Origin of the sequence: Shewanella sp. NKUCC06_TVS, assembly GCF_019345515.1 — a bacterium.
In the GTDB taxonomy this organism is placed as follows: domain Bacteria; phylum Pseudomonadota; class Gammaproteobacteria; order Enterobacterales; family Shewanellaceae; genus Shewanella; species Shewanella oncorhynchi.
The window spans coordinates 115343-169216 of the sequence record NZ_JAHKQX010000013.1 but is presented as its reverse complement, the minus strand read 5'-3'; the positions used below and the strand labels follow the sequence as shown (position 1 = coordinate 169216).

Annotated in this window: 44 protein-coding genes (1 of these 44 running past the window's edge); 28 read left to right on the top strand and 16 right to left on the bottom strand. The window is 45.6% G+C overall.

Features of this window, described 5'->3' with window-relative positions; all coding sequences use genetic code 11:
• Positions 1-148: 148 nt before the first annotated feature.
• From KO531_RS15385 to rluE, 6 genes are all read right to left on the bottom strand, one after another.
• Positions 149-1288: a cupin domain-containing protein gene (locus tag KO531_RS15385; RefSeq protein ID WP_219251604.1), complete on the bottom strand. Its 1140-nt coding sequence runs from the start codon at positions 1286-1288 to the stop codon at positions 149-151.
• A 152-nt stretch (positions 1289-1440) separates the two neighbouring features.
• The gene (gene purB / locus KO531_RS15380; protein ID WP_113940534.1) at positions 1441-2811 is read right to left on the bottom strand and encodes an adenylosuccinate lyase; all 1371 of its coding nucleotides are present in this window, start codon (positions 2809-2811) and stop codon (positions 1441-1443) included.
• A gap of 29 nt (positions 2812-2840) precedes the next feature.
• On the bottom strand, positions 2841-3458 hold the full coding sequence (hflD, locus tag KO531_RS15375; RefSeq protein ID WP_131523325.1) for a high frequency lysogenization protein HflD: 618 nt from the start codon (positions 3456-3458) through the stop codon (positions 2841-2843).
• Positions 3459-3461: 3 nt separating this feature from the next.
• The gene (gene mnmA, locus KO531_RS15370) at positions 3462-4580 is read right to left on the bottom strand and encodes a tRNA 2-thiouridine(34) synthase MnmA (RefSeq protein ID WP_173244504.1); all 1119 of its coding nucleotides are present in this window, start codon (positions 4578-4580) and stop codon (positions 3462-3464) included.
• 324 nt (positions 4581-4904) lie between these two features.
• On the bottom strand, positions 4905-5399 hold the full coding sequence (locus KO531_RS15365) for an NUDIX hydrolase (RefSeq protein ID WP_198572319.1): 495 nt from the start codon (positions 5397-5399) through the stop codon (positions 4905-4907).
• A gap of 45 nt (positions 5400-5444) precedes the next feature.
• A complete protein-coding gene (gene rluE / locus KO531_RS15360) occupies positions 5445-6230 on the bottom strand; it encodes a 23S rRNA pseudouridine(2457) synthase RluE (protein ID WP_251068973.1) in 786 nt (261 codons plus the stop codon).
• Between the two features lie 343 nt (positions 6231-6573).
• Here rluE and KO531_RS15355 point away from each other — a divergent pair, with 343 nt between their 5' ends.
• A complete protein-coding gene (locus KO531_RS15355) occupies positions 6574-8799 on the top strand; it encodes an NADP-dependent isocitrate dehydrogenase (RefSeq protein ID WP_212600199.1) in 2226 nt (741 codons plus the stop codon).
• A 321-nt stretch (positions 8800-9120) separates the two neighbouring features.
• Here KO531_RS15355 and cspD read toward each other — a convergent pair whose 3' ends face one another.
• On the bottom strand, positions 9121-9327 hold the full coding sequence (gene cspD / locus KO531_RS15350; RefSeq protein WP_006081937.1) for a cold shock domain-containing protein CspD: 207 nt from the start codon (positions 9325-9327) through the stop codon (positions 9121-9123).
• 194 nt (positions 9328-9521) lie between these two features.
• On the opposite strand from cspD, the gene clpS reads away from it, so the two are divergent.
• Complete coding sequence (gene clpS, locus KO531_RS15345) at positions 9522-9830, top strand: ATP-dependent Clp protease adapter ClpS (protein WP_219251603.1); 309 nt, start codon at positions 9522-9524, stop codon at positions 9828-9830.
• 43 nt (positions 9831-9873) lie between these two features.
• Complete coding sequence (gene clpA / locus KO531_RS15340; protein WP_105252671.1) at positions 9874-12141, top strand: ATP-dependent Clp protease ATP-binding subunit ClpA; 2268 nt, start codon at positions 9874-9876, stop codon at positions 12139-12141.
• Between the two features lie 116 nt (positions 12142-12257).
• Here clpA and infA read toward each other — a convergent pair whose 3' ends face one another.
• From infA to aat, 3 genes are all read right to left on the bottom strand, one after another.
• Positions 12258-12476 (bottom strand): translation initiation factor IF-1, encoded by a 219-nt coding sequence (gene infA / locus KO531_RS15335; protein ID WP_006081934.1) that lies wholly within the window; start codon positions 12474-12476, stop codon positions 12258-12260.
• A gap of 82 nt (positions 12477-12558) precedes the next feature.
• Positions 12559-13269, bottom strand: a complete 711-nt coding sequence (locus tag KO531_RS15330) for an arginyltransferase (RefSeq protein ID WP_028759740.1) — start codon at positions 13267-13269, stop codon at positions 12559-12561.
• Positions 13256-13969 (bottom strand): leucyl/phenylalanyl-tRNA--protein transferase, encoded by a 714-nt coding sequence (gene aat / locus KO531_RS15325; protein ID WP_131523329.1) that lies wholly within the window; start codon positions 13967-13969, stop codon positions 13256-13258. Before aat ends, KO531_RS15330 begins: the two co-directional genes overlap by 14 nt.
• Positions 13970-14023: 54 nt before the next feature.
• On the opposite strand from aat, the gene KO531_RS15320 reads away from it, so the two are divergent.
• Positions 14024-14494, top strand: coding sequence for a glycine zipper 2TM domain-containing protein (locus KO531_RS15320; RefSeq protein ID WP_028759742.1), 471 nt, complete (start codon positions 14024-14026; stop codon positions 14492-14494).
• Between the two features lie 70 nt (positions 14495-14564).
• The gene (locus KO531_RS15315) at positions 14565-15317 is read left to right on the top strand and encodes a Nif3-like dinuclear metal center hexameric protein (protein ID WP_219251602.1); all 753 of its coding nucleotides are present in this window, start codon (positions 14565-14567) and stop codon (positions 15315-15317) included.
• Positions 15318-15469: 152 nt separating this feature from the next.
• On the opposite strand, the gene KO531_RS15310 is transcribed toward KO531_RS15315, so the two are convergent.
• Together KO531_RS15310 and metG are read right to left on the bottom strand one after the other, a co-directional pair.
• Positions 15470-16426, bottom strand: a complete 957-nt coding sequence (locus tag KO531_RS15310; protein WP_219251601.1) for an AEC family transporter — start codon at positions 16424-16426, stop codon at positions 15470-15472.
• Positions 16427-16697: 271 nt separating this feature from the next.
• A complete protein-coding gene (gene metG, locus KO531_RS15305) occupies positions 16698-18767 on the bottom strand; it encodes a methionine--tRNA ligase (protein ID WP_219251600.1) in 2070 nt (689 codons plus the stop codon).
• Positions 18768-18927: 160 nt separating this feature from the next.
• Here metG and apbC point away from each other — a divergent pair, with 160 nt between their 5' ends.
• The 9 genes from apbC to KO531_RS15260 all read left to right on the top strand — a co-directional run bounded on the left by apbC (position 18928) and on the right by KO531_RS15260 (position 26008).
• On the top strand, positions 18928-20043 hold the full coding sequence (gene apbC / locus KO531_RS15300) for an iron-sulfur cluster carrier protein ApbC (protein WP_219251599.1): 1116 nt from the start codon (positions 18928-18930) through the stop codon (positions 20041-20043).
• Positions 20044-20054: 11 nt separating this feature from the next.
• Positions 20055-20693 carry a uridine kinase gene (gene udk / locus KO531_RS15295; protein WP_028759746.1) on the top strand — a complete coding sequence of 213 codons (639 nt, stop codon included), beginning with the start codon at positions 20055-20057 and terminating at the stop codon, positions 20691-20693.
• Positions 20694-20723: 30 nt separating this feature from the next.
• Positions 20724-21305: a dCTP deaminase gene (dcd, locus tag KO531_RS15290; protein ID WP_028759747.1), complete on the top strand. Its 582-nt coding sequence runs from the start codon at positions 20724-20726 to the stop codon at positions 21303-21305.
• Positions 21306-21310: 5 nt separating this feature from the next.
• Positions 21311-22120, top strand: coding sequence for an aminodeoxychorismate lyase (gene pabC / locus KO531_RS15285; RefSeq protein ID WP_219251598.1), 810 nt, complete (start codon positions 21311-21313; stop codon positions 22118-22120).
• Positions 22117-23154, top strand: a complete 1038-nt coding sequence (gene mltG, locus KO531_RS15280; RefSeq protein WP_173244534.1) for an endolytic transglycosylase MltG — start codon at positions 22117-22119, stop codon at positions 23152-23154. The genes pabC and mltG overlap by 4 nt, the downstream gene beginning before the upstream one ends.
• Positions 23155-23176: 22 nt before the next feature.
• Complete coding sequence (gene tmk / locus KO531_RS15275; RefSeq protein WP_028759750.1) at positions 23177-23803, top strand: dTMP kinase; 627 nt, start codon at positions 23177-23179, stop codon at positions 23801-23803.
• Positions 23797-24753 (top strand): DNA polymerase III subunit delta', encoded by a 957-nt coding sequence (holB, locus tag KO531_RS15270; RefSeq protein ID WP_219251597.1) that lies wholly within the window; start codon positions 23797-23799, stop codon positions 24751-24753. Before tmk ends, holB begins: the two co-directional genes overlap by 7 nt.
• A 6-nt stretch (positions 24754-24759) precedes the next feature.
• Positions 24760-25086 carry a PilZ domain-containing protein gene (locus KO531_RS15265; RefSeq protein WP_028759752.1) on the top strand — a complete coding sequence of 109 codons (327 nt, stop codon included), beginning with the start codon at positions 24760-24762 and terminating at the stop codon, positions 25084-25086.
• Positions 25087-25219: 133 nt separating this feature from the next.
• Positions 25220-26008, top strand: coding sequence for a YchF/TatD family DNA exonuclease (locus tag KO531_RS15260; RefSeq protein WP_131523337.1), 789 nt, complete (start codon positions 25220-25222; stop codon positions 26006-26008).
• Positions 26009-26249: 241 nt separating this feature from the next.
• Here KO531_RS15260 and rsmF read toward each other — a convergent pair whose 3' ends face one another.
• On the bottom strand, positions 26250-27695 hold the full coding sequence (gene rsmF, locus KO531_RS15255; RefSeq protein ID WP_219251596.1) for a 16S rRNA (cytosine(1407)-C(5))-methyltransferase RsmF: 1446 nt from the start codon (positions 27693-27695) through the stop codon (positions 26250-26252).
• 224 nt (positions 27696-27919) lie between these two features.
• Between rsmF and KO531_RS15250 the strand changes: the two genes are divergently transcribed.
• The gene (locus tag KO531_RS15250; RefSeq protein WP_219251595.1) at positions 27920-29146 is read left to right on the top strand and encodes a spore maturation protein; all 1227 of its coding nucleotides are present in this window, start codon (positions 27920-27922) and stop codon (positions 29144-29146) included.
• 131 nt (positions 29147-29277) lie between these two features.
• Here the strand turns inward: KO531_RS15250 and KO531_RS15245 are convergent, their stop codons facing one another.
• Genes KO531_RS15245 through KO531_RS15235 form a run of 3 tightly spaced genes read right to left on the bottom strand, consistent with a single transcriptional unit; the run spans position 29278 to position 33155 of the window.
• Positions 29278-31917: an MlaD family protein gene (locus KO531_RS15245; protein ID WP_219251594.1), complete on the bottom strand. Its 2640-nt coding sequence runs from the start codon at positions 31915-31917 to the stop codon at positions 29278-29280.
• Entirely contained in the window at positions 31904-32521 is a 618-nt protein-coding gene (locus KO531_RS15240) for a paraquat-inducible protein A (RefSeq protein WP_105252657.1), read from the bottom strand. The genes KO531_RS15245 and KO531_RS15240 overlap by 14 nt, the downstream gene beginning before the upstream one ends.
• A gap of 1 nt (position 32522) precedes the next feature.
• Positions 32523-33155: a paraquat-inducible protein A gene (locus tag KO531_RS15235; protein ID WP_173244555.1), complete on the bottom strand. Its 633-nt coding sequence runs from the start codon at positions 33153-33155 to the stop codon at positions 32523-32525.
• A 207-nt stretch (positions 33156-33362) separates the two neighbouring features.
• On the opposite strand from KO531_RS15235, the gene KO531_RS15230 reads away from it, so the two are divergent.
• The 13 genes from KO531_RS15230 to KO531_RS15170 form a co-directional block, all read left to right on the top strand.
• On the top strand, positions 33363-33662 hold the full coding sequence (locus KO531_RS15230) for a YebG family protein (RefSeq protein ID WP_028759759.1): 300 nt from the start codon (positions 33363-33365) through the stop codon (positions 33660-33662).
• A 17-nt stretch (positions 33663-33679) separates the two neighbouring features.
• Positions 33680-34138 carry a GAF domain-containing protein gene (locus KO531_RS15225; protein ID WP_028759760.1) on the top strand — a complete coding sequence of 153 codons (459 nt, stop codon included), beginning with the start codon at positions 33680-33682 and terminating at the stop codon, positions 34136-34138.
• A gap of 280 nt (positions 34139-34418) precedes the next feature.
• Entirely contained in the window at positions 34419-35048 is a 630-nt protein-coding gene (proQ, locus tag KO531_RS15220; RefSeq protein WP_028759761.1) for an RNA chaperone ProQ, read from the top strand.
• Between the two features lie 28 nt (positions 35049-35076).
• Positions 35077-37122, top strand: coding sequence for a carboxy terminal-processing peptidase (gene prc / locus KO531_RS15215; RefSeq protein WP_219251593.1), 2046 nt, complete (start codon positions 35077-35079; stop codon positions 37120-37122).
• An 84-nt stretch (positions 37123-37206) separates the two neighbouring features.
• Complete coding sequence (gene pepN, locus KO531_RS15210) at positions 37207-39756, top strand: aminopeptidase N (RefSeq protein WP_219251592.1); 2550 nt, start codon at positions 37207-37209, stop codon at positions 39754-39756.
• A 43-nt stretch (positions 39757-39799) separates the two neighbouring features.
• Positions 39800-40015, top strand: coding sequence for a DUF2835 domain-containing protein (locus KO531_RS15205; protein WP_028759764.1), 216 nt, complete (start codon positions 39800-39802; stop codon positions 40013-40015).
• 338 nt (positions 40016-40353) lie between these two features.
• Positions 40354-42396, top strand: coding sequence for a DUF1302 domain-containing protein (locus tag KO531_RS15200; RefSeq protein WP_105252651.1), 2043 nt, complete (start codon positions 40354-40356; stop codon positions 42394-42396).
• 13 nt (positions 42397-42409) lie between these two features.
• Positions 42410-43774 (top strand): DUF1329 domain-containing protein, encoded by a 1365-nt coding sequence (locus KO531_RS15195; RefSeq protein ID WP_219251591.1) that lies wholly within the window; start codon positions 42410-42412, stop codon positions 43772-43774.
• A gap of 54 nt (positions 43775-43828) precedes the next feature.
• Positions 43829-44845, top strand: a complete 1017-nt coding sequence (locus KO531_RS15190; protein WP_219251590.1) for a YCF48-related protein — start codon at positions 43829-43831, stop codon at positions 44843-44845.
• 36 nt (positions 44846-44881) lie between these two features.
• Positions 44882-47197: an MMPL family transporter gene (locus KO531_RS15185; protein ID WP_113940560.1), complete on the top strand. Its 2316-nt coding sequence runs from the start codon at positions 44882-44884 to the stop codon at positions 47195-47197.
• A 264-nt stretch (positions 47198-47461) separates the two neighbouring features.
• Positions 47462-52306, top strand: coding sequence for an NAD-glutamate dehydrogenase (locus KO531_RS15180; RefSeq protein WP_028759769.1), 4845 nt, complete (start codon positions 47462-47464; stop codon positions 52304-52306).
• Positions 52307-52369: 63 nt separating this feature from the next.
• Entirely contained in the window at positions 52370-53389 is a 1020-nt protein-coding gene (gene pyrD, locus KO531_RS15175) for a quinone-dependent dihydroorotate dehydrogenase (RefSeq protein ID WP_219251589.1), read from the top strand.
• Between the two features lie 200 nt (positions 53390-53589).
• Positions 53590-53874 carry the 5' portion of a cell division protein ZapC gene (locus tag KO531_RS15170; protein ID WP_006081901.1) on the top strand. The gene runs 249 nt beyond the window's last position, so the window shows 285 of its 534 coding nt (coding positions 1-285); the start codon lies at positions 53590-53592; its stop codon lies beyond the right edge, outside the window.

Below are 53874 nucleotides of genomic sequence, written 5' to 3'. Positions count from 1 at the left end.
TTCCACTAATTTATGCATAGGCCCTCCGGTGTGATGGGGTTTCTCTTGGTCGAAAGATCCGATCACTTGGAGGGCTATTAGTTCAACATTTCTTATCCCGAGTTCAGGTTATGTTAAGAACAAGGTCATCGAACAAAGTCGATAGGGCTTATTCTTCGCTGTCGCTCAAGTAGTAGAAACCCTGATTGATGAGTGTCAACAGTAGGGCTTGGACTTCTTCATGCTGACATATTTCAGTCGCTTCATCGGCGCTTAAGCTGACCTTATCGCTCAACTGTGCGATCACGTCTGCCGGTGTATTGGGCAGTTCATGCACGTCACCATTGATGAATAATCGCGGTGTGGCGTCATTTTCGAGGCGCAATACTTTCAAACCACCGATACGGCTGACGCCAGCACCTTGGGCGAAGGCATCTTGCAAATCTTCAATGCTGTAAGCTTCTTCGCCTTCACACAAATCAAGCTCGAAACGGTTTTGACTGAGCAACTTACCTAACACGATTTGGTAGCTATTGGGATCTTGGCTCAGCTGGCTCAAGAGTGACATGATGCCCACTTGATGATCTTGGCTGACGATACCGGCTGAACTCGGTTCAGTTTGCGAGGTGAAACGCTGCTGACCTAAGTTATTGTCGAGCAAATAATCGGCGACTTCACTGACTAATTCTTGCTGGCTAGGAGCGCGGAAACCAATCGAGTAACTCATTGCCACAGTTAGGGTTTCGCCGCAGTGTGGGAAACCAGGTGGAATATAAAGCATGTCGCCTTTTTCTAACACTACATCGATAATGGGTGTAAAGTCTTCAACCAGCGGCGAGTTTGGATTGCCGCCACGGCGTTGTTGTGGGGTATTGTCACCCACAGTCCAGCGACGTTCACCTTCGCCTTGAATGATAAACACATCGTAGTTATCGACGTGCGGGCCGACACCACCACTTGGGGTTGCAAATGATGCCATCAAGTCATCGAAGCGCCAGTCAGGTAAAAAGCGTAGAGCTTCAACTAATGGCTGCGAATCTGGATACCAATGGTTGACGGCTTGCACTAATAACTGCCAATGGGTTTCGCCATAGCTGTCGTAATCTTCAAACGGACCTTGCACCACTTCCCAATCATTGTCTTTGGTGACAACGATACGTGAAGAGATTTCTTCTTCACAGGCAAGGCCAGCTAATTCATCGGCGCTGATAGGATCTTCAAATTGCGGAAATGCTTTTTTGATCAACAGGGGTTTCTTTTGCCAGTATTCACTAAGAAACTGGGCGATATCGAGATTGAGTGTATACATAGTGTTAAAAAAGGCGACCACATCGCGGTGATGTGGGTCGCCTTAATCCTTATTTCTGTTTAAGAAAGAGTATTGTCCGTCGCCAATTTCAGTTAATAACTAATTTCAGTCAATAGCTTAATATTAGTTAATCGCCAATTTTAATTAATAACTTACTTCAGTTCGTCGACAAACGTTTCGGCACGACCAATGTAATTGGCTGGCGTCATTTTCTTCAGTTCAGCCTTCACTGAGTCTGGTAATTCAAGTCCGTCAATAAACACTGACAGTTGCTGCGCGTCGATACGTTTACCGCGCGTCAGTTCTTTTAATTTTTCGTATGGCTTTTCAATACCATAACGACGCATTACCGTTTGTACGGGTTCTGCTAACACTTCCCAGTTGTGATCTAACTCATCACGCAGATGCGCTTCGTTAACTTCTAACTTGCTGATACCTTTTAAGGTCGCTTGATACGCGATCAACGCATGGGCAATACCCACACCTAAGTTACGCAGTACTGTCGAGTCAGTTAAGTCACGTTGCCATCTTGATAACGGTAGTTTAGACGCTAAATGTTGCATCAGGGCGTTAGCGATACCTAAGTTACCTTCAGAGTTTTCAAAATCGATTGGGTTAACTTTGTGCGGCATAGTCGATGAACCGATTTCACCGGCGATAGTGCGTTGTTTGAAGTGACCTAGGGCGATGTAACCCCAAATATCACGGTCAAAGTCAATCAGCACAGTGTTGAAACGGGCAACCGCATCAAACAATTCGGCAATGTAATCGTGTGGCTCGATTTGCGTCGTGTAGGCATTCCAGTGCAAGCCAAGGCTAGTCACAAAACGCTCAGACAGCTCATGCCAATTAACTTCAGGATAGGCTGACAGGTGAGCATTGTAGTTACCTACGGCACCATTCAGTTTACCCATGATTTCAACATTGGCGATTTGTTTGATTTGACGTTCAAGGCGCACTGCGACGTTCGCCATTTCTTTACCGAGCGTCGAAGGTGACGCGGGTTGGCCATGGGTACGTGACATTAATGGCACAGAGCGATATTCAATCGCCAGCTTTTTAATTGCCGTCAGTAACTCATTGCAGTAGGGCAGTAAAACATGCTCACGAGCTTCAGTCAGCATTAAACCGTGGCTTAAGTTGTTGATATCTTCAGAAGTACAAGCAAAGTGAACAAACTCACCCACAGCGGCTAATTCGCTATTGCCTGCGATTTTTTCTTTAATGAAGTATTCAACCGCTTTTACATCGTGGTTAGTGGTGCTTTCGATAGCCTTAACACGCAGCGCATCTTGTTCGTTGAAATTGTCTTTAATGCCATCGAGTACGGCGATAGCTGACGCGCTCAATGTTGGCACTTCGCTAATGTCTGGACAGTCGGCTAACAGTTTTAGCCAATTGATTTCAACCTGAACACGGTACTTGGTAAGACCGAACTCGCTGAAAATCCCTCTCAATGACGCGGTTTTACTACCATAACGACCGTCTACCGGAGAGATAGCAGTTAGTGCGGAAAGATCCATGTGTAGCTCCTTGATGAACGCTAATTTTATTATAGGGTAAGACTTTTCTTGGCTGTATCGACTATGGCTTTGCGGGCGAAGACTAAGTGTCGACGTTTACCGCCCAACTGACGCCACAGTACTGCGCTGCGTATAGCGGCAAGCAGCAGAGCACGAATTTTATGTTGTACAATAGGGCGCTGCAAACACACAGGATTACCCGATATTTGGATTTTTGGCCCTAAATTACTGATGATGTCACTGTAAATGCTGGCAAGATTGGCAACAACTTGCTCATCTGTGATGGCAAAATGATGTAGCTGGCGATTCACTTGATTAATACGTTCAGCCAACATGCCTAAGCCACTGTTAGAGCGCACGAGTTTACGCTCAAGGGCAAGCACGCCCACTAAATAGCGGGTGATTTCAACATCTTTTTGGCTGCTGTCACCGAGCTGATTCAGGATCAGTTTATAGCCTTTTTGCAATACGATTTTATCTTGGTAGACATCGGCCGTATTGTCAGGATTGGTGACGAGAATGGTGTTTAAGCTCGCTGCGAGCTCGGCATTATCCAATTCGCCATGGCGCGCTAAATGTTGAACTTGGGCAATGGCTTGCAGTATGCCTGCAAACGCCATAGTCCGATTAATGAGTTGCTCGTTCACGCGTTACCCTCGGATTAATTGATCTATGATGCCGCCACCTAGGCAGACCTCACCATCATAAAATACCGCAGACTGTCCAGGCGTCACCGCCGCAACAGGTTCATCGAAGACCACGCGCAAGGTGTGTTCATCTGTGTAGGTTAATGTACAAGGCACATCTTGTTGGCGATAACGGGTTTTCACTGCGATATGACAACCATCGACAGGCCCAGTTCTATCTACCCAATGCAGTTGGTTAACTGTCATGCCGGTCGACATCAAACGGGGATGATGTCCGCCTTGACCCACGATCAATACGTTACGCTCAAGATCTTTATCGACCACATACCAAGGATCGTCATTGCTGTTTTTCATGCCGCCAATGCCTAAGCCTTTACGTTGGCCTAAGGTGTGGTACATGAGTCCTTGGTGCGTGCCTATGACTTCACCTTCTGGGGTTTCAATATTGCCAGGCTGCGCCGGTAAATAAGTCCCTAGAAATTCAGTGAACTTGCGCTCACCGATAAAGCAGATGCCAGTACTGTCTTTTTTGTCATGGGTGATTAAGCCCATTTCTTTCGCAATTTCACGAACTTGATGTTTTTCGAGCTCACCGACAGGGAACAGGCTTCGGGCTACTTGTTCATGGCTAAGGGTGTAGAGGAAATAACTTTGATCTTTATTGCCATCAACGCCACGGAGCATTTGCGTACTGCCGTCGCTGTTATCGCGACGGCGAACATAGTGGCCCATTGCGATGTAATCGGCGTCGAGGATTTCGTCGGCAAATTCTAAAAATGCCTTAAATTTGATTTCTTTGTTGCACATGATATCGGGATTTGGCGTGCGGCCGGCTTTGTATTCGGCGAGGAAATACTCAAATACATTGTCCCAATATTCGGCAGCAAAGTTGACTGTATGTAGCTTGATCCCAAGCTTGTCGCACACGGCTTGGGCGTCTTTTAAATCTTCTGCGGCCGCGCAGTACTCGTTATTGTCATCTTCTTCCCAGTTCTTCATGAAAAGGCCTTCAACCTGATAGCCTTGCTGCATAAGCAAATAGGCTGAAACAGATGAATCTACACCGCCGGACATGCCGACAATGACTTTTTTTCCTGTATGAGTGGGTTCGATTGATGTCATAAATCCTAAAAACCATTGAGTATGTGTGTTGGCTAGGTGGATGAATTTAAGCCGCGACATTGAGCGCGTAACAAAAATACCTAACCTAACTAAAAATATGGGCTAACTAAAAATCCAAGCTCACTTTAAATCCAAGCTAACTTTACATCTAGGTGCTGTGCTGCTGATTGCTAAATCAAACTTTTCCAGCGCTATCAAATAAAATGAGTCCGCAAACTGTCAGTAAACCTCGCATTTACGGCCAACTATTTATTTGCTGTACAAGGCCTCTGCAGTAGCACACGCATTAAGCTTAACCAGCCGTTTATGCGGGGCGGTATTCTATCACGCCTTGCTCGCTTGGGCTATCGTGAGGCGGTCACTATTGAGTAAGCTAAGGGGATAAGTTTGGCCATTTTGTGCCTGATTGAGATAGTCTTTTAAGCAATCGAGTACTAAGGGGCTGCGCAGTAAAGATGGCATGGCTTCTATCTGCGCAAGACTTAACCAATGCGCACTATGGATCGCTTTATCCTGCGGCGCAGGTGAGGGCATATCATCTAACTGCACGAAAAAAGTAAAGCGCACAAAGGCTAAGTCTTCACTGGCGCTGAGTTGATAAATGCCGACGAGTCCTTGGGCTTTGAGTGATAACCCTGTTTCTTCAAACACTTCGCGCTCACAGGCTTGGATCAAGCTTTCATTCGCTTCTAAGTGACCCGCGGGTTGATTAAAGCGTTGCTCGCCTTCAATCCACTCTTCTACCATCAGATATTTGTCCTGTGAAGTTGCATGAACAATACAAGCGACGGTCACATGGGGTTTATATCTTTGACTCATGGAGCCTCCTTTGAGTGGATTGGAACGCAAAAATTAGGCTGAAATTTAGACTTCATCACCGAGACGGATGCATTTGTGCTCACCCGATGGCAAATTATCTAGACTCCATTGGCCTATTTTATAACGGATTAATCTTAAGGTCGGAAAACCGATATGCGCTGTCATGCGTCTGACTTGGCGGTTGCGGCCTTCATGAATTTGGATTTCTAGCCAAGTTGTTGGGATATTTTTGCGCTCTCTCACCGGTGGATTACGTGGCCAAACGTCGGGTGAATCCATAATTTTGACTTTAGCTGGCAGCGTTATACCATCATTTAATTCAACACCTTGGCGCAGTTTAGTGAGTGCATCTTCCGTCGGAACGCCTTCTACTTGCACCCAATAGGTTTTAAAGGTTTTCTTTTTCGGCTCTGTCAGTCTTGCCTGTAATTGACCGTCATTGGTCAGCAACAATAAGCCTTCACTGTCTCTGTCTAAGCGGCCTGCGGCATACACGTCAGCAATCGGGATATAGTCTTTTAGGGTCTTACGACCTTGTTCATCGGTAAACTGGCAAAGTACATCAAAAGGCTTATTAAACAGCACGATAATTGGTGCGAGCGTTTGACTCTGCACCGGTTTTGCCGCCGCAATTGCGCGTCGATTAGGATTTTTAAAGGGTTCTTTCTTTAAACTGCCATTGGCATTTCGTGCTGGCGCCACTTTGCTATCTACGGCGGTAGCGCGGTTGGCAGGGCCTCTGCTGGCGGGCTTAGCGGGTTTAATCGGGCTCTTGGCTGGGGAACTTGCGCTGGCATTGGCACCTTTAGGTTGAAACTTGTTTTTGTTCATACTTTTGCTAACAGGAGGTTGAGACACGCTTACCTGACTTGATTGAGTCGTTAATGTGGTCATAGTGTACTTGGCATTCGCCGTTAGTGGAATTTGAATATTATTGCGAATGCTCTATGATGTCGGCCAGAAAATGTGATCTGTGCCTAAATGTTTATTAGGTTTTAATGAGTCGTTGTAACAAATTTTAGCTTGCGCGCAAAGACAGAAGGGCATTGAGAATTTGAAAGATGAGGGCGTGGTCGATTGCCTTGATTGATATTTTCCCTGTGCTCAGATTTGTTCGCCATGCTATAAAATTATTATAAAAAATATTAAATTTTACAATAATGTAGGATGTAACATGAAAGATAACTCATCAACAATTATTTACACTGAAACAGACGAAGCGCCAGCACTGGCCACCCTCTCACTCTTACCTATTATTAGAACGTTTACCGACGCCGCGGGCGTTGCGGTTGAAACCCGTGATATCTCGTTATCGGGCCGTATTATTGCCAGTTTCCCTGAGCAACTGACCGAAGCACAAAAGATTGGCGACCATCTGACTGAGCTTGGCGAGTTAGCGAATCAGCCAGAAGCGAACATCATCAAGTTACCAAATATCAGTGCTTCGATCCCACAATTAAAAGCCTGTATCCTTGAACTGCAGCAAAAAGGTTACGACATCCCTAATTATCCGGATGAGCCAAAAACTGACGCTGAAAAGTCAATTAAAACCCGTTACGACAAGATCAAAGGCAGTGCGGTAAACCCAGTACTGCGTGAAGGTAACTCAGATCGCCGTGCCCCATTATCGGTGAAAAACTTCGCCAAGAAAAACCCTCATTCCATGGGGAAATGGGCCAAAGATTCCAAGTCACACGTTGCCCACATGACTGACGGTGATTTCTACGGCAGCGAACAGTCTGTCACTTTATCTGATGCGGGCAGCGTGAATATCTTGCTGACCCAAAAAGATGGTCAAGAAGTGGTGCTCAAATCCGGTCTTAAGCTGCTGGCTGGCGAAATTATCGATGCTGCGGTATTGAGTAAAAAAGCCTTAGTGAGCTTCTATGAGCGTGAAATCGAAAACGCCAAAGCTGAAGATGTGCTGTTATCGCTGCATTTGAAAGCCACTATGATGAAAGTGTCTGATCCTATTATGTTTGGTCACGCTGTGAAGGTATTCTTCAAGCCAGTATTTGACAAACATGCGGCGCTTTTCGCTGAATTAGGTGTAGATGTTAACAACGGCTTTGGTGATGTTTATGCCAAGATCGCGACATTACCTGCTGATAGCCGCGCCGAAGTCGAAGCCGATATCGCCGCCGTTTACGCTGCGCGTCCCGCATTGGCTATGGTTGATTCTGACAAAGGTATCACCAACTTACACGTGCCAAGCGACATCATTATCGATGCGTCTATGCCTGCTGCGATTCGTTCATCTGGCCAAATGTGGGGACCAGACGGTCAACTGCATGATACTAAAGCCATGATCCCCGATCGTTGCTATGCCGGTATCTACCAAGAAACGATTGCTTTCTGTAAAGAGCACGGCGCTTTTGATCCTAAAACCATGGGCAGCGTGCCAAACGTGGGCTTGATGGCGCAAAAAGCCGAAGAGTATGGCAGCCACGATAAGACCTTTGAAATTCCTGCTGACGGTGTGGTCAACGTTGTTGATGCCAGCGGTAAGGTATTGATGAGCCATAACGTCGAAGCGGGCGATATCTGGAGAATGTGTCAAGTTAAAGACGCACCAATCCGTGATTGGGTTAAACTGGCCGTGCGCCGTGCCCGTTTAAGCAATACTCCAGCGGTATTCTGGTTAGATAGCAAACGTGCCCACGATGCGCAAATCATTGCAAAAGTGCAGCAGTATCTGCCAGAGCATGATACTGATGGCTTAGACATCAGCATCATGTCTCCAGAAGATGCGACGCGTTTGTCTTTGGCTCGCATCAAAGAAGGCAAAGATACCATTTCAGTTACGGGTAACGTTCTACGTGACTACCTGACTGACTTGTTCCCAATCCTTGAGCTAGGCACCAGTGCCAAAATGCTGTCAATCGTTCCGCTAATGAACGGCGGCGGTCTATTTGAAACAGGTGCGGGCGGTAGTGCGCCTAAGCACGTGCAACAGCTTGAGAAAGAAGGTCACTTACGTTGGGATTCGCTCGGTGAATTCTTGGCTCTGGCGGCGTCTTTAGAGCATTTAAGCCAAACCGTGGGCAATCCAAAAGCCCAAGTGTTAGCCGATACTTTAGATCAAGCCATTGGCCAATTCTTAGATGGCAACAAATCGCCATCAAGAAGAGTCGGTGAGCTGGATAACCGTGGCAGCCATTTCTACTTAGCCATGTACTGGGCTCAAGCTTTAGCTGCGCAAACGGGCGATGAGCAGTTACAAGCTCACTTCATTCCGTTAGCGCATGCGCTCGCGGCGAATGAGCAAGTGATTGTGGCTGAATTAGCGACGGCACAAGGTGCACCAGTCGATTTAGGCGGTTACTACCGTTTAGATGCGGCTAAGGCTGAAAAAGCCATGCGCCCAAGCGAAACGTTGAACAAGCTGTTGATTGCTTAATCCCGCTCGTTATCACTTTTAGATGGCGTGTGCGTCAGTGTGGGCCATCTAAGGTGATGTAAAGTTGTAAGTCATTAGACTGATTTTAAAAAAGGATCTGCATTGCAGATCCTTTTTTATACCCTAAATTTGCTGTCGAGACCGATGATAAAATCTTTTTGCTGGGATGCAATGGGTGATGTGCAGCAATTGAACTTGAATTAAATTCATGCGAAATGATGATGAGCGATGCAACATTAAGTGGTGAGAATTGATGAAACACGCAGCAATAAAAAGGCAGGGACAAGTCCCTGCCTTTTAGATCATTGGCCTCACCAAACGTTATTTTGTTGGTGAAATGGCTGAAGCGTGCATCCCTTTTGGACCGGCTTCTACTTCAAATTGAACGGGTTGGCCTGCTTTTAGAGTTCGATAGCCTTCCATTTCAATGGTAGAATAGTGTGCAAAAACGTCCTCACCACCTTGATCAGGGCAAATAAACCCGAATCCTTTGGCGTTGTTGAACCATTTAACAGTTCCGCTTGCCATACTTCCACTTCCTTCTGTTGTCTACTTACCAGTAAGATAGTAAAACCTGTATAGACGGGTATTCGTTCACCGTCTGCACAACAGAATGTAAGGAGTAAATGCGGAAGTCAAGCTAAAATTAACAAAGGGGTAACAACTGATTAATTTGAACGGATCAATTGGAAGAGGCCAACACGAGAGGCTAGTATTAAAAAATGGCAAAGATAGGAAATATTGAACACGTTGAAGAACGTGTCGAATTAGAGTTAATGCCGCCTTCGATGTATAAGGTGGTACTCAATAATGATGATTACACCCCAATGGATTTTGTGATTGAAGTTTTGCAGGTTTTCTTTCGCAAGAACGAGCAGGAAGCGACCGATATCATGTTGACGATCCATCACCAAGGAAAAGGGATTTGCGGTATTTTCCCGTTTGGGATTGCAGAAACTAAGGTGATACAAGTAAATCAATTTGCAAGACAAAACCAACATCCGTTACTGTGTTCGTTAGAGAAAGCATAAAACCGCTTTACTCTGTAGTCTGTTGTTAATTTTGGGGGTGCTTATGCTGAACAAAGATCTGGAAGTCACCTTAAATCTGGCGTTTCAGCAAGCCAGAGATGCGCGTCACGAGTATATGACAGTGGAACATCTGTTATTAGCTCTGATCGACAATCCTGCGGCTCAAGAAGCGTTAATCGCCTGTGGAGCGAATCTAGATAAACTCAGAGATGAAGTGGCAAGCTTTATCCAACAAACAACCCCAATCATTGCCGATATTGATGATGACAAAGAAACTCAGCCGACGCTTGGGTTCCAGCGAGTGCTGCAACGGGCGGTATTCCATGTGCAGTCATCGGGTCGCAATGAAGTGAACGGCGCTAACGTGTTAGTTGCCATTTTCAGTGAGCAAGAATCCCAAGCCGTGTATTTACTGCGCCGCTGCGACATTAGTCGCCTCGATGTAGTGAATTTTATTTCCCATGGTTTCGCCAAAAATGATGATGCTGAGTCACATCAAGATCAAGAACGTGTCGAAGATCAGGGCGAAGGCAGCGAAGAGCGTAGTATGTTGTCGCAATTTGCGTCCAATTTAAACCAGCTTGCTAAGCAAGGGATCATCGACCCTTTGATTGGTCGCGACCAAGAAATTGAGCGCGCGATTCAAACCCTGTGCCGTCGCCGTAAAAATAATCCACTGTTAGTGGGTGAGGCGGGTGTAGGTAAAACAGCGATTGCTGAAGGGTTGGCATATCGTATCGTCAATAAACAAGTGCCCGATGTAATGCTTGAAGCGACAGTGTATTCCTTAGATTTAGGTTCACTGCTGGCGGGAACTAAGTATCGCGGTGACTTTGAAAAACGCTTTAAGAACCTGTTAAAAGAACTGGCGGCGGATAAGCATGCCATCCTATTCATCGATGAGATCCACACCATTATCGGTGCGGGCGCGGCCTCTGGCGGCGTAATGGATGCCTCTAATCTGCTGAAACCTTTGCTATCTAGCGGCAATTTACGTTGCATGGGTTCGACTACTTTCCAAGAATATCAAAGTATTTTTGAGAAAGATCGCGCACTTGCACGTCGTTTCCAAAAGGTGGATATCAATGAGCCTTCAGTGGAAGAAACCACTAAGATTTTGATGGGGCTTAAGTCTAAATACGAAGAATATCATGGGGTTCGTTATACTCAGGCCGCGATCAGCTGCGCTGCAGTATTGTCGGCCAAGCACATCAACGACAGGCATTTACCCGATAAAGCCATCGATGTGATTGATGAAGCGGGTGCGCGTATGGTGATGCTGCCTATGAGTAAACGTAAAAAGACCATAGGCCAAGCCGAGATTGAGTCGATTGTGGCGAAAATGGCACGTATCCCTGAGAAGTCGGTATCCGCTACTGATAAGGACTTACTGCGTAACCTTGAGCGCAACCTTAAGATGGTGGTCTTTGGCCAAGATAAGGCCATTGAGAGTCTGAGTTCGGCCATTCGCTTATCGCGCAGTGGCTTAGGTGCTGACCGAAAACCTGTGGGGAGCTTCTTATTCGCCGGTCCCACCGGTGTGGGTAAAACCGAAGTCACTAACCAACTGGCCAACTGCTTGGGGATGAAACTGGTGCGCTTTGACATGTCTGAGTACATGGAAAGCCATACAGTGTCACGCCTGATTGGTGCACCTCCTGGTTATGTGGGTTATGACCAAGGTGGCTTGCTCACGGATGCTGTGATTAAAAATCCGCACTGTGTCGTGCTATTGGATGAAATTGAGAAGGCCCACCGTGATGTCTATAACCTGCTGTTGCAGGTGATGGATCACGGTACTTTGACCGATAATAATGGTCGTAAGGCTGACTTCAGACATGTGACTTTGGTGATGACCACTAACGCGGGTGTACAGGAGACTATTCGTAAGTCGATTGGCTTTACCCAGCAAGATCACACCCAAGATGCATTATCTGAAATTAATCGAGTATTTTCGCCAGAATTTCGAAATCGTCTCGATTCCATCATTTGGTTCAATCATTTGGACATGACGATTATCGCCAAAGTGGTCGATAAATTCTTGGTGGAATTGCAGGCTCAGTTGGATGCAAAACACGTTACTTTGGAAGTCAGCGACGAAGCCAGAACCTTATTGGCCGAGAAAGGCTACGATAAGAACATGGGTGCACGTCCAATGGCTCGGGTCGTGACCGAATTGATCAAACGTCCATTGGCAGACGAGATCTTATTTGGTGTCTTAGAGTCAGGCGGTGTTGCGTATGTGGATGTGAAGGAGGGCGAGATTGTCATTCGCACCGAACGTCACGAAAAAGCGACAACAAAAGCTTAACGCTTGATTATCCATTAGTTTTAGACATAAAAATGGCTGCAATTGCAGCCATTTTTTTCATCTTTCGCAAACAAAAAAACCCGGCCTTGCCGGGTTTTTAAATCTAAGAGGCTATATCAGCGTGCGCGGAAGACAATGCGACCTTTGGTCAGATCATAAGGAGTCAGCTGGACGGTAACTTTATCGCCAGTGAGGATCCGGATGTAGTTTTTACGCATTTTGCCTGAAATGTGGGCTATCACCACATGACCATTTTCAAGCTCTACACGAAACATTGTGTTTGGCAAGGTTTCAAGGATAGTGCCTTGCATTTCAATGTTGTCTTCTTTCGCCATTAATTAATTATCCCATTAGCCTTCGAATATAAAAAACGGGCGTATCATGCCCCAAATTCCCCCCGCTGTAAAGGGGAAGTACTTAGCAAACTTGGGAATACTCCCAGCCCGTCGGTGTCAGAATTTGATAAGGGCGATACAAACGCTTGTAAGACATCTTACGGTTTTCATCTATTTGATATCCGAGATAAACAAATTCTTTATTCATGAGTTTCGCCAGTCGACACTGAATTAAAATTAACAGTGCACCGAGGGAGCGATGTTCTTCGTCGGGGTCAAAATAGCTGTAAATTGCCGAAAGACTATTGGGCAAACTATCAGTGACCGCAACTGCCAATAATTTATTTCCATCATAGACTTCGATAAACGTTGGCGGTAACCAATGGCAAAAAAGAAAGTGATTATATTGATCTTCACTTGGGGGAAACATGGGGCCGTCAAAATGTCGCCCACGAATGTAATGTTCATATAGCGTATATTGCTCGGCGGTTTGCTCCGATGTAATTCGCCAAGTCAGATCTTGGTTTTTTGCTAAAGTGCGTTTTTGGCGTTTCGATGGGACAAATTCATGCGTTGGCACACGGATTGGTTGGCATGCACTGCATCTAGGGCAGCGAGGTTTGTAGATAGAGCTACCACTACGGCGAAAACCTACCGCGAGCAAACGCTCAAATAAAATGGGATCGAGCGTATCTTCTTGGATGACGAGTAGCTGCTCCTGCTGGCCATCAAGGTAGCTGCAGGGAAATATTTGACTGATACCGATAGCGATCGATGCTTTACTCGAGTTCAAGGATGACCTCTTTAGTGGCCCAAGTATTTGGGTCCACGGGATTGTTTCTCAGTTCGCTCAGTAACGTTATAAAATCAATGCGTTTAATAGCTTTAGCTCCCAAACTTTCTAGGTGGGGATTCATCACTTGCGCGTCGATGAGTTTGAATCCCATCTTGAGTAAATGTTGTTGCAGTGCTGCAACGGCGGCCTTGGACGCATTGGTTTTTCGGTGAAACATGGATTCGCCACAAAATACTTGGCCGATCGCTAAGCCGTAAAGCCCACCGATTAAACGTTCACCCTCCCACACTTCAATGGAGTGGGCATGACCTGTGTGATGCAATTCGCGATAGGCCATTTGAATTTCTTGGGTGATCCAAGTGCCGCTCTGTTTTTCTCTTGGCTGCGCGCATCCCGCCATCACATCGGTGAAAGCGTGATTGATAGTGATCCGCCAAGGTTGTTTTTTTAAGTATTTACGCAGGCTGGTGCTGATGTGAATTTCACCTGGAATAAACACGGCGCGGGGATCCGGTGACCACCATAGGATGGGATCGTCAGAATTAAACCAAGGAAAAATACCGTTGTAGTAAGCAGAGAGTAAACGTTCAGGACGTAAGTCGCCGCCGATAGCCAATAAACCATTAGGATCGGTTAAGGCGAGCTCGGGCGAAGGAAAAGCGTCAAATTCGTGATTCAGGAAAGACAGTGACTTCACAATTGAGTATGATTTAGTTATAGACCTTATTATTAAGTTAGCGGAAATTCAGATATGTGGAAACCTACTCTAGCAAGCTTTATGTTTATTTTTGCTTTTATCATCAGCCCCGCTAATGCTGGCTATGATCGCAATCAAGCCGTGCCAGTTGAGAAAGTACTCTATGGCGATATCACTTCGGTACGTAATATCACCGAAACCCAGTTAATTGAAGACCGTAATCAAGGTTGGAAAACCTTCGGCGGCGCCTTAGCGGGTGGGGTGATTGGTAATCAGTTTGGTGGCGGTTCGGGTCGAGATGTGGCGACGATTTTAGGTGCCTTGATTGGTGGTGGTATCGGTAACCGTTATGGCAGCGGTACTAGCGTGCAATCGTTTAAGCTGGTGGAACTGATGATCAATCAAGAAGATGGTACTCAGGTCATGGTGATCCAAGATTACGATGCTGGCATGACGTTTAACGCGGGTGACAGAGTTCGAGTGGTGTACCTGCAAGGTGGCGTGCGTGTTGATATCGCGATGTAAGCGATTGTCTCATATTGAATAAGTGCTCATCTTCAGTAAATGGTCATTTTGAGTAACGGACGGTAATGCAATGACACGGACAGAACTAAGCCAATATTTAGCCGATTTTTTACATGTGTCGGCCTTTAAGGATTACGCACCCAATGGGCTGCAGGTAGAAGGCAAGGATGAGATCCACACCTTAGTCACGGGCGTGACAGCGTGTCAGGCCTTGATCGATGAAGCGATTCGATTAAACGCCGATGCGATATTGGTTCATCACGGCTTTTTTTGGAAGAATGAGCCTGAAGTGATCACAGGCATGAAACAACGCCGAATTAAGGCGCTGCTCAAGCATGATATTAGCTTGTTTGGATATCATTTACCCTTAGATGCCCACCCAATGCTCGGTAATAACGCGACTTTGGGGAGACAGCTTGGGATCGTCGACGCAGAAGCCATCGAAGAGGTGGCTCAGGGGCTACTGTGGCGTGGAAAACTTGATCTTGCAGTCAGTGCTAGCGAATTTTCTCACACCCTTGAGAATGCGTTAGGCAGAGCCCCACTGCATATTGGTGATAGCGATGCAAAGATCCAACATGTAGCTTGGTGTACTGGTGGCGCACAGGATTATATCGATGTTGCGGCGAGTTTAGGTGTGGATGCGTTTATCAGTGGTGAAGTGTCCGAGCGAACGTTTCACAGTGCGGTAGAGCAGGGCATACATTATTATGCAGCGGGTCACCATGCGACTGAGCGTTTCGGTATTGAAGCCCTAGGCCGTCATCTCGCCCGTGAGTTTGATCTCGTGCACCATTTTGTGGATATCACCAATCCGGTCTAATCCATTCATAAAGCGGCTTATGATGACCATCTAACTGTTTTATTCCTAAACGAAAGGCGAGCATGGCTCGCCTTTTTTATTGTGGTTTATTATTACTTATAGTCACTCAAATCCCTTTCTCTAGCGTTTGTGTAATCAGCTCGTAGCTACTGCTAGATCAGCTCCAAAGTGGACAATACAAAGATGCCTAAGGTGCACGTGATCAGCGAGCAGACTGTGGTTAGCGCAATAATATTGGCTGCAAGGGGCGCATTGCCACCCATGGCGCGCGCCATCACATAGCTTGCGGCTGCGGTGGGTGCAGAACTCATTAAAAAAACCAGTGCTAACTCAATCCCTCGATAACCCAACAGCAAGGCCCCAATAGTGATAAAAAGCGGGGCAAAGATCAGTTTCAATGCGGTCGAGAACCAAGTTGTATGCTTTTCATGTTTGAGTGAACCAACATCGAGCGAACCGCCGGTACACAGTAGCGCTAATGGCAGGGTCATATTGGCGAAGTATTGTCCCGCATCGAGCACCATTTTCGGTAGCGGAATGGAGAGCAAGTAGAACAAGATGCCAACCATAATGGCAATGATCAACGGGTTTTTGGTGATGGTCTTGATGATCACGCCAAATGCATGTTGGCTGGATTCTTCGCCTTTAGGGCTTAGGCAAATAACCGCTTGAATGTTATACAGCAGCGTCATCGAGGCAACATAGACCGCGGCTAAGGCAACACCAGAACTCCCATAGGCGTTGGAAACGTAAGCTAAGCCGATAATGGCGGTATTGGCTCTAAATCCCCCTTGAATGATCACACCTTGGTCTTTGTGCTTGGGAAATAGCCGCCCAGTTGCATAGGTGGAGAGTATAAAAAACAGGAAATTGGCCACTAAACCATAGCCAATCAAGGGCGCACTGGAGGCGAGATCGTGATTGGAGCTAATAATGCTAAGGAACAACAAGGCTGGCAGCGTCACGTTAAAGACTAATTTTGATGCAACATCAATAAAGTTTTCATTGATGATTTGGGTGCGTTTTAGGATCACACCGAGTGCCAACATCAAACAGATTGGACCCGTAATCGAGGCCGAAAACAGCAACTGCTCAACGATATTTCCCATAACAACTCCTCGAATTATTCATTTAGCACTGCGTCGATTTTAGACTTGTTACTGATATGAATGTCACATTGCCGTGAATATCTTGTCGATAGAAATACGAGTTTTAACTCGGTCTCTTAAACCACTCAGCTAAAATTAAATGGCTTAAACTCAGTCTTTTAAAAGACTGAGTGACACTTGCGGCCACGAATCGGCTCAAACAATCGATATCAACAAATAAGGCCACATAAAATGCGGCCTTATTGATTTTTCGAGCGTTATCTAGCGCAGATTACTTAACCCGCATGCCAGGCTGTGCGCCTTCATGGGGTTCTAAAATCCACAGGTCGCTGCCACCAGGGCCAGCGGCCAAAACCATGCCTTCTGACATGCCAAAACGCATCTTACGTGGTGCTAAGTTAGCCACCATCACAGTTAGTTTGCCTTCAAGGTCTTCTGGCGAATAGGCCGATTTGATCCCAGCAAACACTTGGCGCGTTTCGCCACCGATGTCGAGTTGTAACTTCAGTAACTTGTCAGCGTCAGCAACATGCTCGGCTTTCACGATACGAGCGATACGCAGGTCTATTTTAGCAAAATCATCAAAGTTGATGGTTTCACTAATAGGATCGTTAACCAGAGGCTCACTGCTGACATTAGATGATTCAACCGTCTTTTCAGGCGCAGCCGTCTTTGGTGCGTCGGCCGTGACTTGCAGGTTATCCTTGGAATCGGCAACCATAGCATTGACTTTATCCAGCTCAACACGTTGCATCATGGCTTTGAATGGCGCGATTTCATGACCCGCTAAATCTTGGTTCAATGCATTCCAAGTGAGCGGTAGTTGGAAAAAGGCTTCCACATCTTGGGCTAAACGTGGCAATACAGGTTTGAGATACGTCACGAGAATACGGAACAGATTCAAGGCATTTGAACACACTTGATGGGCCGCTTCCTGTTGATCATCGTGTTTCACCATTTGCCAAGGTGCAGCATCGGCTACAAAACCGTTAGCAATATCCGCCAGTGCCATGATTTCGCGCATTGCTTTGCCGTATTCGCGGCCTTCGTAAAATTCGGCAATCACCTCTTGCTTGGCTAGAAACGCTTCAGTCAGGGTGGTGTCGTTAATTTTCGCTAGCTTGCCATCGAAACGTTTAGTGATAAAACCTGCGGTGCGTGAGGCTAAGTTCACTAGCTTACCGACTAAGTCTGAATTCACGCGCTGGGCGAAATCTTCGAGATTTAAATCTAAATCGTCGATACGGCTGCTGAGTTTGGCGGCGTAGTAGTAACGTAAATATTCAGGATCTAAATGCTCTAAATAAGTTCGCGCCTTGATGAAAGTGCCTTTGGATTTTGACATCTTAGCGCCGTTGACCGTCACATAGCCGTGGGCATAGACGCTGTTTGGCTGGCGGTAACCTGAGCCGTGTAACATGGCTGGCCAAAACAGACTGTGGAAGTAGACTATGTCTTTACCGATGAAGTGATAAACCTCGGCGGTTGAATCTTTGCCCCAGAATTCCTCAAAGCTCAGCTCAGGGCGTTTGTCACAGAGGTTTTTGAACGAACCCATATAACCGATAGGCGCATCGAGCCAAACGTAGAAATACTTGCCTGGCGCATCGGGAATTTCGAAACCAAAATACGGTGCATCACGGGTGATATCCCATTGCTGCAATCCTTGCTCGAACCATTCGTCGAGTTTATTGGCCATTTCGACTTGCAGGGCACCAGAGCGAGTCCACTCTTTTAGCATGCCTTCGAAGGCGGGCAGGTCGAAGAAAAAGTGCTCAGTGTCTTTCATCACTGGTGTCGCACCCGATACTGCTGATTTTGGATTGATGAGCTCAGTTGGGCTGTAAGTCGCGCCGCAGGCATCACAGTTATCGCCGTATTGATCCGGTGACTTACACTTAGGACAAGTGCCTTTTACGAAGCGGTCTGGCAAGAACATGGATTTCTCAGGATCGAACAGCTGAGAAATACTCTTGCTCTTGATATAGCCATTCGCACGTAGCTTGAGATAAATATCACTCGCCAGTACGCGGTTTTCATCGCTGTGGGTGCTGTGATAGTTATCGAAGGCGATATTGAAATCGGCAAAATCCTGCTGATGTTCTTTGTTCACTTGGGCAATCATGTCTTCTGGCGCTATGCCTAATTGCTGTGCTTTAAGCATGATTGGCGTGCCATGGGCGTCATCGGCACAAATATAGTGGCACTCATGTCCACGAAGCTTTTGATAACGCGACCAGATATCTGTCTGTATGTATTCCAGCATGTGACCTAAATGTATCGGTCCGTTTGCATAGGGAAGTGCGCTGGTCACGAGAATTTTACGTTGTGAAGTTGCCATCTTGTCTCAAATATCGTGGTGGGCCAAAAATATTGGTAGAGATACTAACCGATTACAGGATGATTTTCATCAAAACCTGAGCCAATTGAGCTAAATCTGCGCTAATGTTTTCTGCATTATCTGGTACACTTGGGCAAATTTATTGGTGGGGGTAATTCTTTTGTCTTCAACTCAAACTGATTATCGTCTGAATGACGATCTTCTCGAGCCAGTTCTGGCTATTCTCGATTCATTTGTTGACCCGTATCTCGCGAAAGGGTTAGTGAGCGCAGGATGCGTAAATAAGCTGGCATTGGAAGGTAAGCGTTTGCAGCTTGGCTTAGTCTATCCATACCCTTGTATGACTCAGTATCGCGACACTGTCATGGCGCTGACGAATAAGTTAGCGGTGCTCGATGCTATTGATGAAGTCGAGTGTGAAATCGATTTTCAACCTAAAGCCTACTCAGCGTTATCTTCTATTGCGCCGATTGCCAATGTGAAGCAAGTGATTGCCGTAGCCTCAGGTAAGGGCGGCGTGGGTAAGTCAACCACAGCGGTGAACTTAGCCTTGGCATTAGCGGCTGAAGGTGCGCAGGTGGGTATTCTCGATGCGGATATTTACGGCCCGTCAGTGCCTATGATGTTAGGTATTCCTAATTTCAGACCGCTTTCCCCCGATGGCAAACATATGACAGCCGCCAGTGCCCATGGTATTGCCGCGCAGTCGATTGGTTTTATGCTCAGTGGTGATGAAGCTGCCGTGTGGCGTGGCCCAATGGCTGCGGGCGCGTTGGCCCAGTTACTGAATGAAACCCAATGGCCAGAACTGGATTATTTAGTCGTTGATATGCCACCAGGCACAGGGGATATTCAGCTCACGTTATCGCAAAAAGTCCCTGTGAGCGGCGCTGTTATCGTGACTACACCGCAGGATATCGCGCTGGCCGATGCCAAGAAGGGCATCAATATGTTCCAGAAAGTGAACATTCCTGTGCTGGGTATTGTCGAGAACATGAGTTTCCATTTATGTCCTGAGTGTGGTCATAAAGAACATCCATTTGGAACACACGGCGGCAGTAAAATTGCTGAACGCTATCAAGTTCCACTGTTAGGCGCTTTGCCGCTGCACATCAATATCCGTGAAGCCATGGATAATGGTGCGCCGACCGTCGTTGCCGATCCCGACAGTGAAGTCGCAGCTCTTTATCGGGAAATTGCCCGTAAAGTGGGCGCCGAATTGGCTTTAAAGCAAAGCCAGAAAACAGTTTCTATTAGTGTTTCAGATGACGAGTAAGGTTTAAGGGTATGAATTCTCAGCAGTGTGTCATTATTGCAATTGCTGGCGCGTCAGCATCGGGCAAAAGTTTAATTGCCAAAACGATTTTTGACGAATTGCGCCGCGATTTAGGCACAGATCAAATTGGGGTAATTAATGAAGACGCGTACTATCGCGATCAGAGTCATTTATCCATGGATGAACGGGTATTAACGAATTACGATCATCCAAAAGCGCTGGACCATCAATTGTTGTGCACGCATTTACAGTTGCTCAAGTCTGGCGAAGCTGTTGATATCCCTTGTTATAGCTATACAGAACATACTCGAACTGCAGAAACCTTAAAGATGACACCGAAAAAGGTGATCATTTTAGAAGGTATCTTATTGCTGACCGATCCTAAGTTACGTGCCCTGATGGACGCGAGTGTGTTTATGGACACGCCGCTGGACATTTGTTTCCTACGTCGCTTAACTCGTGATGTGGCCGAGCGAGGCCGTACTATGGAGTCTGTGATTTCACAGTACAAGAAAACCGTGCGTCCTATGTTCTTACAGTTTATCGAACCCTCGAAACAATACGCCGATATTATCGTTCCCCGTGGCGGCAAAAATCGTATTGCGACCGATATTTTAAAGACTCGTATCCAACATTTACTGGCAAAATAACGACATAAAACTCAAGGAGTAATAGGCAAGATGCGCTTAACCGATATCGAAATTGAACAGGCCCTTGATAACGGCACTATCGTAATAGAACCTCGCCCAGGCATAGAAGCTATTTCAGGCGTCAGTGTTGATGTGCGCTTAGGTGGACAGTTTCGCGTCTTTAAAGATCATACCGCGCCTTTTATCGACTTGAGTGGTCCAAGTGCTGAGATGCAAGCGGCACTCGATCGGGTGATGAGTGAGATTATCGAAATCCCCGATGGCGAAGCATTTTTCTTGCATCCTGGCGAATTGGCTTTGGCTGTGACTTACGAGAGCGTAACTTTACCTGCCGACATCGTCGGTTGGCTTGATGGTCGTTCGTCTCTAGCGCGTTTAGGCCTGATGGTACACGTAACGGCGCACCGTATCGATCCGGGTTGGCAAGGTAAAATTGTGCTCGAGTTTTATAACAGCGGCAAGTTGCCTTTAGCTTTGCGTCCACGCATGACTATAGGTGCGCTTAACTTTGAACGCTTAAATCATGCGGTTGCACGTCCTTATAACACCCGTAAGAGTGCCAAGTACAAAGATCAGCAAGAAGCGGTGGCTAGCCGTATCAGTCAGGACTAACACGCGTGTTCTGGGTGAATGGCGCATCGCAGGCAAGTGTCGACCCTTCCGATCGAGGGCTTGCCTACGGTGATGGTCTGTTTGCAACGATGCGAACGGACGCTGAGGGGATTATGTTTTTTGAAGCCCATCAAGCCCGTTTAACCGCAGGCGCCGCAAGGCTTGGATTTCAATGGCAAATGAGTGAAGCATTGCAACAGCAACTGAATACCTTAGCCATTGAATATCCTCATCATTGCATTAAGTTAATCGTTTCCCGTGGTGCTGGTGGCCGTGGCTATACACCGCCAGAAACTGTTAATCCTACCGAAATCGTCTCAGTTCATACTATCCCCGGCCATTATGCTCAGTGGCAGCAACAGGGGATTAGCCTTAAAACTTCGTCGGTACGATTGGGGTTGCAGCCCTTGTTGGCTGGGATGAAGCATTTAAATCGACTCGAACAAGTTTTGATTAAATTGCACTCTTTACCGCAGGGATTTGATGACTGGTTAGTCAAAGATATCGAGGAGAATGTGATTGAATCTTCGATGGCGAATGTGTTTTTTATCAAAGATAATCGCATTATCACGCCTTCATTAGCCCTGTGTGGCGTGGCGGGTGTGATGCGCGAACAGATAATGTTGGCCTTGCTTGAACAGAACATGAATATCGAATGTTTGCCCGTTGGCGCCGAGCGTTTAATCGAATTTGACTCAGCGTTTATCACTAACAGCGTTTTAGGGATTGTGGATGTACTGGCGATAGACTCGCTCAAGTTCACCCGTGCTCCGATTACCGCGCAACTTAGACAGACACTTTCACTCACTCTATGAAAAAAATCATTATTATCGCCAGTTCAACTCTGTTGACCTTGCTAACCTTAGTCTGTTTGGGAGCCTTTTGGGGCTATCAAACGGTTGTCGAATACAGTCAAACGCCGCTGAGTCTTAGCGAGCCTAAAGAGTTGAAGGTTGAACGCGGCACCAGTGTAAATCAACTGGCGCAGCAACTTGCCGATGACGGCGTTATTCAAGATACGTGGAAACTCAAGTGGCTACTTAAGTTTCGTCCTGAGCTTGCCAAAATTCGCACGGGACTTTATGAAATATCACCTTCACAAACGATTACTGATTTACTCAATGATTTGATCGCTGGGAAAGTAAAAACCTTCAGTTTGACCTTAGTTGAAGGTAAAACTATTGTGGAATGGGAACAACAGCTTACCAGTGCTCCGCATTTACAAATGTCACCAGAAGCATTTGCAGCGGTATTGATGGCACAAGGCGATGATTCTGGTTTGCCTGAGGGAAAATTCTTCCCCGACACTTATCATTATACCGCCGAGGCGGATGCTAAAGTCATGCTGACTCAAAGCTATAAAATGATGGAGCAGGAGCTTGCCAAAGCGTGGGCGGAACGGGCGCCAAATTTGCCGTTAAAATCGCCCTATGAAATGCTGATTTTGGCATCGATAGTTGAAAAGGAAACCGGCCAAGCCCATGAGCGTGAGCAAATCGCCGGTGTATTTGTTAATCGTCTTAACCTAGGTATGCGTCTGCAAACCGATCCGACTGTTATTTACGGTATGGGCGATCGCTATAAGGGCAATATCACCCGCAAAGATTTAGTCGAAGAGACGCCTTTTAATACTTATCGCATCTTTGGATTGCCGCCAACGCCGATAGCTGCACCGAGTAAAGCCTCATTGATGGCCGTGTCTAAGCCCGCCAGTGTGAGTTACCTTTATTTTGTATCGCGCAACGATGGCACCCATGTGTTTTCAACCACGCTTGAAGAACACAATCACGCCGTAGACGTCTATCAGCGTAAGATAAAACCAGCGACGCCAGAAAAATCACCAAAGTAAAAATGCAGAGAAAGAAAATCCAATGTCAGTTTTTGCAAAATTTATCGTTATTGAAGGTTTAGAAGGCGCAGGTAAGTCGAGTGCGATTAACCTTATTCGCGACTTTATTGAAAAACATACGGGTAAAGCGCCGATTTGCACCCGCGAACCGGGCGGTACACCATTGGCTGAACGTATCCGTGATTTAGTTAAGATTGCCGATGCGAACGATCCCCTGTGTGATGAGGCCGAGTGTTTACTCATTTATGCTGCCAGAGCTCAGTTGGTTGCTAATGTCATAAAGCCCGCGCTTGCGCAAGGGCAATGGGTATTGGGTGATAGACATAATCTATCGTCATTAGCTTATCAAGGTGGTGGCAGAGGTTTAATGCCGTTAGTGGAAGCGGTGAGCACTGCAACACTAAAGGGATTTAAACCCGATCTTACTTTGTACTTAGATTTAGATCCTAAGCTTGGGCTTACCCGTGCAGCTAAACGTGGTGAGCTTGATAGAATTGAGCAACAAGCGATTGATTTCTTTGAGCGAGCACGCGCTACATATCTCAAACTTGCCAGCGAAGACGACAGTATTGTGGTTATAGACGCGAGCCAAACTATGGCCGAAGTGCACAAAGATATCTTAGCCGTGCTTCAGGCGATGGTATGGTAGCCGAGTCTGGATTTACGGCTGAGCAATTACCTTGGCTCGAAGGGCCAAGGCAGGCATTTTTAGCTCAATTAGCGTGTCAAAAAATACCTCACGCACAACTCGTGGGCATTGATTCAGCCTATGGCGGTGAGTTGCTGAGTGTGTTTATGGCGCGCGCGGCTATGTGTTTGCAGCCAACGCCTGTGGGAGCGTGCGGTTTTTGCAAGTCTTGCCAGCTCTATGATGCGGGCAATCATCCTGATTTTTATCATATCGCCGCCGATGGCAATCAAATTAAAGTCGATCAAATTCGTGAGCTGTGTACGCGTCTGACAGCCACCGCACAGCAAAGTGGTAGGCGTGTAGCGATTATCCACCACAGCGAGCGTCTTAACTCCGCTGCCGCGAACGCACTCCTTAAAACCCTTGAGGAGCCAGGTAAAGATACCTTACTGATTTTGCAGTCGGATACGCCTGCACGTTTGATGGCGACGGTTAGCAGTCGTTGTCAACGCATTCCTTTTGTCGTTCCTAGTCGAGAGGTCATCAAAAACTGGCTTGCCCAGCGATGTGGTATTCAAGAGGATGTGACTTGGTGTTTGAGTGTGGTGGGGGGGCCGTTAAAGTTGGCTGAGAGCTTGCAGTCTGAGGGTAGCCAACAGAGTCGGTATCAATCTTTGCTACAATTTCGCAAAGATTGGGCACAAAGTTTGTCGTCTGGTCATCTGTGTGCTAGTTTGTTAGTAATAAGTGAACAACAAATAATTGATGTTCTTAAGGTTTTGTATCTACTTATACGACAGGTTTTACTGAAAAATAGCCATCAAGATGCGTTTGTTCATGCGCAGCTCGGGAATTTGGCGGCTAAGATCATGGGAATGTGTCATAGCTTAAGCACAATGCCGAGCATCAATTATCTGGCCCTGTGTCAAAGTTATGTCTTAGAATATAGAGAGATAACAAATAAGTAATATGCCATGGTAGATCTCGTCGTTAATTTTGATACCTTACATCAGTTATATCGTGCCTATATGCCTTTTATTAAGCCGGCAGGATTATTTATTGCGACCAGTGAAAGTCATTATCTTGGCCAACCGCTGACGATTGCGTATCGTTTACCCGGCGCAACTCTCACTAATGAATTTCGTGGTGTTGTGGTGTGGATTAATCCCTTAGGAGCGTCGGGTGGCCGCCCTGTGGGGATTGGCATTAAAATTATTTCTGAGCCAGATAGCCATAAACACCATATCGAAAAGTTACTGTCTCGCGAACTCGCCTCTGGCGATTTAACCTGTACTATGTAGGTTAGCCTGCATTATTGCTCTGGTTTAAACGTCTGCTCACTGCCTAAACTGGCTATTTAATTCTGTTGAATTTGACCTCGATCTCTTGGCTGGGTATCCTTGTCGTCCTTTGTTACTCTGCTTGGAAATCCTTGTGCTTATTGATTCACACTGCCATCTCGATCGCCTCAAAGCGGCGCCTGATCAACAAACCTTAGAACAGATTCTTGCTAATGCTAAAGCCCGTGGCGTGGACTATATGTTGTGCGTGAATGTACGCCAGCAAGGATTTGAATCGATGCGAGATAAAGTTGCAGCCTTCGAACAGGTATTTTTGTCATCGGGTGTGCATCCATTAGACGTTAAAGAAGGCCTCGATGTTGAGCAAATTCGTCGCTTTGCCACCGATCCTAAAGTGGTCGCGATTGGTGAAACTGGTCTAGATTATTTTTATGCCGACGACACTAAGCTGTTGCAACAGCAATGTTTTGAGCAGCAGATTGCCCTTGCTGTCGAAGTGAATAAACCTTTAATTGTCCATACCCGTGATGCACGTGAAGATACGATCAATATGCTTAAGCAGGGTAACGCGGATAACGTCGGAGGCGTGCTGCATTGCTTTACCGAGAACTGGGAGATGGCGAAAGCGGCGATTGATCTCGGCTTTTATATTTCGGTTTCAGGCATAGTCACTTTTAAAAATGCGGGTGATCTGCGAACCGTTATTCGCAAAGTGCCTCAGGATCGTCTGCTAGTTGAAACTGATTCGCCTTATTTGGCGCCGATCCCACACCGTGGACAAGAGAATCAGCCTGCCTATGTGCGCGATGTGGCTGAGTTTGTGGCAGAGCTTAGAGGTGAGCGTTATGAAGATCTTGCTGAATACACCAGCAATAACTTCTTTAATTTATTCAAAGATGCAGCGCGTTTAGTTGGCCGTTAGCCGCAAGTGCTTTGACCCATTTTATGCGATTGCGTGATTGTTAGCGTACAGGCATAAAAAAAGGCCCAAAACGATTAAAGCTGTTTGGGCCTAGGGGAATGGCTCATTGAAGAGCCGTGCGCTACAGGTGAAAGCGCCATGCAGTGCGCTTTACAATAGACTCAGTGTAGTCGAGCTTTTGTCTTATAGTCGCGCTCACTTTCCCCTTTTTTAGGTTATTTATCGCTAAAAAACAGCGAAATTATAACGATTTTGTCTGTTCTGGTAGCAGTAACACTTTATCTTTCACTAAGTCTCTGGGTAGGTTGTTTTTTAACTTATTGCCTAAATGTTTTGCCATGCCTAATGGTGCACCGCCATAACAGACGATCACTTCACCTTGAGCTTTCACTGCGGTGTTTAGGGCAATATCTCGCCCCATCAAATACTCTTTCGCTTCAACATCGCTCACATCGACTGTTTTTGAGGTTGGGCTGAGTTGTTTTCCTGCTAATGCAATAATCGCTTCATGGCGGACTTTAAAGCCGTGTTTACTGTTATCGGCGAGTTTAATGCCAATACGCTGAAAGCGCATACGGCCGATAAAAGCGTTGAATTCATGCGGAAATAGCCAGAATTCATCATCGCGAACCATGATGAGTTCGTCCGGTAAGCTGATGCCTAAATCCTGCTGAAAATAGTCTTTGATCCCTTGGGCTTGTTTTGCTGATGCGGGCGTGAAGGGAAAGTTTTTCTGTAGTTTAGGCTCTGGTTGTAAACGCGGCACTGAGGCGGTTTTTGTCAATTTAGCGACAAAGAAACCTTCACTGTCGTAAATCTGTGGCCAGACATGTAAGAAGCCTTCGGGCGTTGTAGCTCGATCTGCACCATCAAATAAATCGCTTAAGGATTCAAATTGCACCGCATCGCCGTAGACTTGTTTTAAATACTCGCACACGCCTTGGTTTTCGAGGCGGTTTAAGGTGCAGGTTGAGTAGACCAAACTGCCACCGGGTTTCAGGGCGAGAAACGCCGATTCGATTAAGGCTTTTTGGGTTTCGCTAATCGCCAGCACATCGTCTAGGCTCCAGTGTTTTAGAGCATCGGCGTCTTTACGCACTGTGCCTTCACCGCCACAGGGCGCATCGATAAGCACGGCATCAAAACTTTCGTACAGGTATTCGCCAAATACACGGCCATCGAAATGGGTGAGGGCGCAGTGGCTCGCGCCCATGCGCAGCACATTGGCGTGCAATACTTTCACGCGGCTCGCCGAATACTCATTAGCCACCAATAAGCCTTGGTTTCGCATCAATGCGGCCATTTGCGTGGTTTTTGAACCCGGCGCGGAGGCGAGATCAAGTACGCACTGCCAATGTGCATTCGGTGTAAAAAGTGCGGTCGGCGGCAACATAGAGCTGGCTTCTTGAATGTAGAATAAGCCTTGGATGTGCTCTAAGGCATTGCCGAGTTGTTCTTCTTCATCGTAACTGATCCAAAATCCGTCTTCACACCAAGGAATAGGATCGAACGTCCAGCCCTTAGGTTGCATCAAGGTCTTAAAGTCGTCACTGCTGATTTTTAAGGTATTGACCCGAATTGAACGTCTAAGCGGCCTGTCGCAGGCGGCAATAAACTCGTCCATGGATAAATGGGCGGGGAGTTCTTGGGTGATTGTATCGATAAAATTTTGATTTAATTGGACCATTGATTTCATTGAACCATAGGAAAATAGACTGTGTATCAACTGGTGCGAGTATATCATAATCCCTTATTGGGTCTGAGATTTTCTCCCGAGCCGCCAAGGCTGCTATTGTGATTTAATGTTTATGCTCTGATGATTTGAGCGATATTGGAATGAGTCGCCATAAAGCTAGCACTCAGTAGCCATGAGCTAATAGAATAAAAACAAATAAAAATAAGGGGATTAGCGTGCTGAATCGTGTGTGGTTGGCTTTTTTTATCACGGCATTGCTTGCAATAGCAGTGCAGTTATTCAATGGACATATAGAAGTATTATCGGCTTCGGTCGCCGCATTATTTGCTAGCGCTAAGCTTGCCGCTGAAATTTCCCTTGGGCTGATTGGCGTGCTTTCTCTGTGGATGGGATTGATGCAGGTAGGAGAAAAGGCAGGCGTTGTCGGCGCTATTGCCTTTGTGTTTGAGCCATTACTGCGCCGTTTGATGCCTGAAGTGCCCAAGGGGCATCCCGCCTTTGGCAGTATCACGATGAATTTAACAGCGAATATCTTTGGGTTAGATAATGCCGCCACCCCACTTGGTTTAAAGGCGATGCATGATTTGCAGAGTTTAAATCCGCTAAAAACCGTGGCGACCAATGCGCAAATCTTATTTTTAGTACTCAATACTTCCTCTGTGACCTTAGTGCCTGTGACGGTATTCCTTTACCGTGCCCAGCAAGGTGCCGCTGCGCCTGCGGATATTTTCTTGCCGATTTTACTGGCTACTTCGGCATCGACATTGGCGGGCTTGCTTGTTGTGGCGTTAGTGCAGCGAATTTCATTATTAAACTCAGTGGTGCTCGGTTATGGCGCCTTGATGCTCTCAGGGTTAGTGGCGAGTGGTTTTTATCTGATGACTTTAAGTGCTGATGCCATTGGCACAGTGTCGACGGCAATGGGCAATGGTATCTTGCTGTTATTGGTATTTACCTTCGTGATTGTTGCGGGCATTCGCAAGGTGGCGGTTTATGATGAGTTTATTGAAGGGGCGAAGGCGGGTTTTGCTCAATCTATCCAGTTGATCCCTTATTTGCTTGCTATGTTATTAGCGATTGGTTTACTGCGTGCATCCGGCGCCTTGGATTATCTGTTGCACTTGATTGCCACTGGTGTGCGGATATTGGGTTTCGATACGCGTTTTGTCGATGCTATGCCGACCGCGCTGATGAAACCTTTTAGCGGCTCAGGTGCTAGAGCCATGATGCTCGAGACAATGGATCATCACGGCGTCGATTCTTTTGCGGGCCGATTAGCGGCGATTTTTCAGGGTAGCACTGAAACAACCTTCTACGTACTCGCCGTGTATTTTGGATCTGTGGGTATTCGCCATGGACGCCACGCCTTGGCTTGCGGTTTAACTGCGGACTTTGCGGGGATCAGCGTCGCGATTGCTGTTTGTTATTGGTTTTATGGATAAGTGGGCTCGCGACCTAGAATGTGTCAATAACATTGCGAGAAGCTAAAAATAAATCAGGCGCATTATGCGCCTGATTTATTTGTAAGAGCTTTAATATTAGTGCGTTGGTGTAAGTATTTTGATGAAAATAATTACTGTTCTGGTGCCCATTGCTGCCATTCGTTTTCGGCTTTGTGTTGCAATCTTAATACTGTTCCTGCTGCTAAACGATTATCCCCTTGAGTCGTGTCCTTAGTCGCCACATTGATGCCGCCAGCGAGTAAGGTTTCCAGCGAGCCCGCTTCGATTTGGGCACCTGAAAAGAGGCCGACATCGACTTTAATCCCTGAGGCATCCCAGAATTGACTGCTTTGATTCACTAAGTGACTGTACTGTGCCTCGATATGGGCCTGCATCAATACACTATTCCCCTGTGTCGATAGGCTATAACCGTCGATTTGACCGACTTTAATCCCTCGGAAGAAGATAGGTGTGCCGACTTTCATTGAGCCTAAGCTAGTATCTTCTAGAATGAATTTCAGCGCATCTTCGGCAACGTTGGCATAACTGCTAGCGGCGAGGTTGGCAACAAACTGGGTCGCTTTCTGACTGCTCTTACCCGGTAAGACTCCTATGTAAGGACCTGTGATCAGCGTTTCTGGCGCTTTGATCCCCGCCAGAGAAATTTGTGCATCCACTAAATGATATTCACAGTCACTGCGGCTGAAATGTTCGGCATATTCCCCGTAGAGATATGCGCTAGCTGTGAGTGTATTAAGATCCGCATTGAGCTTTACCTGCGACACTTCACCCACTTGATGACCTTGATAACGAATCGCTGCCTTGGCCGTAAGCTTGCTGGAGGCGGGTAATGTGAGGCGAATTGCCTGCGCCTGACTTAATGCCAACTGCTTGCTTTCATAGAGTTTTAAGTTAGCTGCATTGCTGGCTTTGTCATTGCTATCAAGCAGTCCCAGACTGATGCTGCCCTTTAATGCCCCTTGTAGCGGGGCAACGGCGACATCAATACCGGCAAGACTGGCACTGATATCCACGGCGCTGTTACGCCAGAATACTTTTGGCTTTTTCAGCAAGGGTTGAAACTGTTTGTCGATAGCGAGCTTGATAGCAAAGTCTTCGGTTTTGCTTTGCCAGTTCACTGAGTCAACTGTGCCAATTTGCATTTTTTTATAATAAATCGGTGAGCCTTGGCTGACATCGGCGCCATCTTGACTGATTAATGTTAAATGCACTTGCTGCTGACGATCATAAAAAGCTGTCGCGGCATCCACAGAGCTAAAGAGGGTCAGAGCGCTGTTAGCAGCTAAAGGTGTGTCGCTGTGACCTTGGATCAAGCTAACTGCACCTTGAGTGAGCGTTGTAAAATCCCTTGCTTTGACTGAGACCCCGTCTAACGATGCGTTTACCGTTAATGCCGACTCAGGCACAAAATAGCTGTCGCTGCGTATTAGACTGGCAAACTCAGGTTGTAGCTCGAGTTGGTATTCCACCGCCGATAAATCTTTGGTTAACTTAACTGCAAGCACGGAACCAATGGGGATTTGCTTGAAGCGAACTTGAGCGCCCGCTGAAATGCCCATGTTTTCGGCTGAGGTTAAGGTCAAGAAACGCTTCTTCGATTGCAGTAAATCAGGCGCTTTGGCTTGTAAGGCAAAGCTGCTTGGTACCGCGCTTTTGGTGTTGATGCCTGGCAGGAAGTTGATCACGCTACCTGTCAGTAAGCGTTCTGGATTCTTAATGCCTGAGAGGGAAATATCAGCACCTTCAAGCCAAAACACGCCGTCGTTAGTTAACAGTGAACCGTATCGAGGTTCAAACTTAGCCACGGCTGTAACACCATTGGACGTGAGTTGTTTACTTAAAATACTGCCAATATTGATGCCGCGATAAACGATACGAGTGCCTTTGTCGACACCGTTAGCGTCAGCCATGGTCAAGCTTATTTCTATGCCGCCAAGGGCGGTGGTTTCTGAATCATAAAGCGAAAAAACGTCACCGTTTTTAGCTATGTCTGCTTTATCGTCAGAGCTGAAACTCACGCCGCCAGCCAGAATGGACGCCAAACTCTCTGAACTGACTTTAACCCCAGTTAGTGAAGCATCAATTTTGACGCCAGAAACATTCCAAAAGTGAGAATTTTTCTTCACTAACCGCGCGTATTGCTCTTGAATGAAAGCGCTGATAATGACTCTTTGATTGCCATCTAAACGATAGCTGACCACGCTACCCACGGGGATTTGGCGAAAAAATATTGGCGAGCCAACATCGAGCGAACCCAGTTTATCGGAGGTCAATTCGACCATCACACCTTCTGAGCCGATTTGCATCGGCGGCGGTTGGCGTTCTGCCTCGAAGAAGGTTGATGCATTGCCTTTACCGGGTTGAATAGCAATGTAGTTACCGGAAAACAGCGCATCTAAGCCTTCAACACCTGTAATACTTGCTTTAGGTGTGACAAGCCAGAAGAGGGTTTCTTTATTCAAGAAAGGCTTAGCGCGGTAGTCCATCATGACCTTGACGTTCACACCTTTGAGATCTTCATCTATGCCAATGTCTTTCACTTTACCGACAGTCAAACCTTGGTATTTGACTAAGGTTTTACCCACATCAATCCCAGTGGCGCTCGGAAAGTGAATTTGAATTTCAACCCCCGATTCTTTAATGCTCTTAATGCCCAGCCAAGCACCTAATGCCAACGCGACAATAGGAAGCAGCCAAATGGGCGAAAAGAGCTTTTTCTTTACAACTTTCGGCGATTCAATTTGTGTCATCTTGAGGTTCCAATCGATCCCAGAGTAAACGAGTGTCTAAAACTTTTGCGGCTAACTGAGTTAACAGAATAACCAAGGCAAATGCGGTAGCCGCAGGCGCGGGTTTCGCGTCGAGTAATTGTCCCATGTTCACTAATGCCACTGTGATTGAGATGACAAATAAATCGAGCATTGACCAGCGGCCAATCCATTCGATGATGTGAAAACCCACCATCAATTTCTTTTTTGAAATCGGAATGTCAAAGCTGATCGCACACAGATAAATGGATAAGCCGATGATTTTAATCCATGGTACTAAAATACTGGCGGTAAACACTATGATGGCAATAGGCAGCATATCTGAATGCACTAAATGCAAAATGCCCGAAAAAATCGTGTCGTGCCGCACTTGGCCTTGGTTGGTCAGCATAGTGATAGGGTAAATGTTGGCTGGCACCAGCAAGATGGCAGCGGTAATCAACAAAGCCCAACTTTTTTGCAGGCTGGAATAGTCTCTGACGTGCAACTCAGTTTCACAGCGCTGACAGTGCGTGAGTTCACTGCTGTTGAGTTGGCGACACACTTTACAGAGACATAGGCCGATATCTTTACCTTGTTGTTTCATATCAGCTATGACCTTCCAATAACGTCCACATATGTTCTAAGTCGTATTCTCTTTGTAGAAACAAGGTCACGAGAAACAGCATAGTGAAGCAAAATGTGCCCATACCAAAATAAATGTCCGAAAAATCAGATAGCTGAAATGATGAAACTAAGAAGCTGATCACATAAATTTCCAGCATAGTGAGCTGCGATAAGATACCATGAAATTTTAATAACTGCTTCAATGAGTTACGCCAAAAAAGGCTACTCAATCCCCATTTCACAATTAAAATCTGTGTCAATATCGATAACAGTAATAAGCCAGGGCCTATCACCGCGGCGGCAAGTACGGCGACACCTACAACCCAATAGCCTTGGTCAAATACTGCAAATGCCCCTTGGAAAACCGTGGTAGTACGAATACTGCCGAAAAAGTGGATCTCGAGTACGGGTAAAAAATTGGCTGGGAAATAAAACACTAATGCAGAAATACATAGGGCTAACATACCATTCACAGAGCAGTATGGCGTGTCATAAAGTGCAGTGCTGCAACGAGGACAGATTGCTCTAACGCCGCTAGGCAAGGCACGTTTGCGGACTGCTAAATCGCAGGAGCGGCATAGGGTTACTGAATTTTCTGCTGCGTTTTCATGCATATAAAAATATATATTAGCCTAATAGGAGTAATAACAGCGAGAACGGTGCAAAGTGTCGTGCTAGTTAGCTGTTCAGCCACGTCTAGCGCTTTTATAATCTTGGCAACGAAAGTACGCTAATAATATCAGATTAATCAGAACACTTGCATCACAAGTTCAATCTATGTCACTCTAGTTACTGTATATAAAAACAGTGCGAGGGCAGTCATGGCAGTAATAACACAGTTTGTCGTGGTCAGAGAAGGGGTTGAAAAGATGACATTCACATCTAAGAAGGAGGCTGATGCCTACGATAAGATGCTCGATATCGCCGATAACCTTATCCCCTTCATTCAAAAAGCTGATTTGGGTATAGATGAAAGTGTGGGCGAAAAGCTCGCATTCTATTTTGCTAACAATAAAGATGAGCTGACGAACTTGCTTAAAGGCGCCGTTCAGGTTAATAGTACGCCAATGAATCCGCCTGCAGCGAAAAAAGCGGCTAAAAAGACCGAAGCAGCAGAATAAAATTGTTAGGAAATGTAATGAAATCGAAATTTTATGAGTCACTTAACCGTCAAGCCTTGGCCTTGTTGGAAGGGGAAGACGACCTTGTTGCGGCGATGGCGAATTTTTCAGCCTTGCTCAATGATAATTTAACTGAGCTGAACTGGGTGGGATTCTACGTTATGCGTGGCGAACAACTAGTATTAGGCCCGTTTCAAGGTAAAGTGGCTTGTACACGCATTCCGTTAGGAAAAGGTGTGTGTGGTACTGCAGCATTCACTAATCAAACTCAGCGAGTGGCTGATGTCCATCAATTTGATGGTCATATTGCCTGTGATTCTGCCAGTAATTCTGAAATCGTTGTGCCAGTTCGTGCGCAAGGTAACGTGGTTGCCGTGCTCGATATTGACAGTCCTATCTTCGATCGTTTCGATGAAGAAGACCAAAAGGGGCTGGAATTACTGGTTAAAAGTTTTGAAAACTGCCTATTTGATTAATTTGCGTACAATAACGCATAATTCATAGTCGCAATCGGTGGCGTGCGCCTTATAATATGCGCCTGCACGCATTAAGCTGGTTTGATTGGCATGCAATGAATAAGCTTAGTGTTTTGAGCTGTCAAAATTTGTTAAGGTATATTTTTTAACTTTAGTAAACGCGGCTAGGATGCTAATTTGTACGTTGACTCAATATTGAGTTTAACGAAGATAAACGACATGTAAGAAGCTGATATATATCACCTCGAATCGATGTCCCTTTTTGACTGTGGAAGTAATGATGGAATCAACAGAAAAGTTGACCGACACCAATGCAATTTTGGCGTATTTGTATGAAACATTTCCTTTGTGCTTTATTGCTGAAGGTGAAACTAAGCCATTAAAAATCGGATTGTTTCAAGATTTGGCTGAAAGGTTGGCTGATGATTCTAAAGTCAGTAAAACTCAGCTCAGAGTTGCCTTGAGACGTTACACCAGCAGCTGGCGCTATTTAAAGTGCGTTAAAGCGGGCGCACAACGCGTAAACCTGGATGGCGAACCTTGCGGCGAGTTAGAGCAAGAGCACATTGATCATGCTCAAGCCATGTTGAAAGAGAGTCAGGATAAGGCCAAAGCGAAACGTGCAGCACTTGCACCTAAGCCCGCGGCGAAGAAAGCACCTAAAAAGGTGGCTGTTCCTCAGCGTCCTAAAACTGAGCGTCCTGCTAAGCCTGCGCCAAAAGCTGCAGCGCCAGTCGTCAATTATGTTCAAGCACAATTGACTGATTTAACGAAAAAACAACGCGTCAATGTTAAATTAGGTATGACACCCGTAGCCGGTGTGATTACTGACATTAACAAGGAAGATATTCATGTTCAGCTTGATAGTGGCCTAACGATTAAAGTTAGAGCAGAACATATCCTGCTGTAATCATTTATTAAAACGGAGTAACTTGTTGATGCGAAAACTCACTTTGGCTACCTCGATCGCCACTGTTTTTGTCGGATTTTCGGCTTGGGCCGTACCACCCACGATTCAAATCAGCGAGTTACCCACTCTCAAGCAGGAAGCGCAACATAAGGTTGCGAGCAAAAGGGTAACGGACTTATACACTCGTTCGCACTATCATAGATTCAATCTTGATGACGCCTTTTCTGCGCAAATTTTCGATCGTTATCTACAGCAGTTAGACTATCGCCGCAATGTGTTAACCCAAGCGGATGTCGATAGTTTTAAACCTTATGCTACCCAATTCGATGACATGCTCAGTTCTGGTGAACTTGAGCCTGCCTATAAAATGTTTGATATCGTCCAAAAGCGCCGCTATGAAGGCTTTGTCTATGCTTTATCTCTATTAGATAAAGAGATGGATTTTTCTGCGCCCGGTGATGCCTATGAGTACGACCGCGATGAGGCCGCATGGCCAAAAGACCAGACAGAAATTAATGAGTTATGGCGTCAACGTGTTAAATACGATGCACTAAATCTTAAACTCACAGGTAAGAAATGGCCTGAGATTGTTGATATCCTCCAAAAGCGTTACAACAACGCGATTAAACGGTTGATTCAAACTAACAGTGAAGACGTGTTCCAAGGCGTGATGAATGCCTTCTCGCGTAGCATTGAGCCACATACAAGTTACCTTTCACCACGCAATGCTGAACGTTTCCAAATGGAAATGAACTTGAGCCTTGAAGGTATTGGTGCTCAACTGCAACTCGAAGACGATTACACTGTCATTAAAAGTTTAATTACTGGCGGTCCTGCTGCGGGCAGTGAAAAACTGTCGCCGGAAGACAAGATTGTCGGTGTCGGTCAAGAAGGCGGCGAGATTGTTGATGTGATTGGCTGGCGTTTAGACGACGTGGTCGACCTGATTAAAGGTCCTAAGGGCAGTAAAGTTGTTCTGCAAATTTTACCGAAGAAAGGCGGTTCCAATGCGAAGCCATTCGACGTTACCTTAGTTCGCGACAAAATTCGTCTTGAAGACAGAGCTGCAACCTCTAAGGTGATTGAACCTAAAGACGGTGAGTATGCTAATCGCAAAGTCGGTGTGATCCAAATTCCTGGTTTTTATATGAATTTGTCGCAGGACGTTGAAAAAGAGCTCGTGAAGTTAAACGACGCCAAAGTAGAAGGCATAGTCATCGACCTTAGAGGTAACGGTGGTGGTGCATTAACGGAAGCCGTGCTACTGACGGGACTTTTTATCGATATGGGCCCTGTAGTACAAATTCGTGATGCCGATGGACGAGTGTCTGCGCATCGTGATAACGACGGTAAAACCAGTTACGCTGGACCATTGACTGTGATGGTTGACCGTTACAGTGCTTCAGCCTCTGAAATTTTTGCTGCCGCATTGCAAGATTATGACCGTGCACTGATCGTCGGTGAGTCGAGTTTTGGGAAAGGTACAGTACAGCAGCATAAGAGCCTAGGCCGTATCTACGACATGTATGAGAAGCCAATTGGCCATGTGCAGTATACGATTCAAAAGTTCTACCGTATTAATGGTGGTAGTACACAGATTAAAGGTGTGACCCCCAACATTGCTTACCCAAGTGCGTTGGAGCCGGGCGAGTACGGCGAAGCTGAAGAGAAAAATGCATTGCCTTGGGATAAAGTGCCAATGGCGCAATATGGCACGCTCAATGATGTGACGCCTGAGTTAGTGACTAGCCTTGAGGCCAAGCACCTTAACCGCATCAAAAGCAGCGTAGAGTTTGCTTATATCAATCAAGATATTGCCGACTTTAAAAAGCACCACAAAGAGAAGACAGTTTCTCTGGTTGAAAGTGAGCGCATTGCCTCCCGCGAAGCCGATGAGAAGAAAGTCCTCGATAGAACGAACGAGCGCCGAGTCGCCAATGGTTTAGCACCGGTTAAATCAATGGAAGACATTAAAGACGACGCTGAATTGCCAGATGCATTTTTAGACGAAACCGCTTATATCACCTTAGATATGGCTGATGTGCAAAAAATGGCTAAAACTAGTGCTAAGTAGGCGCTAGTCGAGTCGATTTATCCGATATCAAAACGCGCTTATGGCGCGTTTTTTCTTATTTAGATCAGCGTTAAAGGGATCGAAATGACACAAGCTCAAGCAAAATACTTAAAAGATTATCAAGCGCCACTTTTTACGATAGAGACTATCGATTTAGCTTTTAATTTGGCAGGCAATGAAACCCAAGTGCAGGCGATCAGTCGTATAAAACGCACTTCAAAACATGCACAAGCCTTAGTGTTGGATGGCGAAGATTTGACCGTTGTTTCGCTGACTGTTAATGGTGATGCTGTGCCTTACCATGTTAGTGCAGGTCAATTAGTTCTAGAAACTGAGCTTGATGAGTTTGAGCTGAACATTATCACTAAGCTCGATCCTGAAGCTAATTCGAGCCTTGAAGGGCTCTATATGTCCGATGGTGCCTACTGCACGCAATGCGAGGCAGAGGGCTTTCGACGTATCACTTATTTCCTTGACCGCCCTGATGTATTAGCTAAATACACTGTTCGTATCGAAGCCGATAGAGCCGCATTCCCGTTTTTACTGAGTAACGGTAATTTGATTGATCAAGGTGAGTTAGATGGCGGACGCCATTATGTTTGCTGGCAAGATCCATTTCCAAAACCAGCGTATTTATTTGCCTTAGTCGCTGGCGATTTTGATCTATTGCAAGATGAGTTCATTACTCGCAGTCGCCGTAAAGTGATCCTGCAAGTGTTCGTTGATAAAGGTAATTTACATAAAGCACACCATGCGATGGCATCACTTAAGAAATCCATGGCATGGGATGAGAGCCGTTTTGATCTTGAGTATGATTTAGATATTTACATGATAGTGGCCGTCGACTTTTTCAATATGGGTGCGATGGAAAACAAAGGCTTAAATATCTTTAACACTAAATATGTGCTCGCAGATACCTTAACGGCCACCGACGAGGATTATCACGGCATTGAATCGGTTGTAGGCCATGAGTATTTCCATAATTGGACAGGAAACCGCGTAACGTGCCGCGATTGGTTCCAGTTAAGTTTGAAAGAAGGCTTAACGGTTTTTCGCGATCAAGAATTTAGCTCTGATTTAGGTTCACGCGCTGTGAATCGAATTCATGCAATTAAAGTGATCAAGAATCAGCAATTTGCAGAAGATTCTGGCCCTATGTCCCATCCTATTCGTCCAGAATCTGTCATTGAGATGAATAATTTCTACACTGTGACTGTGTATAACAAGGGCGCTGAAGTCATCCGCATGATGCACACTTTGCTCGGCGAAGAAAAGTTTCAGGCGGGAATGAAACTGTATTTTAAACGCCACGACGGCCAAGCTGTCACCTGTGATGATTTTGTGGCGGCAATGGAAGATGCCAGCGGAGTGGATTTAACCCAGTTCCGTTTATGGTATAGCCAAGCTGGTACGCCGATTGTGACTGCGATGGACAGCTTTGATGCGCAAACGGGCGTTTATCAATTGACCCTTAAACAAAGTCTAGCGAACTGTGCATCACCGCTGCATATTCCGTTTAGCTTAGAGCTCTTAGATGCGAAGGGCCATTCTTTAGTGAATGAAATCCTCAATTTTACTCAAACTGAACAAGTGTTTAGCTTTGATGGACTCACTCATAAACCTGTCGCTTCGTTACTGCAAAACTTTTCCGCGCCCGTCAAATTACAATATCGATTCAATGTGGATCAACTCGTTCACTTGATGCGTTTTGCTAGCAGCGAAGTGGCGCGTTGGGAAGCTTCTGTGACCTTAGTGAGCCAAGCTATTTGGCAAAATGTGGCGAGTTTACAACAGCAACAAGCTATGGCTCTCGATCCCCGTGTGCGCGATAGTTTTAAAGGTGTGTTGTTAGACACTGAGCTTGATCCGGCATTGATCGCCGAAATATTAGCGATACCTACGGCTTCGGCTTTGATTGAGCAAACAGAGAGTGTTGATCTAGATGCGTTAGCTTTAGCACGTGAATTTGTATTAATAGAGCTCGCTTCACATAGTGAAGATGAATTGATTGCGCTATATCGTTCTTTAGTCGCAGTAGAGAGTACGCAGGCAAGAGCCCTTAAAAATCAGTGTTTAACTTGGTTAGCTCGGGTGTCGGATGAGGCCGAGGGGTTAGTGATTTCTCAGTTCGATAACGCCAGTAATATGACGGATTCTCTTGGTGCGTTGACGGCAGCCAATGTTGGGAATTTACCTTGTCGTGATGAACTGATGACGACATTTGAGCTACGTTGGCAGGATACGCCATTAGTGATGGATAAATGGTTTATGTTGCAAGCGACCCGTGATGCAGATGATGTGATTGAGTGTTTGCGTCAGTTGCAGCAACACAAGTGTTTTAGTATGAGCAATCCAAACCGAGTGCGTGCTTTAGTGGGCAGTTTTGCTGCCGGTAATATTTATCAATTCCACCGTAGAGACGGTAAGGGTTATGCTTTCTTAACCGAATGCTTAATGACCCTTAATAAGCTCAATCCGCAGGTTGCGGCCCGTATGGTGACGCCATTGATCCAGTATCATAAATTCGACTTAGGCCGCCAAACTTTGATAAAAGCCTGTTTAGGGCAACTTTTGGCTTTGCCTGACTTATCTAAGGATATGTACGAAAAAGTCTCTAAAGCATTGGCAAAATAGCAGTTTGTAGGAGGAGGGCAGCAGTCTGTGCTGCCCTGATATTATGGAACTGTATTTCAAACTATCGATCAGCTATCGAGATTTCTTACCTTATTATCAAGGGCTTGCCGATAAAGTCGAGGTTCGTGAAACTCAAGGGCGGATTTTGTGGATTAATGGCCGTCATTTTAGGCGTTTTTTAACCGAAAATGGCATTCAAGGCTATTTCAAATTGGTTTTAGATGACAAGGGACAATTTGTTTCATTAAATCGAGTTTAGTCTTAATTTGTTTATCTTTACTTAGAGCAATTACTTTAAACGGTCGGCTGATTACTAAGCTCGCTTTGTGATATTTTATTTTTAAATATGTTAATGAATTATATGATTTTTTAATGTGTTTTTATGTTTCATTCCTATTCCGCTTTTCGCTAATTTAAATCTCTCCTTTTTAGTTAAGGGTACAAATGTACCTACATGCTTAATTCTTTAGAAAATTTTCTCTAACTGCGCCTTGCTCAAGGGGATTAATTGCTGTAACAATGATGTTACCTGTTAGCTAACAAGATGTTGGTTGTAATTCCTAAAACAAAGAATCCAGCAGGGTACGGAGAGCTAAAATGAAAATTGTTAAAAATAGTTTTAACAAATCGGCGCTTGCTTTGGGGGTGGCGTCGGCATTGAGTTTGTTAATGATCCCAAGCGTTAATGCAGTATCTTTTAATTGGGGAGAGGTTGAGGGCACATTTGACTCAACTTGGACTGCTGGTGCGAGCTGGCGTGTAGGGGAGCGCGATTGGGAAGGTCAAATTGGTAAGGTTAATCAACCCCAATTCGATTGGTCTAATTACAGCGCATTTGGCAATACTAAATACACTTCTGCTGAGATTTGGGCCCAGCCCGGATCGTATTCCAGTAACAATGACTTAAGTAATTTACTTTATTCTCAAGGCGATACTACGTCCGAAATCGTTAAAGGTTTGCATGAATTGTCATTGAAATACAAAAACTACGGTTTATTCGCCCGTGGTATGTATTTCTATGATCGTAAACTCAATGACGGTAATTATGATTTTAATGATCCGATAACGGGCAAAGAGTTTGACCCTTGCGAAGATAACCGTGCTTCAGAAGTTCAATGTAAAGATATTCGCTTACTCGATGCGTTTGTGTATGGCAACTTTGACCTCAACGATGGCGCTAATCCATTATCTATTCGTGTAGGTAATCAAGTGGTGTCATGGGGTGAAAGTACACTGATTGCCCATGGGATCAGTGAAATCAACGCCGTTGACTTGAACATACTTAATGCGCCAGGCGCTGAACTAAAAGAAGCGTTCAGACCTCAAGGTATGGTGTGGGCTTCCCTTGGTTTGACGGATTCATTAACGGTAGAAGCATTCTATCAATATGATTGGCAACCTATTTGGGTACCAACACCGGGTTCTATTTTTGCGACTAACGATTTTGCGGGTTTCGGTGGTTACGCTCAAAACGCTCAGCTTGGGTTTAATGCTAACCCTGACATCAATTTAGACTTTGTGATGCAAGAATACGAGCGTTTAGCGGGCATGATTGCCAGCGGCCAATCTATTCCGACACAGCAATTGGTTTCTATGGCCTTAGCTTACCCAACAAAAGTGACGCTAGTGCAGGATGAGGCAGAGCCAAGCAATGATGGCCAATATGGTATTAAGCTGGGTTATTACGCGCCTTCACTGGGTGAAACCGAATTTGGTTTTTATTTCATGAATTACCATAGCCGTCGTCCTCTTATCAGTGGTACAGCCGCCGATTTTAGCACGGGTGCACTTTTATCTGATCTGGCGACCATAGGTCAAAACTCGGGTAACATTGATCGTGAATTGCTGCTCAATTTGAAGAGTTTCTCTAAGGCGCAAATCGTTTATCCAGAAGATATCAAGCTTTACGGTTTCAGTTTCAATACCTTGGTTGGTGATACCTCTGTCGCGGCTGAAATTGCCCATCGTCAGGATGAACCACTGCAAATCGATGACGTAGAATTGTTGTTTGCCGGTATGCCACAGCAGTTAGCTAACGCTGGTCTTCGTCCAGATCTCGATGGTATTTCACAGATTAAAGATGTTAAGCCGGGTGAAACCGTGGATGGCTTTATCCGTCTTGATACCACTCAGGCGCAGATGACTTTCACCCATTTATTTGGTCCAACGTTAGGCTTAGATAACTTGACTATGTTGGCCGAAGTGGGTGGCGTGTGGATCCATGATATGCCAGGTTTTGATGAGCTACGTCTCAATGGCCCAGGTACGTCACGTTCTGGCGGCAACCCAGATATGCCCGGCATCATTCAAGCTTTGCATAATGGTCCTGAAACGAACCCGTTCCCAACCGACTTTGCTTGGGGATACCGTTTAGTTGGAAAGGCGGATTTCAACAACGTATTTGCTGGGGTCAATATGTCTCCACGGGTGATTTTCTCCCATGACGTTGATGGTATTACACCTGATCCTATGTTCCTGTTCACGGAAGGACGTAAGTCTGTCGCGCTAGGCGTTAACTTCGACTATCAAAACCGTTGGGGTGCAGATATCTCCTATAACAATTTCTTTGGCGGTGTCGGTACGACGAATGCGATGGCAGATCGTGATTATGTTTCATTCAATATCAAGTATTCGATCTAAAAGGACTCAAACAATGAAGAAACTGACGATATTGGCGAGTGCAGTCATGCTGGCGTTCGCAGCGCCAGTCGCTATGGCTAAGATATCAGAAGCTGATGCGGCAAAACTTGGCAATGAACTTACCCCTTTAGGTGCTGAAAAAGCAGGTAATGCTGATGGTTCTATTCCTGCGTGGGATGGTGGTATTACTAAGCCTGTGGCGGGTTATACCAAAGGGATGCATCACCCAGATCCTTTCCCTGAGGATAAGATTGAATTTACTATTACCAATGCTAACAAAGCGCAATATAAAGATTTTTTAACGCCGGGTCAGGTGAAGCTGTTCGAACTTTATCCTGATACCTACAAGATGAATGTGTATAAGACTCGCCGTAGCGCCTCTGTACCACAGTTCGTTTACGATGCGACTAAAGTTAACGCGACTCGTGCTGAACTGATTGCACAGGGCAATGGTATTTCTGGCGCGGCTATTGGTATTCCATTCCCGATCCCTGCAAATGGTTTAGAAGCCATTTGGAACCACATTTTGCGTTTTCGTGGTATCGATATCGAAACTTCCCGTAGCCAAGCTGCACCGACAGCCGATGGTAGCTATAGCTTAGTCGAAACGGCTGAGGAAATTCGCTTCGAATATTCTCGTCCAGAAATTACCTTAGATCAGCTTAAAGCCAGCAATACGCTGTTCTACTTTAAGCAAGTGGTGACTCAGCCTGCACGTTTAGCAGGTACAGCCTTATTGGTTAAAGAAACCATGGATCAAGAGGCGCTTCCCCGCCAAGCTTGGACCTATAACACAGGTCAACGTCGAGTACGTAAAGCGCCGAACGTGGCTTTTGATACACCGGGTACAGTGTCAGATGGTCTGCGTACGACAGATGATTTCGATATGTTTAACGGCTCTCCAGTGCGTTACAACTGGGAACTGGTTGGCAAAAAAGAAATTTATATCCCGTACAACGATTACAAACTGCATTCAGATAAGCTGAAATATGACCAAATATTGAAACCTGGTCATGTGAATCCTGAATACGTTCGTTGGGAAAAACACCGCGTATGGCAAGTGAGGGCGACGCTGAAAGATGGTATGCGCCACATTTATAAAGTGCGCGATATGTACCTTGATGAAGATTCATGGCAAGTGTCAATCGCCGATCTCTACGACAACCGTGATCAGTTGTATCGTGTAGCCGTTGCACATGGCTTGAATTACTACGAAGTACCTGCACAGTGGGATACTTTGGAAGTCTTCCATGATTTGCAATCCCGTCGTTATCTCGCCATGGGCTTAGACAACCAAAGTGGCATGTATAACTTCGATGCCAAACTGACTGAAGCTAACTTTACCCCCGATGCATTGCGTCGTGAAGGTATCCGTTAATAGGCCACGTACAAAGGGGCGCTTAGCGCCCCTCATTAGTTTAAGGAAGTTTGTATGTCGTTTCGCATCCTTCAGTGTGTCGCTGTATTAAGTTTCGGTGGCGCTTTTTTTCCTTCTACGTTATCTGCAACGCCCTCTGATCCGATTTTTTCTCAAGTTCAACCTCTTGCTGTTTCATCTTTGATTTTAGATATTGCCAACGTAGGCGCAGGTTTAGTGGCTGTGGGTGAACGTGGTCATGCTCTGGTATATGACGGCAGTTGGCATCAAGTGGCAACGCCCGTGAGTTCACAGCTGACCAAAGTCTTTTTCCTCAATGAAAAACGCGGTTGGGCTGTAGGTCATGATGCAACCATTTTACAGACTCAGGATGGTGGCCAAACTTGGCAGCAGCAGATGCATTCGCCCGAGATTGAAAAACCATTCCTCGATGTGGTGTTTTTAGACGAAAACAATGGTATTGCCATTGGTGCTTACGGTTTGTTTTATCGCACCAACGATGGCGGTGCCCAGTGGCGTGAGGAGTTCCATGAGGAGCTCTTAGCAGAAGAAGATGTGGCTTATTTGGCGGAGTTAAAAGGCAGCGATCAATTGGCCTATTTGAGTGCGCGCGCTTCATTATTGCCGCACTTTAATCGTATTTTAACCTTAACCGATGGACGTTTATTATTGGTTGGCGAGCTGGGCTTAGTCGCTGTTTCTGGCGATCAAGGTAAAACATTTACGCGTACCAATTTTGATTACGATGGTTCTATGTTTAACGCCGTAGAAACGAAAAATGCTGTGTATGTGATGGGCCTTCGCGGTCATATATTCAAAGCTGATGTGAGTTTAAGCCAATGGAATCAAATAGAACTGCCGGTGCAATCCTCAATCAACGGTGCCATGGTTGTTTCTGACGACGCGCTATATTTAGTGGGAAATGCGGGGATAGTGATCAAGCTAAATGAGGATGACACTAGCAGTATCGTGACTCGTCGCCAAGGGGAAAACTTAGTGTCTATTGCGAAGGATAATCAAGGGAATATGTGGTTATCCGGCAGCCAAGGGCTGTTTATTCTTAAGCCATAAAATTTTAAAACTACAATAAATAACAGGGCCGAGAAGATGTTAGAAAAACTGGTCAACGGATTTGAGTCATTTTTGTTTCGCAATCGCGCATGGGTCGTCGGCATTTTTGTGTTTTTGACGTTGTTTTTTGGCTATCAGGCCAGTCAACTCAAAATGGATGCGGCTTTTATCAAAAATATTCCACTGCAGCACAGTTATATGCAGACCTACCTGAAACACCAAAAAGATTTTGGTGGTGCCAACAGCATCATGGTGGCGGTTGAGGATACCAGCGGTAATATTTTTAATGCTAACTATTTTGATACCTTAAAAAATGTGCATGATCAGCTGTTTTTTATTCCAGGGGTTGACCGTGCGCAGGTGAAATCAATTTTTTCGCCTTCCACTCGTTTTACTGAAGTCGTTGAGGATGGTTTTGCTGGCGGGCCTGTTATTCCAGCGGATTTTTCAACTTCAGTGTCTGGGTTAGAAACGGTTCGCGATAATATTGAAAAAGCAGGGATTGTCGGCCGATTAATTGCCAACGATTATAGTGCGGCTATGGTGTCGGCTCAATTAATGGATTTTGATCCACAGACGGGTAAACCGCTTGATACCATTGCTTTTGCTGCACAATTAGAAAAAGAGCTTAGGGGCAAGTTCGAAACCGATAAGGTTAAAATTCACATCATAGGTTTCGCCAAAATGGCGGGGGATGTGGCTGATGGTGCTAAGGGTGTATTGCTGTTCTTCGTGATCGCGATTTTGGTCACCGCCATCATGGTTTACCTCTTTTCTAAATCAATCATCTTGACCATGCTGCCACTGGTCTGCAGTTTAACGGCTGTGGTCTGGCAGCTTGGTTTATTGACTGTGATAGGTTTCGGTCTTGATCCTATGTCGATTCTGGTACCGTTTTTAGTCTTCGCCATCGGTGTGAGCCACGGGGTGCAGATCATTAACGCTGTACGGCGTCGAGTGCTCGACGGGCAAACGACAAAAGCGGCTTCGGCGTCGGCATTTCGTAGTTTATTAGTGCCGGGTGGTGTGGCATTATTGTCCGATACTGTTGGTTTTATTACCCTGTTATTTATCGATATTGGGATTATTCGCGAGCTGGCTATTTCTGCCTCGCTCGGTGTGGGCGTGATCATTTTCACTAACCTTATCCTGTTGCCTTTGGTGATTTCTTTTACTGAAATCAAAGTCAATAAACACGCAGAACCGACCGCTGAAGAAGTGCGAACTGAGGCTATTTGGCGCTTCATGGCGCGTTTTGCGACGCCTAAATATGCTGTGGTAGTCATTATTGCCACTGTGGTGTTGTATTTTGTGGGTCTGCAACAAGCCAATCAGATGAAGATTGGTGATCTACAGGGCGGCGCGCCAGCGTTACATCAAGATTCGCGTTATAACCTCGATACCTTCTTCATCACAGATCATTTCTCTATCACCACAGATGTGATGACTGTGATTGTTGAGGCAGCACCTGAAGCCTGTACTTACCACGATGTGCTCACTCAAATTGATCAGTTTGAATGGTTAGTGCGCAATACTCCTGGGGTGGAGTCGACTGTGAGTCTGGCGTCGGTCGCTAAAAAAGTGAATGCTGGCTTCAACGAAGGTAATCCAAGATGGGAAGTGTTGCCGCGTACAACGGCGAGCTTAGTACAGGCTATTGGCCAAATTCCCACGACTTCAGGTTTATTAAATGGCGATTGTTCTGTCATGCCTGTGTATCTGTTTATGAAAGATCACAAGGCCGAAACCATAGAAACTGTGGTCGCTAAGGTCAAAGCCGTCGCCGCGAAAATGGACAACGAGAAGTTGCAGTTTAAACTGGCGTCGGGTCCTGTGGGTGTAATGGCAGCGACTAACGAAGCGGTGGCCGAGGCGCAGTTACCTATGATGATATACGTCTATGGTGCCGTGTTTGTACTCTGCTTAATCAGCTTTAAATCTTTTAAAGCCACTGTGGCGGTCATTATTCCGTTATATGTCGTGTCGACACTGGCACAGGCTTTGATGACTCAGCTCGATATTGGCTTAGCTGTCAGTACCTTACCTGTCATCGCGCTGGGGGTTGGTATTGGTGTGGACTATGGTATTTATATCCTCTCGACTATGTCGTCTAAGCTATCAAATGGTATGCCAGTGCAACAGGCTTACTATGAGGCGTTGGTCGAACGGGGTAGTGCGGTGATCTTTACTGGCCTTACATTGGCGATTGGTGTCAGTACTTGGTTCTTTTCGGCGCTTAAATTCCAAATGGACATGGGAATATTGTTAACATTCATGTTTGTGGTAAATATGCTCGGTGCCATAATTATCCTACCTGCATTGGCCGCCATTTTCTGGCGCCAGCCTAAGTAGAGTCTACAAATGGGGAGCTCAGCTCCCCATTTACTTTTGAATACTTAGTCTGCTTTATCGATTGTTTGGTCATTTGTCATTCCTTGTTTACGCCAATACTGGATTTCAAGAGGATGTACCACTAAAATTTTCCTCGAAATACAGCGGTTTTAGTAATAAACTTCGCGCGACGATCTAGATCACATTAATTTATCTGCGATTGTTAAGCCGAAGCATCCAAATAATGAAAAAAGCGCTGCCATAGACGCTTAAGGAAACAGCAACATGGCCTTGAAAGATGCAATGCCTTCAGTACTACTTGAAAATGTAGTCAGTTTAATTCACGCTAAAGTCCCTAATTCACAAGCCAAGCAAGTTGAACAGTTCGCCACCTGCCTTTATGCCCACATGTCGAAAGACGATCTCAATGCGCGTAATGACAGTGATTTATACGGTGCGGTTCTCAGTTTATGGAACGCCCTGAACAAAACACCAAAAGGTAACACTCATCTGAGAGTGTTCAATCCTAGCCAAGCCAAACACGGCTGGCAATCTACTCACTCGATCATTGAAGTTATCCAACCTGACATGCCATTCTTGGTCGATTCAGTTGGTATGGCATTGAATCGTATGGGTATTACTGCTCACATGATGTTGCACACTCCACTGGCGATTGAGCGTTCAGAAAGTGGTGTGACAAATGTTACTTATCTTAATAAGAGCCCTGAAAGCACTGAGCATGTCGCCGTATTTTTGATTGAAATTGACCGTCAAAGCAGCACGGTCGATATCAAAGCATTAGAGCGCGAAATTCAGTCTGTGCTTGCCGATGTTGCTTCATCAGTTAACGACTGGGAAGTCATGTCTGCCAAGTTGGCTGAGATGATCAAGGAATTGCCAAAACGTCCGTTCCCGGGCGATAAGCAAGAGTTAGAGGAAGCGATTAACTTCCTGACTTACTTGAATAATCATCACTTTACGCTATTAGGTTACCGTCAATACGATTTGAAACGTGTCGAAGGTGACGTTGAGTTAGTGCCTAATATCGCCTCTAGTTTAGGTTTGATGAACAAGCACACCAAAGCGCAACCTGAGCAAGGTTTGTTGTTATCTAGCTTCTCCGATAGTGCCCGCAAAGAAGCCTTAGATCACAGCTTACTGATCCTCACTAAGAGCAGTGCTAAGAGCCGTGTACATCGTCCAGCTTATGTCGATTATATCGGTATTAAGCGTTTCGATAAGAAAGGCAATGTGATTGGCGAAGATAGATTTATCGGTTTATATGCGTCAAACCTATATAACCGCAGCCCACGTGAAATCCCACTGCTGAATGAAAAAGTGCAGCGTGTGTTAGATCGTTCAGGCTTGACCCCACGTTCACACGACTATAAAGCCCTGCTAAACATCCTTGAGAATTTACCTCGTGACGAGCTAATTCAAGCCAATGTTGATGATTTATCGCACATGGCCCATGGCGTGTTAGAAATGCAAGACAGAGACAAGCTGAAACTCTTTGTACGCAAAGATGGCTTTGGCCGTTTCTTATCCTGTTTAGTGTACGTTTCTAAGGATCGTTACAACACTAAACTCCGCCAAGATACTCAACGTATTCTGGCCCAGCACTTTAACAGCAAAGAAGATGTAGAGTTTACGACTTATTTTTCCGAGTCGACGCTAGCCCGCACTCACTACATAGTCAAAGTTGATAACAATAATATGGATGTAGATGTGGCTGCCATAGAGAACAACTTAATAGAAGCGGCACGTTCGTGGGAAGATAAGTTAAGCACTGCGCTTAACAGTGCACTCGGCGAAGAAGCTGGCACTCATCTGACTAAGCGTTATTTCAATGCGTTCGAGCAAAGCTATAAAGAAGACGTATTGCCAAGTTCTGCCGTCGTCGACATGCAACAGCTCGAAGCACTGGATGATGAACACAAGCTCGGCATGTTGTTCTATCAACCGCAGGAAGCGGCGCTGAACGACAACAAAGTGCGTTTAAAGCTATTCCATAAAGATGAGCCTATTCATCTATCTGACGTGTTGCCAATGCTCGAAAACTTTGGTCTGCGCGTGATCAACGAGCGTCCATATGAAGTCACGACTTCAGACGGTTCTACCTTCTGGATCTTAGACTTCTTGATGACAGTTAAAGTCGTCAACACAGATAACATCGCTGATAGTCAAGATAGATTCCAAACTGCACTGTCACAAGTGTGGCAAAAGAAGTTAGAAGATGACGGCTTCAACCGCATTATTCTGGCATCTGGTTTAACCGGCCGTGAAGTCTCGGTATTGCGTGCGTATGCGAAATACATGCGTCAAATCGATGCGACTTTCAGTCAGTCATATATTGAAGAAACCTTCGGTCGTTACCCACAAATCGCTGATTTGTTGGTGAAGATGTTCATCCGTAAATTTAACCCTAAACTGAAAACCCGTACTCTGGGTAAGTTTTTGGAGCAGATCAATTTACGTTTAGACGAAGTGTCTAGCTTAGATGATGACCGTATTATTCGTCGTTATTTAGACTTGATTAACGCCACTCTGCGTACCAACTTCTACCAACTGGATGCCAAAGGCGAATCTAAGAGTTATATCTCGTTTAAATTCATGCCTTCACTGATCCCTGAAATGCCACGCCCACTGCCGAAATTCGAAATATTCGTTTATTCGCCACGGGTTGAAGGTGTGCATTTACGTTACGGTAAAGTGGCTCGTGGTGGTCTGCGTTGGTCAGATCGCCGTGAAGACTTCCGTACCGAAGTATTAGGTCTGGTAAAAGCACAGCAAGTAAAAAACACTGTGATTGTGCCTGTGGGTGCTAAAGGTGGCTTTGTTTGTAAACAATTGCCAACTGAAGGCGGCCGTGAAGCTTTCTTCACCGAAGGTCAAGAATGTTACCGCATCTTCATCCGTGCATTGCTCGATATTACCGATAACATTTTGAACGGTGAAATCGTCCATCCATTGGATGTGGTTCGTCACGATGAAGATGACCCTTATTTAGTGGTAGCAGCCGATAAAGGCACTGCGACATTCTCTGATATCGCGAACTCGATTTCCCTCGAATACAGATTCTGGCTCGGTGATGCATTTGCATCGGGTGGCAGCAACGGTTATGACCATAAGAAAATGGGTATCACGGCCAAAGGCGGCTGGGAATCGGTTAAGCGTCATTTCCGCGAAGTCGGTATTGATTGCCAAACTACAGACTTTACCTGTTTAGGTATAGGTGACATGGCGGGCGACGTATTCGGTAACGGTATGTTGTTGTCTAAGCACACTAAACTGGTTGCAGCCTTTAACCACATGCATATCTTTATCGATCCAAATCCTGATACGGCATTAAGTTATGATGAACGGGCGCGTTTATTCGCTCTGCCACGTTCAAGCTGGGAAGACTACAGCAGCAAGTTGATTTCTAAAGGTGGCGGTATTTTCCTCCGTTCATCTAAATCCATTCCATTATCGGCAGAGATGAAGCAAATGTTGGCCACAGAGAAAACCTCTATGACCCCAACTGAGCTGATGAAAGAACTGCTGAAAATGCCAGTGGATTTGATCTGGAACGGCGGTATCGGTACGTATGTGAAATCTTCACGGGAAACCCACGCTGAAGTCGGCGATCGTGCCAACGATGCTCTACGTGTCAACGGTGGCGAACTACGCGCTAAGATAGTCGGTGAGGGCGGTAACTTAGGTTGTACTCAGTTAGGTCGTATTGAATATGCGTCTAATGGCGGTCGCATCAACACTGACTTCGTCGATAACGTTGGTGGTGTGGACTGTTCAGACAACGAAGTGAACATCAAGATTTTGCTGAACGCTATGGTGACTGAAGGTGAACTGACGCTTAAGCAGCGTAACCGTTTACTGGAAGAAATGACTGAAGAAGTCGGCCAAATCGTACTGCAAGACTGTAAAGATCAAACTCGTACTATCTCTGTGACTCAAGTGCGCGGTGCTGAGCAGTTAAAAGAGCAGATCCGCTTTATCCAGTACCTGGAAAAAGAAGGCAAGTTAGACAGAGCGTTAGAGTTCTTACCGTCTGACGATGAGTTAGCTGAACGTTTAGCCAGTGGTCGTGCATTAACGCGCCCAGAGCTATCAGTATTGGTTGCCTATGCGAAGATGGTGCTGAAAGAGCAATTAGTGACGCCAGAAATCACTGAAGATACTCTGTTAAGCCAACTGCTTATCGCGTATTTCCCGAAAAAACTTCAGGAAAAATACAGCGACAAAATGGCAACCCATCCACTGCGTGGCGAAATCATTGCGACCTCACTCGCCAATGAACTCGTCAACGACATGGGCTTGAATTTTGTTCAACGTATGCAAGATGAGACTGGTGCCTCAGTTGCCGACGCGGCAATTTGTTACACTATGGCTCGCGAAGTATTTGGTTTAGCTGAATTAACTAAATCGATCACTGACTTAAACGGCATAGTTCCGGCTGTGGTTCAAGGTGAAATGCTGCATCAGTTACGCCGCAATATGCGTCGTGCTAGCCGCTGGTTCCTACGTCACCGTAACCGCTCTTGGAGCATCGAACAAACCGTTGCTTTCTTCAAACCGGTATTTGAACAAATTAAAGATAATGTTCATTTATATCTGGTCGAAGAAGAAGCGAAAGGTATTCAATCTGAGATCAATGCCTTGGTCAAAGAAAACGTACCACAAGCTGTGGCAACGATTGTGGCTAACATGAGCACCTTGTTCTCTGCCTTAGACATTGCCCAAATTGCGCAAACAGAAGATAAGACAGTGGCATTAGTGGCTGAAACTTACTTCAAACTCGGCGCCCGCGTTGAGCTGCACTGGTTCTTAGAACAGATCAGCGCTCAACCTGTAGCGAACCATTGGCAAGCACTGGCTCGTGCCGCCTTTAGGGAAGAGTTAGATTGGCAACAACGTGCATTGAGTTCAGTGGTCTTAAGAACCTGCAGTGCAACCTGTGATGCCGAAAGTGTGATTTCTCAGTGGATTGAGATAAATCAAGGCTTATTGGAAAGATGGTTCCATATGCTAGCTGACTTTAAAACGTCGCAAATCCATGAGTTTGCTAAGTTCTCTGTCGCCCTACGTGAACTTAACCTTCTGATCCTTCATTGCGAAGGCCAAAAGTAAACTTATTATAACAATCAGAAGCCCTGGCGATCGCCGGGGCTTTTTTTAGGTCGAGGAAAGTACATGTTTTATAAAATCGCACAGAAAGTCATGTTTCAGATGGATCCTGAGCGAGCTCACCATTTTGCTATAGGCAGTTTAAAAATGACCGCCAATAGCCCGTTAACGTGTCTATATGGACAAACGATTGCACCCGCTCCTGTCAGCTTTATGGGGTTGACCTTTCCTAACCCAGTGGGACTTGCTGCCGGTATGGACAAGGACGGCGAATCGATTGATGCCTTTCATGCGATGGGATTTGGTCATATTGAAGTGGGTACAGTTACCCCAAGACCACAGCCTGGTAACGATTTACCCCGTCTATTTAGATTAAAGCCTGCCAAAGGCATCATTAATCGCATGGGGTTTAATAATAAGGGTGTCGATAATCTGGTCAAAAATTTGATTGCTAAAAAGACCAATATCATGGTTGGCGTCAATATTGGCAAAAATAAAGACACGCCAGTAGAACAAGGTAAAGACGATTATTTGATCTGCATGGATAAAGTTTATCTCTATGCGGCTTATATTGCGGTGAATATTTCATCACCCAATACCCCAGGATTACGATCGCTACAATATGGCGATCTATTAGATGAATTATTGAGCTCAATTAAAACCAAGCAACTTGAGCTGGCCGAAAAGCATAAAAAATACGTGCCCATCGCGCTTAAAATTGCTCCAGATTTAACCATCGAAGAAATTGAAAATATCGCGCAAGCTTTGATTAAAAACAAATTTGATGGCGCAATTGCGACCAATACTACTTTAACACGTGATGGTGTTAGCGGTCTTGCCAACGCCAATGAAAGCGGCGGCTTAAGTGGCAAACCTTTAACTGAGCTGTCTACTAAAGTGATTAAGCAATTGGCAATTTGTTTGAAAGGGCAGATCCCGATCATAGGTGTGGGTGGTATTAATAGCGCTGAAGATGCCTTAGCCAAATTTGATGCGGGCGCCACTATGGTTCAGATTTATTCAGGTTTTATTTATCAAGGTCCGAAGCTAATTAAAGAAATAGTGAATGCATACCGCTTGAAATAATGATCTTAGGATTAATATAACGATCTAAAATAAGATCTTATTCTTTAGCAGCGATCTAAAAGGATCACTAGATCGCTGTTAAGATCCTATATTAGATCGACTAAGTAACTGTTAAATAATTTGTATTTTATTATTTTTATTTTGATATTGGATAAAATATCTACTATTATGTCCCAGTGTTCAAATATTGGGTCACCGTTATGTTATTAATGCCACAAAAAGATTGGCAATGGAAATATAACGATTCGTATGGTGTTTTAGGCGTATCGTTAGGTTCCGAGATAGAATTTCTGACGTCTTATAAAGCAAAATTACTCATTCCAGATGCCTTATCAAGCATGGAATTTAATATTGCGCACGCCAAATTCTATATGAGCTTACTCGATAGATTGCCTAAAACCCTGTCTTTGTCCGATGCTGCAATTGTTCAAATTGCCCTCAATGCCACCGCAGCCCATTTTATGCTGACACCACAAATGCCAAAA

What these genes read in the sequence shown, in the direction of transcription:
- prc (WP_219251593.1), top strand. Translation starts at nt 35,077, where the DNA reads ATGCGAAAACTCACTTTGGCTACCTCGATCGCCACTGTTTTTGTCGGA.
- KO531_RS15205 (WP_028759764.1), top strand. Translation starts at nt 39,800, where the DNA reads ATGGAACTGTATTTCAAACTATCGATCAGCTATCGAGATTTCTTACCT.
- KO531_RS15310 (WP_219251601.1), bottom strand. Translation starts at nt 16,426, where the DNA reads ATGGGAAATATCGTTGAGCAGTTGCTGTTTTCGGCCTCGATTACGGGT.
- proQ (WP_028759761.1), top strand. Translation starts at nt 34,419, where the DNA reads ATGGAATCAACAGAAAAGTTGACCGACACCAATGCAATTTTGGCGTAT.
- mltG (WP_173244534.1), top strand. Translation starts at nt 22,117, where the DNA reads ATGAAAAAAATCATTATTATCGCCAGTTCAACTCTGTTGACCTTGCTA.
- KO531_RS15225 (WP_028759760.1), top strand. Translation starts at nt 33,680, where the DNA reads ATGAAATCGAAATTTTATGAGTCACTTAACCGTCAAGCCTTGGCCTTG.
- KO531_RS15230 (WP_028759759.1), top strand. Translation starts at nt 33,363, where the DNA reads ATGGCAGTAATAACACAGTTTGTCGTGGTCAGAGAAGGGGTTGAAAAG.
- rsmF (WP_219251596.1), bottom strand. Translation starts at nt 27,695, where the DNA reads ATGGTCCAATTAAATCAAAATTTTATCGATACAATCACCCAAGAACTC.
- purB (WP_113940534.1), bottom strand. Translation starts at nt 2,811, where the DNA reads ATGGATCTTTCCGCACTAACTGCTATCTCTCCGGTAGACGGTCGTTAT.
- pepN (WP_219251592.1), top strand. Translation starts at nt 37,207, where the DNA reads ATGACACAAGCTCAAGCAAAATACTTAAAAGATTATCAAGCGCCACTT.
- udk (WP_028759746.1), top strand. Translation starts at nt 20,055, where the DNA reads ATGAATTCTCAGCAGTGTGTCATTATTGCAATTGCTGGCGCGTCAGCA.
- KO531_RS15245 (WP_219251594.1), bottom strand. Translation starts at nt 31,917, where the DNA reads ATGACACAAATTGAATCGCCGAAAGTTGTAAAGAAAAAGCTCTTTTCG.
- KO531_RS15385 (WP_219251604.1), bottom strand. Translation starts at nt 1,288, where the DNA reads ATGTATACACTCAATCTCGATATCGCCCAGTTTCTTAGTGAATACTGG.
- KO531_RS15195 (WP_219251591.1), top strand. Translation starts at nt 42,410, where the DNA reads ATGAAGAAACTGACGATATTGGCGAGTGCAGTCATGCTGGCGTTCGCA.
- pyrD (WP_219251589.1), top strand. Translation starts at nt 52,370, where the DNA reads ATGTTTTATAAAATCGCACAGAAAGTCATGTTTCAGATGGATCCTGAG.
- dcd (WP_028759747.1), top strand. Translation starts at nt 20,724, where the DNA reads ATGCGCTTAACCGATATCGAAATTGAACAGGCCCTTGATAACGGCACT.
- KO531_RS15190 (WP_219251590.1), top strand. Translation starts at nt 43,829, where the DNA reads ATGTCGTTTCGCATCCTTCAGTGTGTCGCTGTATTAAGTTTCGGTGGC.
- KO531_RS15315 (WP_219251602.1), top strand. Translation starts at nt 14,565, where the DNA reads ATGACACGGACAGAACTAAGCCAATATTTAGCCGATTTTTTACATGTG.
- mnmA (WP_173244504.1), bottom strand. Translation starts at nt 4,580, where the DNA reads ATGACATCAATCGAACCCACTCATACAGGAAAAAAAGTCATTGTCGGC.
- KO531_RS15200 (WP_105252651.1), top strand. Translation starts at nt 40,354, where the DNA reads ATGAAAATTGTTAAAAATAGTTTTAACAAATCGGCGCTTGCTTTGGGG.
- KO531_RS15320 (WP_028759742.1), top strand. Translation starts at nt 14,024, where the DNA reads ATGTGGAAACCTACTCTAGCAAGCTTTATGTTTATTTTTGCTTTTATC.
- tmk (WP_028759750.1), top strand. Translation starts at nt 23,177, where the DNA reads ATGTCAGTTTTTGCAAAATTTATCGTTATTGAAGGTTTAGAAGGCGCA.
- KO531_RS15240 (WP_105252657.1), bottom strand. Translation starts at nt 32,521, where the DNA reads ATGAAACAACAAGGTAAAGATATCGGCCTATGTCTCTGTAAAGTGTGT.
- cspD (WP_006081937.1), bottom strand. Translation starts at nt 9,327, where the DNA reads ATGGCAAGCGGAACTGTTAAATGGTTCAACAACGCCAAAGGATTCGGG.
- KO531_RS15365 (WP_198572319.1), bottom strand. Translation starts at nt 5,399, where the DNA reads ATGAGTCAAAGATATAAACCCCATGTGACCGTCGCTTGTATTGTTCAT.
- holB (WP_219251597.1), top strand. Translation starts at nt 23,797, where the DNA reads ATGGTAGCCGAGTCTGGATTTACGGCTGAGCAATTACCTTGGCTCGAA.
- clpA (WP_105252671.1), top strand. Translation starts at nt 9,874, where the DNA reads ATGCTGAACAAAGATCTGGAAGTCACCTTAAATCTGGCGTTTCAGCAA.
- infA (WP_006081934.1), bottom strand. Translation starts at nt 12,476, where the DNA reads ATGGCGAAAGAAGACAACATTGAAATGCAAGGCACTATCCTTGAAACC.
- KO531_RS15185 (WP_113940560.1), top strand. Translation starts at nt 44,882, where the DNA reads ATGTTAGAAAAACTGGTCAACGGATTTGAGTCATTTTTGTTTCGCAAT.
- clpS (WP_219251603.1), top strand. Translation starts at nt 9,522, where the DNA reads ATGGCAAAGATAGGAAATATTGAACACGTTGAAGAACGTGTCGAATTA.
- KO531_RS15235 (WP_173244555.1), bottom strand. Translation starts at nt 33,155, where the DNA reads ATGCATGAAAACGCAGCAGAAAATTCAGTAACCCTATGCCGCTCCTGC.
- KO531_RS15180 (WP_028759769.1), top strand. Translation starts at nt 47,462, where the DNA reads ATGGCCTTGAAAGATGCAATGCCTTCAGTACTACTTGAAAATGTAGTC.
- rluE (WP_251068973.1), bottom strand. Translation starts at nt 6,230, where the DNA reads ATGAACAAAAACAAGTTTCAACCTAAAGGTGCCAATGCCAGCGCAAGT.
- KO531_RS15355 (WP_212600199.1), top strand. Translation starts at nt 6,574, where the DNA reads ATGAAAGATAACTCATCAACAATTATTTACACTGAAACAGACGAAGCG.
- metG (WP_219251600.1), bottom strand. Translation starts at nt 18,767, where the DNA reads ATGGCAACTTCACAACGTAAAATTCTCGTGACCAGCGCACTTCCCTAT.
- KO531_RS15265 (WP_028759752.1), top strand. Translation starts at nt 24,760, where the DNA reads ATGGTAGATCTCGTCGTTAATTTTGATACCTTACATCAGTTATATCGT.